Here is a 57527-nt window from a genome sequence, read left to right as displayed (position 1 = left end):
CGGCAGGCTGATAGTCGGCACCCCCTCAGGAACGCCAGGCGCCATCGCCGGCCAGTCATCGAGTTTACCGATCAACGCCAATCGCGCCTGCGAGTGGGTCAGCACATGGGCGACGGACTCAGCGGTGAGGTTGGGATAAAGCGGCACCGACACATGCCCGGCCATCCAGATCGCCAGGTCGGCGATGATCCAGTGGGCGCAATTTTTTGAAATCAGCGCAATGTGCGAGCCCTGGGGCAACTCCCGCGCGCGCAGCCAGTGCGCGGCGCAACGAGCCTGGTGGCCGACCTCGCCCCAGGTGAGGGCCTGCACCTCACCGCCGCCGATGGGCTGAACGAGGAAGACTTTGCGCGGGTGCCGCGCTTCACGCTCGAAGAAGACCTGCAACGGCAAACGAAAAGCGACAGGCATGGGACGCGCTCCTTTGTGATCCGAGATACAGCCGACCAAGCACTTGCTTGGTTGACGGTATAGCACAGGTAAAGGAAATGGCTTGTCGCTAACCACGATGCGAAGCGAGCCGCTCTTGATCTGCTCTTGATCTTGATCTCAGGCGCCCTGTCGAACCACGCTGGCCGGAATTCCGGGTCCTTTTCCAAAAGTCAGGGCGGAACTCTAAGTGGCCGTTACCGCAGGAATGGATATGTACTCGGTATAACAGTGTCGCCTGTCAGGTCGTCATCGCAGGCAAGCCAGCTCCCACAGTTGGATCGCGGGGTGTCAGCGAGATAGGCGTCGGCGGCAGGCCGTCGCGGGAGCAAGCGCCCTCGCCACAGCGTCGCACGATGCCTAGGGATTCTTCACACCCACCAGACTCATCAACCCCGCCAACGGAAAATCACCCTCAAGCTCCGCCAGGCTGGCCGTGTACATCGGCTGTGGCTGACGCTGATGCCCATGCTGCAAAAAACTGATCAGGCTGCCCACCAGCGGTTGGTGGCTGACCAACAGCACGTCGTCATCGCTGTCGAGTTTCTCCAGCACTCGCTGAACATCCCCATCGGGCGTCAGCCACGGCACAGTACGGATTTCGGGCTGAAACCCCAGCACATCGCGCACCAGCTGCGCCGTCTGCTGCGCCCGTACATAAGGGCTGGCAATAATGGCGCCCAAGGGCTGGCCAATCAGGTGCGCAGCACTGCGCAAGACTTCGGCACGCCCATGCTCGGTAAGGTTGCGCTCGGCGTCCGTGCGCGCATGCGCTTGGGCCTCACCGTGACGCAGAATCCATACCTTCATAGCTTCGGCTCTTCATCACGCACCGGGTGCGGTGCCGGCGGTACGCTGTGGGCCGCTTCACCTTCGGGCGCACGCGGGGTTGGCCAATCGGCAAACGGCCAGGGCTTTTGTTCGGTGTGAAAGCTGCCAAAGCGGCCGATCTGCGCCAGGAACTGGCTGAGGCTGTCGCCAAAACTCATAAGGCCCAGGTTGGGTGCGCCGTAAATCAGCCGGTAAATCAATTGGACCACCACCAGCGCGCCGAGCAGGAATTGCGCCACCTGCCATACCAGCGCAAACACCAGCATCCACAGGATGCGCAAGACAATCGACTCGTAAGGAGGGGCAGCTTTGGGATCGTTCATGACGCGTTCCTCAGTTGAAACCACTGGTGGAAATAAAGTCGACATCGGTCTTGGGCTCGGCCCGCATCAGCAACTCGATGACCTGGTTCAAGGTGCGCCCTTCGAACAGGATCGCGTGCAGCCCGGCGACCAGCGGCATATATACGCCCACTTCCTGGGCCTTGGCCTTCAAGACCTTGAGGGTGTTGACCCCTTCGGCCACTTCGCCCAGACGGGTCACCGCCTCGTCCAGGCTCAGCCCTTGGCCCAAGGCAAACCCGACCTGATAGTTGCGGCTTTTAGGCGATGAGCAGGTGACGATCAAGTCACCCACGCCCGCCAGGCCGAGGAAGGTCATGGGGTTGGCCCCCTGGTTCACCGCAAAACGCGTCATTTCGGCCAGAGCCCGGGTGATCAGCATGCTCTTGGTGTTTTCGCCCATGCCCAGGGCCACGGCCATGCCGGCAATGATCGCGTAGACGTTTTTCAACGCCCCGCCCAATTCGACGCCGAAGCGATCGCCGCTGGCGTAGACCCGGAAGGTACGGCCATGCAGCACCGCCTGGACGCGCTCGCACAAGGCTTCGTCTTCACTGGCGACCACGGTGGCGGTCAATGCGTGCTCGGCAACTTCCCGCGCCAGGTTCGGCCCGGACAGCACGCCAATGCGCGCCTGAGGGGCGATTTCGGTGAGGATTTCACTCATCAACTTGAAGGTGTGGGCCTCGATGCCCTTGGTCAGGCTGACCAGCAGTTTGCCGGCCAGGCGTTCGGCGTGGGGCGCCAATACCGAGCGCAAGGCGCTGGAAGGCAGCGCGACGAAGCACAGGTCGCAGGCCGTGAGGGTTTCCAGCAGGTCGGTCACCGGCTCGACGGCAGGATGAATCTTGATACCTTTAAGGTAACGGGGGTTTTCGCGATGCACGCGAATGGCTTCGGCCTGCTCGGGGTCGCGCATCCACTGGCGCACCGCGTGGCCGTTCTCGGCCAGCAGGTTAGCCACGGCGGTACCAAAACTTCCGCCTCCCAGGACCGCAATAGGGCGCTGTTCAGTCATATGCAATCCGTTAATCCATACCAGTGGCGATGGCGGCATTATACGGGGCGCCCGGCTTGCGGCCAGCCCCCGTATCAATTCGCGGGGTTGTCGGAAAATGCCATGGAGGTGCGAAGTAATTGCAAGTCCTACGACTGGCAAATAGCCGCGCCTCGGTTAACATGGGCGGCTATCCGCAATTAACAAGGCCGTGCCGTGTATCTAGGCCCCCCTCCTCGCTCATCACTGTTATTGATGCTGGCGTGCGCTACCTGCGCGCAAGCCGACGATCTATTCCTCGACAGCCAGCCGCTGCCGCAGGTCTTGACCGCCACGCGCCTCAAGCAATCGGCCGCCGCCGTGCCCGGCAGCATGACGGTGATCGACAGTGAGCTGATCAAGGCCAGCGGCGCCCGGGACATTTCGGAACTGCTGCGGCTGGTCCCGGGGATGATGGTCGGCTACACCAGCGGTAACCAGGCCTCAGTGAATTACCACGGCACCAGCGCCAGCGATGCACGGCGCATGCAGGTGCTGATCGATGGGCGCTCGGTCTACCGCGCCGGCCTGGCCACGGTGGATTGGAGCGATATCCCGGTGGCCATGGGGGATATCGAGCGCATCGAGGTGTTTCGCGGCCCCAACACGGTCAGCTACGGTGCCAATGCGCTGATGGCGGTGGTGAATATTCTCACCCGCTCGCCGGCCAACAGCCACGGCTCGCGGGTAAAGGTCATCCGTGGCGAGCGTGGCATCAATGACTTCTATGCCAGCCAGGGTGTGGGCTGGGAGACCGGCGATTTGCGCTTGTCCCTGTCCGGGCAACAGGACGATGGTTTTGACAGCGACGCGGCCGGCGCCGACCGCCGTGACGGGCGTCGTCTCAACCGTTTCAGCCTGGCGGTGAGCCAGACCTTGAACGCGCAACAAAGCCTCGACTGGCAACTGAACGTCAAGGAAGGCACCAACCAACGCCCATACACCTACACCCCAGTGTTTGCCGGGATTACCGAAGGCGGCAGCAATTCCGACGTCACCGCCAAAGACTACGCGGGCTCCCTGCGCTGGAACTTTGACTTCAACCCCGATCACAGCCTGTATATCCAGGGCTCGGCACAGCAATGGGACCGCAAGCAAATCTGGAAAGCCTGTGACGCCAAGGTCTCGTTCAGCCCTGAATTGACCCAGCTATGGCAGCTCAACCCCAACTATGCCGAATTGCTGGCGCGGCACATGGACACTTACAGCCAAGGCTCCGCCCCACCAGGTAACGCCGCCGAACAGGCCTTGGCCAACCAGGTGCTGGACCAGTGGCGCAACGGCGCCAACCAGAGCGTATGCGGCGATATCGACCAGAGCACCCGTGAAAGCCGCTACGACCTGGAGATCCAGGACACGCTCAGCCTCTCCGACAGCCTGCGCCTGGTCAGCGGCGTGAATTACCGCTACGACCGCGCCGATTCCGAGACCTACTTCAATGGCACCCTGGACGACACCACCTGGCGCCTGTTCGGGCACTTGGAATGGCGCGCCAGCGAGCACTGGCTGCTACAAGGTGGCGCCATGTACGAAGACACCCACCTGAGCGGCAACTCGCTGACCCCACGTGTGGCGGTCAATTACCTGATCAACCCCCGCCACGGCTTGCGCGCGGTTTACTCCGAGGCGATCCGCTCGCCGGACATGTTCGAGAACAACGTCAACTGGAGCTACCGTGTCACCAATCTCAGCTCCCCGACCTACGGGCAAAACGCCGGGCAATATTTTGTCGTGACGCGCGGCCCCGGCAACCTCGACAAAGAGTTGATGCGCTCACGCGAGCTGGGCTACAACGGCTTCTTTGCCGAGCTGGGGCTGAATGTCGACGTGAAGCTGTTCTATGACGAAATCACCGACATGATCAGCTCGCCGCTGCGCAACAACCAGTACATCGCCAGTAACGCCAACAGCTCGCGCTTCACCGGTGCCGAGTCACAGTTCGACTGGCGTGTGAGTAACGCCGACCGCCTGCGCCTGACCTATGCTTATGTAGACGCCACCTCCAGCAACCCGCGGGACAAGGCGCAAACCGCGCGTAACAGCGGCTCGGCCGGTTGGCTGCGTGAATGGGGCCAGGGGTGGTCCAGCGCCTTGTTCTACTATGGCGACGACGCACTCAACCAATATCGCTTCCAGCGGGTCGACCTGCGGGTGGCCAAACGCATCGCCGTAGGCAAAACCAATGTGGAGCTGGCGGGCATGTTGCAACAACGCCTGGACAACCAGCCCACCACCTGGGCGGACAACAACTACGACCATCGCCACGTTCTCTACTTCAGCGCCGAGCTGGACTTCTGACATGGCCGATCAGTCACGGATGACACGCTTCCTGCTTTCACGATTGTGGCGTCGCGGCCTGCTGCTGGCGTGCCTGCTGCTGGCAGCGCCGGCCTGGAGTGCCAGCATCCTGCTCACGGCCGCCGAGGACGGTGCCGGTGTGCGCGCCTTTACCCAGGCCCTTGCCCAACAGCGCCCCAACGACCAGGTCAGCTTTACCCCCCTCAACGAGTTGCCGGCGCCCAGGGACTTGCCTGCCAGCACCCGTTTGATCCTCCTCGACCTGCCCGGCCTCGACTGGCGCCTGCAGGATGCCCAGGGGCCGCCCACTCTGGTGCTGCGCATCAGCCGCCTCCAGGCCCGGCAACGCCTGGGCAGCACGCACCCGGCGAAAATCAGCCTGCTCTGGAGCGACCCGCCGCTGGAGCGTCAGTTGCGCCTGATCGCCCATATCCTGCCCCAGGCCCAGCGCGTTGGCGTGCTTTACGATGCCGGCAGTGAGTTCCTGCTGCGCGAACTGATGCAGGCCGCCAAGCCCATCGGCCTGCAAATCGTGCCCCAGCTCTGGGACAACACCAGTGACAGCCGCCCGCTGCAAAACCTGTTCAAGAACAGCGACGTGTTACTGGGCCTGGACGACCCGAACCTGTACAACCCCAAGACTGTAAAAAACCTGTTGCTGAGCAGTTACGCCCAACAACTGCCGTTGGTGGGGCCCAATGCCGGGTTTGTGCGGGCCGGCAGCCTGGCCAGCACCTACAGCGATCAGGCCGACTGGCTCGCCGTGCTGGGCCACCTGCTGGACCAGCCGCCGGCCAATTGGCCGCACACGCTCTACCCGCAACACTTCAAAGTCGTAGGCAACCCGCAAGTGGCGCGCTCACTGGGCATCGAACAGGTCGATGAAGTCGCCGTTGCCGCCCGCTTGGCCGAAGGAGAACAACGCCCATGACCTTGCGTCGTCGTTGGGATATCAACACCCGCACCCAGCTCATTACCCTGGGCCCTGCGCTGCTGTTGACCCTGCTGCTCATCACCTTCTTCACCTTCGTGCGCATCCAGGATTTGCGCCAGGAACTGGACCACACCGGTCAATTGATCGCCAACCAGCTGGCGCCCGCCACTGAGTACGGCGTGATTTCCGGCAACAATGACGTGCTTGAATCCCTGCTGCGTGCAACCCTGGCCACGCCCCATGTACGCTTCCTTGAGATCCAGGACAGCGCCGAGAACATCCTGGTGTACGTGGAGCAGCCGTCCGAGCGACATGATCGCTCGCTGTCAGTGAAAGTGTTCCAGGCACCGATCCGCCTGCAACACATCCAGCTCAACAATGACTTTTTCCAGGACAACCTCAACGAACCCAAGGCCCCCCGCGCGGACTACCTGGGGCGGGTGATCGTGGGCATGTCCAATGATGCGTTCAGCCAGCGCCAGCAGGAGATCCTGTTCAAGGCCGGGATCCTGGCGTTGTTCGCCCTGCTGTTTACCTTCCTGCTGGCGCGGCGCTTGTCGGCGAGCCTGTCAAAGCCGATCAGCGCCATGGGGCATGCGGTCAAGGCCATCCAGCAAGGCGATTACAAGACGCCACTGCCCATCGTCGATGACTCGGAACTGGGCGACCTCTCGCGGCATATCAACAACCTGGCCGAGGGCCTTCACCAGGCCAGTCGCGAACAGCAACAAGCCATGGCCCAGTTGATCCAGACCCGTGAAGAAGCCGAACGGGCGAACAATGCCAAGTCGGATTTCCTGGCGATGATGAGCCATGAACTGCGCACGCCCATGAATGGCGTGCTGGGCATGCTGCAACTGCTGGAAACCACCGAGATGACCGAGGAGCAGACCGAGTATGCGGCGCTGGCTTCGGAGTCTACCGAGCACTTGCTCAAGGTGATCAATGACATCCTCGACTTCTCACGCATTGAACGCGCCGCACTGGAACTGGAACATATTCCGTTCAACCTCGCCGACCTTATCAACAGCTGCGCCCAGGCGTTCCAGCACAGTGCCCAGCAGCGCGGGCTGAGCCTGGAGTTGCCCATCCCCATGGGCCTGGAAGCCCTGCGGGTGCGCGGCGACCCGACACGGATCCGCCAGATCCTGGTGAACCTGATCGGCAACGCACTGAAATTTACCGAACGAGGCAGCGTGACCGTCGAGCCCCACTGGCAAACCCTGGACCATGAGTTGGTGTGGTTCACCTGCACCGTGCGCGACAGCGGCATTGGCATTTCCGCTGAACGCCTGGAATTGATGTTCGATGCATTCCAGCAAGCCGACAGTTCGATTTCCAGGCGTTACGGTGGAACAGGCCTGGGCCTGCCGATTGCGCGCACCCTGGCCGAGCGCATGGGAGGTACCTTGCGCGCCCAGAGCGAAGAGGATCGAGGCTCGGTGTTCACCCTAGAAATTCCGCTGGCCATCGACCAGCAGCATGTGCCGGTGGCCGCTCCTGACGCACTCGGCAAAGCCAGCGCCGGCGACGGGCGCCACGTGCTGCTGGTGGAAGACAACCCGGTCAACCGCACCGTGGTCGAAGCGATGCTGCGCAGCCTGGGCTATGAAGTCAGCCTGGCCACGGACGGCGCCGAGGCGATCCGCAGCGCCGAGAGCCTGATTTTCACCGCCATCCTGATGGATTGCCGCCTGCCCTTGATCGATGGCTACGAAGCCACGCGGCAGATTCGCCAACTGCCCGGCTGCGCCGATCTACCGATCATCGCCCTGACGGCCAACGCCTTGCAGGGCGACCGCGAAGCCTGCCTGGCAGCCGGAATGAACGATTACCTGGCCAAGCCGTTCAAACGCACGGATTTGCAGCAAATCCTACAGCGCTGGGTACAGTAGCGCCGCGCCATCAGCCAACTGCGACTGGCGTGAAAGACGAAAGTGCGGCAGTCTTAGGCACCCGAACGGGCCGATAAACAGGCCCGGTTTAAAATTTCAGTGAACAAGTGTACATTCAGTGCCTTGCCGCTGTGACTTTCACTACAACGCAATAGTCTATGTGTAGGCTGCCGCTATGAGGCATGAACGCTTCATTCGGTTCGGGAAGATTTGCCCTACCCTGCCGCATGGGATTATTGAGGAGCTCGCATGACCAAACAAAACGCCTTTACTCGGGAAGACCTGCTGCGCTGCAGTCGCGGTGAGCTGTTCGGCCCAGGTAACGCGCAACTGCCCGCCCCGAACATGCTGATGGTGGATCGCATCACCCATATCAGCGAAGAGGGTGGCAAGTACGGCAAAGGTGAATTGGTCGCCGAGCTGGATATCACCCCTGACCTGTGGTTCTTCGCGTGCCACTTCGAAGGCGACCCTGTGATGCCAGGCTGCCTGGGCCTTGATGCCATGTGGCAGCTGGTCGGTTTCTACCTGGGCTGGCAAGGCCTGCCGGGCCGCGGTCGCGCCCTGGGTTCGGGCGAAGTGAAGTTCTTTGGCCAGGTACTGCCGAGCGCCAAGAAAGTCACCTACAACATTCAAATCAAGCGCGTCCTCAAGGGCAAGCTGAACCTGGCCATCGCCGACGGTTCGGTGACTGTCGACGGTCGCGAGATCTATACTGCCGAAGGCCTTCGGGTCGGCGTATTCACTTCCACTGACAACTTTTAAGGGTTATCCGCATGCGCCGCGTCGTTATCACTGGTCTGGGCATCGTTTCTTGCCTGGGCAATGACAAAGAGACCGTCACCGCTAACCTGCGTGCAAGTCGCCCTGGCATCCGCTTCAACCCGGAATATGCCGAAATGGGTCTGCGTAGCCAGGTTTCCGGCTCCATTGACCTGCCCCTCGAAGAACTGATCGATCGCAAGATCTATCGCTTCGTCGGCCACGCTGCCGCCTACGCCTACCTGGCCATGAAAGACGCGATCGCGGACTCCGGCTTGAGCGAAGACCAGGTTTCGAACGTACGCACCGGCCTGATCGCCGGCTCCGGCGGCGCATCGACCCTCAACCAGATGGAAGCGCTGGACATCCTGCGCGAAAAAGGCGTGAAGCGCGTCGGCCCGTACCGTGTCACGCGGACCATGGGCAGCACCGTTTCCGCCTGCCTGGCCACGCCCTTCCAGATCAAGGGCGTGAACTACTCGATCTCCTCCGCGTGCGCCACCAGCGCCCACTGCATCGGGACTGCCGTTGAGCAGATCCAACTGGGCAAGCAGGACATCGTATTCGCCGGCGGCGGTGAAGAAGAGCATTGGAGCCAGTCGTTCCTGTTCGACGCCATGGGTGCATTGTCCACCCAGTACAACGAAACCCCAGAAAAAGCTTCCCGCGCTTACGACGCCAAGCGTGACGGTTTCGTCATCGCCGGCGGTGGCGGCATGGTGGTGGTCGAGGAGCTGGAACACGCCCTGGCCCGTGGCGCCAAGATCTACGCGGAAATCGTTGGCTACGGCGCGACGTCCGACGGCTACGACATGGTTGCGCCAAGCGGTGAAGGCGCCATCCGCTGCATGCAGATGGCAATGTCCACCGTCGACACCCCAATCGACTACCTCAACACCCACGGCACCTCGACCCCGGTCGGCGATGCCAAGGAAATGGAAGGCGTGCGTGCGGTATTCGGCGACAAGGCTCCGAAGATCAGCTCCACCAAGAGCCTGTCGGGTCACTCCCTGGGCGCCGCTGGCGTTCACGAAGCGATCTACTGCCTGCTGATGATGGAAGGCAACTTCATGGCCGGCTCGGCCAACATCGACGAAATTGATCCGGTTGTGGCCGATATGCCGATCCTGACCAAGACCGTTGAAAACGCCAAGATCGACACCGTGATGAGCAACAGCTTTGGCTTCGGTGGCACCAATGCCACCCTGGTACTGAAGCGCTGGCAGGGCAAGTAAGCCCCGCAGGTTGATCACATGAAAAAGCCCCGACTGGTTCGGGGCTTTTTTTGTGCTTTGATTTGAAACCGCGTCGCCTTCATCGCAGGCAAGCCAGCTCCCACCTTTGAATTGTGAATACAGTCAAATGTGGGAGCTGGCTTGCCTGCGAATGGGCCAACCCGGTTCCCCGCCCTACACCGAAAACCGCGCCACCATCGAATTCAGATCCACCGCCAACCGCGACAACTCCTGGCTCGCTGCGCTGGTCTGATTAGCGCCGGTAGAGGTCTGATGTGCCAGGTCGCGGATATTCATCAGGTTACGATCCACCTCCCGCGCCACCGCCGCCTGCTCCTCCGAGGCACTGGCAATCACCAGGTTGCGTTCGTTGATCAAGGTGAATGCCGAGGCAATCTCTTCCAGGGCCATGCCCGCCGATTTGGCGATGTCCAACGTGGACCGCGCCCGCGTGTTGCTCTGTTGCATCGAACTGACGGCCAGGTCAGTGCCCTGCTGAATGCCGCTGATCATCTGTTCGATTTCCTGGGTCGACTGTTGCGTGCGATGGGCCAAGGCCCGCACCTCATCGGCCACCACCGCAAACCCGCGCCCGGCATCTCCCGCTCGCGCCGCTTCAATCGCCGCGTTCAGCGCCAGCAAGTTGGTTTGTTCGGCAATCGAGCGAATCACATCCAGCACTGTGCTGATGCCATAGACCTTTTGCGCCAGCGCTTCGACCTGGGTCACATTGGCGGTCACATCGGTCGCGAGGGCTTCAATCGACACCACCGTCTGCTGCACCTGTTCACGCCCTTGCTGGGCAATGCGGTCGGATTCGCGAGACGCCTGGGAAGTGGCCACGGCATTGCTCGCCACCTCCTCCACCGCCACCGTCATCTGATTGACCGCCGTGGCCGCCTGTTCGATTTCCTGGTTCTGCTGGTGCAAACCGCGGGTCGCATCCTCGGTAACGCAACTGAGTTCTTCGGAAGCCGACGCCAATTGGTTCGATGACTCTGATATGCGCCGGATAGTGTCGCGCAAGCTCTCCTGCATACTTTTGAGCGCCTGCTGCAAGCGCGCCGGCTCGTCGCTGCCACTGAGCCTGATCTCGCCCGTCAAGTCGCCACTGGCAACGCCTTGGGCTACTTTCAACGACTGCGCCAGTGGTAGCACGATGCTACGCGTCAGCCACACGGCCAGGCCGATCGTGATCAACGCCGTGACGCCAATCATGCCCATCACCCAGACCCGCGATTGGCTGAACACGTGCTGTGCCAGCCGGGCGGCCTCGTTGGCGCTGGACTTGTTCAGATTGACCAGCTCACGCAGGGTGACGGCCATTTGGTCGGCCATCTGATTCATTTCGCCATTGACCACCGCAATGGCCTCCTCCAGCCGATTGGCCTTGGATAGGCCCACCACCTGCTCCTGGCGTTGCAGGTACTGCTGCTCCTCGACCTTGAAGCGATCAAACAGCACGCGCTCTTCAGGCAAGACGATCAACGCCTCGTACACGCCTTCCGCGTGGTGCAAACCGGTTTTGATCTCGGCGATTTTCTGCTCGTTCTGCGCCACCGCCTGGGGGTCGCGGTTGACCAGCAAGCGCAACGTCAGCGCCCGAATACGCAACACATCCTGGTTCATCTCCCCTACCGCCATCACGCTGGGCAGCCAGTTGGTCTCCACCTGGTCCGACTGCTGGCGCATGTTGGCCATCTGCAACAGGGCAAAGCCGCCCAAGACGAACACCATCAACGCCAGCACACCAAAGCCCAGGCCGGCGCGAGGGGCGATATTCAAACTGCGGATATTCATGCCAGGGTTCCTTCCAAAAGTACTGCATCCACCTGCAGCGGGTCTCTTGGACGTTATCGGCACCTCAGGTCATTGGCATAAGACCAAAACGCGATATCAACGCGCGTCGCCATCGCGAGGCGGCTTGGGCAGGATGGCCAGGAAATTGTCGCGCGCGACCTTGTGGGCAACGTCTTCGGGCAACGCATCGAGGAAAGGATCGAAACGGCGCATCTCTTTGCCCAACTTATTGAAGCGCCCCACCACGTCGGAGCCGAGCATGAAACGATCCGGGAAGCGCTCCACCAGCTTTACCCACTCAGGCCGAGGTTTACCCGCCTCATCCAGCAGATACGGCGTGAGCATGCTCCAGGACAAGTCGATATACAGGTTGGGGTACGCCTCAAGCAGACGATTCAAGGTGGGCAGCAAAAAATCCATTTGCACCTGATGACGGTGGATTTCCTTGCTGGTACCGGCATGGGCCCAGATAAAACGCGTGTGCGGGTGGTTGCGTAACGGCTGCTCGACTTCCGCCAGGTACAGCGGGTTGCGCTCACGCTTGGAGGTGATGTTGGAGTGCAGCATCACCGGCAGGTCGTTTTCGGCCGCCAGGTGGTAGATGCGCGTCATGGCTTCGTTATTGGCACGCGGCGTGTCGCCGGAGGTCAGGGCGGTAAGGTCATCATGACGGGTGAACACTTCCCCAATGCCCTGCCACAGCCCTGGGTTGAGGTCGAGCATGCGCTGGATATGGGCCGCAGAGTTCTTGTCGTTGGGATTGAAACCGGCCAGGAACGGATGAAAGTGCTGGCGTTGCTCGGGGGTAAGTTTATTGACCGCCGCCGCGACGATCACATCCGTGGCGCTGTACCAATAGGCATCGGCGTCGTCACCGGCGTAGTAGCGCGGGCGCTTGGGTTCGTCTTCGTGCCATTTCTTGGCCACGGGGATCCCGGAAATCATGACGTGCTCTACGCGGTTGTCCGCCATGGCCTTGAGCAGCTTGTCCATGCCGGCGGTTTCCTGAAAAAAATCCACGTAATGCAGGTGCGCGTCGCTGTAGGCATAGTCACGGGCCTGCGCGGCAAGGCTGCTGGCGGCGAGCAACAAGGCAAGACTCAGGCGGGCTCCAGACACGGTAAAACCTCAATAAGGGTTGATACGGGTAGACCTTGCGCCAACCTTCAGGGTTCAGCACGGAAAAAACCGGAACACTGGAGTGCCAGCATGCTCTATAACTGCATGACCTTCATCCTGCCCCTTACGAGGTTTGCCATGCCTGTTACCGTTAATACGCTGAACGCTGAAAACTTCCGTCACAGCGTGAATATCAATAATCACGAGCTGTTTACCGACCTGCCCAAGAGCCTGGGCGGTGACGATTCGGCCCCCTCCCCCCACGATTATTTCGATGCTGCGCTGGCGTCGTGCAAAGCCTTGACCGTAAGGCTCTACGCGCAGAAAAAAGATATCCCGCTGACCGGCGTGACCGTGGAGGTCACCCATGACAGCACCGAGGAGCAGAAGGGTAAATACAAGCTCAACGTCAAGCTGACCCTCAAGGGCGTACTCACCGATGCCCAGCGCAATGAACTGCACCGCGTCGCCGATAAGTGCCCGGTACACAAGCTGATGACCACTGCCGAAGTCACCATCGAAACGAAACTGTCGGAAGGCGCCTTCAGCCAATAGCCCCAACTTCCCATCGAGCGGGTTATGCTTGGTTGCATCCAACCCGCTCAGACTGGGATGCCCATGACCACCCTCACCGTGATCCGCCCTCGCCCCGAAGATGTAGAAGGCCAGCCCATCCTGCGCCCCCTGCCCTCGCGTGAATGCCGCAGCGTCGGGCCCTTTGTGTTTTTCGACCATATGCTGGCGACCCGCTACGCGCCGGGTACCGGCATGAATATCCGCCAGCATCCGCACATCGGCCTGTCCACCCTCACCTACCTGTTTGAAGGCGCCTTGCAGCATAAGGACAGCCTCGGCTCGGACCAGGTGGTGCAAGCCGGCGATGTCAGCTGGATGACCGCCGGCAGTGCGATTGCCCACGTCGAGCGCACACCGGAAGCGGTCAAGGCCAGGGGTTTCAGCCTGCATGGCCTGCAGGTATGGCTGGCCTCGCCCAAGGACCACGAGACCGGGCCGGGACACTACAGCCATCACCCAGCGGCGAGCTTGCCGAAAAGCGATAACCTCGGCGTGCAGGTGCGTTTGATCGCCGGTGATGGTTTTTGCCTCAGGTCACCGGTGCCGGTACTGTCGCCGACGCTGTATGCCGAGGTACAGATGCAAACCGCCACCACCCTGTTGATTCCTGATGAACATGAGGAACGTGCGGTGTATGTGCTGGAGGGTGAGGTGCAGTTGGACGGTGAAGCCCTGGAGGTCAACAGCTTGGTGGTATTGCCGACTGGGCAGGAGATGACCCTGTATGCCGAGAGTGATTGCCACCTGATGGTATTTGGCGGGGCGCCGCTGGATGGGCCACGGCGGATCAACTGGAATTTTGTGGCGAGTGATCCGGCGGTGATCGAGCAGGCGAGACAGCGTTGGGCGGCCGGGGATTGGCCCACCGTGCCGGGGGAGTCAGAAAGAATCGAGTTGCCTGTGAAATAGCTATCGCAGGCAAGCCAGCTCCCACATTTGATGGGTATACACATTTTAGAATGTAGGAGCTGGCTTGCCTGCGATGGCGTCCGATCAGGCGCTGAGAAATCAGCCCTTGAACACTTCATCCAACAAGTTATGCATCGACTGGAAAGCCCGCGCAGCGGTCTTGGCGTCGTACATCATCTTGCCTGGCACATTGGCATGGGGGTCGGTGAACGAATGCACCGCACCGCCGTAGCTCAGCAACTGCCAATCCACACCCGCCGCGTTCATTTCATCTTCGAACGCCGGCAGTTGCTCTTTGGGCACCAACGGGTCCGAGGCGCCATGCAGCACCAGCACTGACCCCTTGATGTTCTTCGCATCCGCCGGGTTCGGTGTATCCAGGGTGCCATGGAACGACACGGCAGCCTTCAGCGGCGCGCCGGTACGGGCCAGCTCCAGGGAGCAGCAACCGCCAAAGCAGAAGCCGAAGGTGGCCAGTTTCGAGGTGTCCACTGCTGCCTCAGTCTGGCCTTGCAGTTGCTCTAACGCTGCTTGCATGCGCTTGTTCAGCAACGGGCGATCATTCTTCAACGGCATCATCGCCGCGCCCGCTTCATCGCCATTTGAAGGACGTACGTTTTGCCCGTAGAGGTCGGCAATCAACACCACGTAGCCTTTGCCGGCAACGGCCTTGGCGATCTCTTCGGCCCCCGCACTCACGCCCATCCAGTTCGGCGCCATCAGCAAGCCCGGAAGCGGGCCTTTGTGGCTGGCATCGAACGCCAGACGGCTTTCATAAGACTGGCCATCAATCTGATAGACCACGGAACGTACAGTGACTTGGCTCATCATTTTCCCCAATTCAGATGGATTGACGATGCTCCCTGTAGGAGCGAGCTTGCTCGCGAAGAACGTCAACGATAACGCGCAAATGCTGAATGAACGCGGTGATCTCACGTTTTTCGCGAGCAAGCTCGCTCCTACAGTAGAGCCAGAACGAAAAAACCCGCCGAAGCGGGTTTTTCTACAACGGTGTTAAACCGACAATTCAACCAACAGCTTGTTCAGTCGGCGCACATACGCGGCCGGGTCCTTCAAGCTGTCGCCGGCTGCCAGGGCGGCCTGGTCGAAGAGGATGTGCGACAGGTCACCAAACCGCTCTTCGCTCTGCTCGCCATCGAGTTTCTCGATCAGCGGGTGAGACGGGTTGAATTCGAAGATCGGCTTGGAATCCGGCACTTTCTGGCCGCTGGCTTCCAGGATCTGGCGCATCTGCATGCCCAGGTCCTGCTCGCCGATGGCCAGGATCGCAGGAGAGTCGGTCAGGCGGTGGGAAACCCGCACTTCACTCACCGCTTCGCCCAGGGAAGCCTTGATGCGCTCAACCAGGCCCTCTTTAGACTTGGCGACTTCTTCGGCTTCTTTCTTCTCTTCTTCGGAGTCCAGGTTACCCAGGTCTAGGTCACCACGGGCCACGTCGACGAAGGTTTTGCCGTCGAACTCGGTGAGGTAGCTCATCAGCCACTCATCGATACGGTCGGTCAGCAGCAGCACTTCGATGCCTTTCTTGCGGAACACTTCCAGGTGCGGGCTGTTCTTGACCTGAGCGTAGGTTTCGCCGGTCAGGTAGTAGATCTTGTCCTGACCTTCCTTGGCACGTGCCAGGTAATCAGCCAGGGACACAACCTGCTCGCCATCTTCGCCTTGAGTCGAGGCAAAACGCAGCAAACCGGCAATCTTTTCCTTGTTGGCAAAATCTTCTGCCGGGCCTTCTTTCATGACCTGGCCGAAGTTTTTCCAGAAGCTCTTGTATTGCTCAGGCTCGTTCTTCGCCAGCTTTTCCAGCATGTCGAGCACGCGCTTGGTCAGCGCCGACTTCATGGAGTCGATAATCGGGTCTTTCTGCAGTATTTCCCGCGACACGTTCAGCGACAGGTCGTTGGAGTCGACCACACCTTTGATAAAGCGCAGGTACAGCGGCAGGAAGGATTCCGCCTGGTCCATCACGAACACGCGCTGTACGTAGAGCTTCAGGCCTTTTGGCGCTTCACGCTGGTACAGGTCGAACGGAGCACGGGCCGGGACGTAGAGCAGCGAGCTGTATTCGAGCTTGCCTTCAACCTTGTTGTGGCTCCAGCTCAGCGGGTTCTCGTAATCGTGCCCGATGTGCTTGTAGAACTCCTGGTATTCCTCGTCCTTGATCTCGGTACGCGGACGGGTCCACAGGGCGCTGGCGCGGTTGACGGTTTCCCACTCCGCCGCCGGGGCTTCTTCGCCTTCGGCAACGGTCTGTTCCTTGGGCAACTCGATCGGCAACGCGATGTGGTCGGAGTACTTCTTGATGATGTTGCGCAGGCGCCAGCCATCGGCGAATTCGTCTTCACCGGCTTTCAGGTGCAGCACGATGCGCGTGCCGCGGTCAGCCTTGTCGATCGTGGCGATTTCGAATTCGCCTTCGCCCTTGGAGGCCCAGTGCACGCCTTCGCTGGCGTCGAGGCCGGCGCGGCGGCTGAAGACTTCAACCTTGTCGGCGACGATGAAGGCCGAATAGAAGCCCACGCCGAATTGGCCGATCAGGTGAGAGTCTTTTTTCTGGTCGCCCGACAGGTTCTTCATGAAATCTGCAGTGCCGGATTTGGCGATGGTCCCCAGGTGGGTGATCGCATCGTCACGGCTCATGCCGATACCGTTGTCTTCGAGGGTGACGGTTTTGGCGTCTTTGTCGTAGCTCACACGGATCTTCAGTTCCGCGCCGCCTTCCAGCAACTCAGGCTTGGACAGGGCTTCGAAACGTAATTTGTCGACAGCGTCAGAGGCGTTCGAGATCAATTCGCGAAGGAAAATTTCCTTGTTGGAATACAGCGAATGGATCATGAGGTGCAGCAGTTGCTTCACCTCGGTCTGGAAGCCCAGGGTTTCCTTTTGAGTTTCCACACTCATGGTCATCAAACTCCAATTGGATGGCAGTGGCCGCGCCCGAAAGGGTTGGCGGCGGGTTGTCATCAAAGTTGGGGGCTCAGGCCAGGATTTCAAGGGCGGGCCAATTCCTCAATCTTGAAATGTGCCCGGGCGGTGGCAATCGGTTCGGCCGCAGTGCTCTGCCAGGCGGTAATCGCAACGTTGGCCACGCGCCGGCCCTGGCGCCATACCTGGCACTTGGCATAGGTGTCACGAAACTGGCCGGCGCGCAGGTAATCCAGGGAGAAGTCGATGATTTTCGGCAGGCCCGGAGCGCCCGTAAACACCATCAGATGCAGGGCGGCTGCCAACTCCATGAAGCCGGCGATCACCCCGCCATGCAACGCTGGCAATATGGGGTTACCAATATTGTCCTTGTTGGCCGGCAGGCGAAACAGCAACTCATCCCCCAGACGGGTGCATTCGATGCCGATCAGCCTGGCATAGGGCACCAACTCGAGCAGCGCGTCATAGTTGCCACGATCGTGGGCTTGCTCCAGACGGGTCTTGAACCGATGCGTCATGCCTGCTCTCCCTTGATGACCGTGCCCAAGCCTTGGGTGCCTTTGAGGCGCTTGCCCATGCGCATGAACGTGCCCACCACATGGGCAATAGGTTGTTGCGGGTCATCCTGATAGGCGACGCCACGGGTGAAGATCACATCGGTGGTCACCCGGTAGCATTGCGCGAAGCCATACACCGGCTTATGGGGTTCGGCGGGATGCATGTAGTCGATGCGCAGGTCCAGGGTGGGGCACACTTCGAACTCGGGCAGTACGCACAAGGTCGCCATGCCACAGGCGGTGTCCATCAACGAGGTGAGCGCGCCGCCATGGATCACCCCGCTCAGGGGGTCACCGACGATATGCGGCCCATACGGCAGTACGAGGGTCATGCCCTCCTCGCTGGCTTGATGAACACTCACCCCCAGCACCTGGCAATGGCGCAGGGCCGAAACAAAGCGCGTGGCACGCTCTAACAACGGGTTTTCGGTCATTGTTTTTAGACTCTTATTAGTGTGAATTCGGCGGATGGGAATGGCTGGGTAAAGTTCCTGTACGAAACATGCTATATATCTGTGGGACATAAGGAACTAATGCTGGCCCCTTGGGTTCGAAAGGCCAGTAGATATCTTCAATAAGGAGAAACACCCCATGCGTAAGACATTAGCTATTTCCATGATGCTGGCCGCTGCTCTCGGTCTGGCTGCCTGCGACAAGAAATCCGAAGACAAAGCCCAAGACGCTGCTGCACATTCTGAGCAAGCTCAGCAAGATATGGCTAAAGCACAGGATAAAGTGAACGACGCTGCGAAAGAAAACGCCGAAGCTGCCAAAGCTCAAGCCGAATCGAACGAAGCTGCTGCAAAAGAAGCTGCACCTGCCGCACCAGCAGAACCTGCCAAGCAGTAATCGCTGGGTTTAAAGCTGTATTGCAGCAAAAAGAAAGCCCGCTGACTAAGCGGGCTTTTCTTTGTCTGCGATTTACTGCCAGCGCTACGATGCACCCTCTTTTGCAGCCTCGACTGCTGGCATATCGGTCGGGGTATACACCATCACCTGCAATACATCGGAATGGAACTCGCGGCGGTACAGCACCAGCACCACCCCGCTACTCATCAACATGAACAACCAGGGGCTGACAAACCAGGCCAGCATGGTCATGCCGAAGTAATAGGCGCGCAGGCCAAAGTTGAACTGGTTGGCCGCCATCGAAATCACTCGCGCCGCCCGCAAAGCAAACGCCTTGCGCTCCTGCTCCGACACGTGCCGTTCACCGATCATAGGCGCCGAGCCCACCAGTACCGCCGCGAAGTTGTACTGGCGCATGCACCAGCTGAAGGTAAAAAAGGCGTAGACGAACACCAATGCCAGGCACAGCAATTTGATCTCCGACATACCCTGGGATGCCTGCTGCACCATGGGAATGTCCGCCAGCAATGACACTGCGCGCTCCGAAGCCCCCAGCACCGTGAGAATACCGGCGAGGATGATCAAAGTGCTGGAGGCGAAGAAGGAGGCATTGCGCTCCAGGTTACCGATCACACTGGCGTCGGCGATACGGTTGTCGCGCAGCAGCATGCGGCGCATCCAGTCTTCACGGTACAGGTGCAACACGCTGGCCAGGCACGCCGTGTCCCGGGCTTTCCACGTTGCGTAACGGGTGTAGCCGCCCCAGCAGATGACAAACCAGAGCGCGGCAAGCAGGTGGATCCAATTGGCTTCAACGAACGACATGCGGGTCCTTGTACACAGGATGATAGGGCCGACACGGTCCAAATGTGGGAGCTGGCTTGCCTGCGATAGCGTCTTTGCAGTCACCACCGCGCGCAACCGATGTGCCGCCATCGCAGGCAAGCCAGCTCCCACACCGACCAGTGTTTTCAACTTGAGATTTTTGACGCCATCCCCAAAAAAAAGACACTGCCATCGACTCAAAAAAAATGCCCCGTATCGTTTGATACGGGGCATTTCAGCACAGCACGAACCGCGTGTTACGCGATAGCTTCGCTGCGCTTGCCCAGCATACGGTCAATCACCACGGCCACGACCAGCGTCATCACCGACGGCACCAGCCACGCCAAGCCTTGTTCGCTCAACGGCAGGTTTACCAGTTGCGTAGGCATCCAACCCGCCAGGCCCGCGCCCTTGAGTGCGTCGATGCAGCCAAAGATGAACGACACCAGCATCACCGGGCCGACAATACGGCCCTGTTCCTGCCAGAACCCTTTGCAGAAGCTCAGGGCCACCAACACGATGCACGGAGGGTAGATCGCGGTCAGCACCGGGATCGAGAAGGCGATCAGTTTAGTCAGGCCCAGGTTGGACACAAACAGCGAGAACAGCGCCAGGATCACCACCAGGGTCTTGTAGGACAGCGGCAGGATCTTGCTGAAGTACTCGGCGCAGGCACAGGTCAGGCCTACGGCAGTCACCAGGCACGCCAGGGAGATCAGCACGGCGAGGAAGCCACTGCCCAGGGAGCCAAACGTGTATTGCACGTAGGCGTGCAGCACCGCCGCGCCATTGCTGGCACCCGCGGCCACGGCATGGCTGCCCGAACCCAGGCGGAACAGGCTGACGTACACCAGCGCCAGGCCCACACCGGCAATCAGCCCCGCAATGATCGCGTAGCGGGTGATCAGCTTGGGCGACTCGACGCCACGGGAGCGGATCGCGTTGACGATCACAATGCCGAACACCAGCGCGCCCAGGGTATCCATGGTCAGGTAACCATTGATAAAGCCTTGGGAGAATGGCGCGGCAACGTATTCCGGCGTGGCAACCCCTACCTCACCCGCAGGCAAGGCAAACGCAGCGATGCCGAGAATGGCCAGGGCGATGATTTTCAGCGGCGCCAGGAAACGGCCCACGGTGTCCAGCAATCGACCTGGGTACAGGGAGACAAAGAACACCACCAAGAAATACACCGAACTGTAGAGGAACAGCGCCAACGGGCTTTCACCGGTCAAGGGCGCCAAGCCCACTTCAAACGACACGGTTGCGGTGCGCGGGGTCGCAAACAGCGGGCCCACGGCCAGGTAGGCCGCTGCCGCCAGCAGGCCACCGGCGATCTTGCCAATCGGGCTGCTCAGCGCATCCATGCCACCACCGACCTTGGCCAGGGCGATCACGGTGACCACCGGCAGACCGACTGCGGTGATCAGAAAGCCCAGCGCCGCCATCCACACATGCGGCCCGGACTGCAAACCAACGATAGGCGGGAAGATGATGTTGCCGGCGCCCACGAACAGGGCAAAGGTCATAAAGCCCAGCGCCAGGATATCCTGGCTTTTCAACACTTTCATTTGAGGAAATACCACACTACTGAATCGGAATTTAGAGAGGGCTTCCCTATGGATGAGGGAAATGCTGCCGGCCCTTGTGGGGACCGACCGGTCTAGCGCGCAGCTTCCTTTTGGGACGCGGACGCATAAAGAGGCGGCTAGAGTACAGAATTAGCCTGACAAACGCACTGTTGCGGGGCGGACTGTCCGATAAGCGACATTTCAATGTCGCGTTTTCATACTTAATTGGGCAATACACAACCCTGTGGGAGCTGGCTTGCCTGCGATAGCATCGACTCGGTTTGGCTGATGCACCGAGGTGTCTGCATCGCAGGCAAGCCAGCTCCCACATTGAACCGAGTACATCCCCAAATCTGCGTATACCCAGAATGCACAAAGGCCACCCGAAGGTGGCCTTTGTGGGGTGAAGCGTCAGCTAAGCGCGAGGCTTACTTGACAGCCCAACCAGTCAGCTCAGCCAGGGCCTTGCCGATGTCTGCCAGCGAACGCACGGTTTTAACGCCTGCGTCTTGCAGTGCAGCGAATTTCTCGTCTGCAGTGCCTTTGCCGCCAGAGATGATTGCGCCAGCATGGCCCATGCGCTTGCCCGCAGGGGCAGTCACACCAGCGATGTAGGAAACAACCGGCTTGGTCACGTGGGCCTTGATGTAGGCAGCCGCTTCTTCTTCAGCCGAACCGCCGATCTCACCGATCATTACGATCGCTTCGGTCTTCGGGTCTTCCTGGAACAGCTTCAGGATGTCGATGAAGTTGGAGCCTGGGATCGGGTCACCGCCGATGCCGACGCAAGTCGACTGACCGAAACCGGCGTCAGTGGTCTGCTTCACAGCTTCGTAGGTCAGGGTGCCGGAACGGGAAACGATACCGACTTTACCTGGCAAGTGAATGTGACCTGGCATGATGCCGATCTTGCATTCGCCTGGAGTGATCACGCCTGGGCAGTTAGGGCCGATCAGGACTACGCCCAGCTCGTCGCACTTAACTTTAGCGTCCAGCATGTCCAGGGTAGGAATGCCTTCGGTGATGCAGACGATCAGCTTGATGCCGCCGAATGCCGCTTCCAGGATCGAGTCCTTGCAGAAAGGAGCTGGAACGTAGATCACGCTGGCGGTGGCGCCAGTGGCTTCTACGGCTTCTTTCACGGTGTTGAACACGGGCAGGCCCAGGTGCTCGGTGCCGCCTTTGCCAGGAGTTACGCCGCCAACCATCTGGGTGCCGTACTCGATGGCTTGCTGGGTGTGGAAACTACCTTGCGAACCGGTAATACCCTGGCAGATAACTTTGGTGTCTTTATTGATCAGGACGCTCATTACTTGCCCTCCGCAGCTTTGACAACTTGTTGAGCAGCGTCGGTCAGGCTGGTAGCCGCGATGATGTTCAAACCGCTTTCTGCCAGTACTTTAGCGCCCAGTTCAGCGTTGTTACCTTCGAGGCGAACAACAACCGGGATTTTAACGCCGACTTCTTTCACTGCACCGATGATGCCTTCGGCAATCATGTCGCAACGAACGATGCCGCCGAAGATGTTGACCAGTACTGCAGCGACGTTGGAGTCGGACAGGATGATCTTGAACGCTTCGGTAACGCGTTCCTTGGTAGCGCCACCACCTACGTCGAGGAAGTTGGCTGGCTTGCCGCCATGCAGGTTGACGATGTCCATGGTACCCATGGCCAGGCCAGCACCGTTGACCATGCAGCCGATGTTACCTTCCAGGGCTACATAGTTCAGTTCGAACTTGGCAGCGTGCGCTTCGCGCGGATCGTCTTGCGACGGATCGTGGAAAGTCTTCAGCTTAGGCTGACGGTACATGGCGTTGGCGTCGATGTTGATCTTGGCGTCGAGGCAGTGCAGATCGCCGTCAGCCTTGATCACCAGCGGGTTCACTTCCAGCAGGGCCAGATCGTGATCCTGGAACAGTTTGGCCAGACCAACGAAGATTTTGGCGAACTGGGCAACTTGCTTGCCTTCCAGGCCCAGCTGGAAAGCCAGCTCGCGACCCTGGAATGGCTGTGCGCCAACCAGTGGATCGATAGTGGCCTTCAGAATTTTTTCTGGGGTTTCGTGAGCGATTTTCTCGATGTCCACGCCACCTTCGGTGGAAGCCATGAACACGATGCGACGGCTCGAACGGTCAACGACAGCGCCCAGGTACAGCTCTTTAGCGATATCAGTGCACGATTCAACCAGGATCTTGGTGACTGGTTGGCCATTGGCATCAGTCTGGTAAGTCACCAGACGCTTGCCCAGCCACTGCTGTGCGAAGGCCTTGGCGTCTTCTTTGCTGCGAACCAGCTTAACGCCGCCCGCTTTACCGCGACCACCGGCGTGGACCTGGGCTTTGACAACCCACTCGCTGCCGCCGATTTTGTCGCAAGCTTCTGCTGCTGCTTCCGGGGTGTCTACTGCGTAGCCCTTGGAAACTGGCAGGCCGTATTCAGCGAACAGCTGCTTACCCTGATACTCGTGAAGATTCATGCTTTTTACCGTCTTCGTTAGGTACTGCGCATTCGGCGCTGCGCTCATTATGAGTGCCGCGCCACCTGTGACTGCTGCTTGCGCAACTTGCGGGGCTTATGGCCCGTAAAGCTGCACAAGGCTGCGTCCAGCGGATATTCCGCGGTGAGTCTTGCGCGCAAGGCTCACGACGGGCAACTCCGCCGTGGTTTCTTATTATCTCGCTTAGCGCTTCTTGCGGTTGGCGATGTGGATGGCGCCGCCATTCACTGCCAACGCGGCTTCGTGCAACGCTTCGGACAGGGTCGGATGGGAGAAGACCATCATGCCCAGGTCCTCGGCACTGGTGCCGAATTCCATGCCGATTGCGCCTTGCTGAACCAGTTCTGCAGCGCTTGGGCCAATCACGTGGACGCCCAATACGCGGTCAGTCTTGGCATCAGCGATGACTTTGACAAAACCACCGGTGTCGTTAGCTGCCATGGCACGGCCAGAAGCGGCAAACGGGAAGGTGCCGACGTTAACTTCAACGCCTTCAGCTTTCAACTGCTGTTCGTTCTTGCCGACCCATGCAATTTCCGGGTGGGTGTAGATAACCGATGGGATCAGGTCGTAGTTCATCTGGGTCTTGTGACCCTTGATGCGCTCAACGACCATGATGCCCTCTTCGGAAGCCTTGTGGGCCAGCATCATGCCACGAACCACGTCGCCAATGGCATAGACGCCAGGCACGGTGGTAGCGCAATGATCGTCAACGTGGATGAAACCACGTTCGTCGATGTTCACGCCGCTGTCGGAAGCCAGCAGGTCGTTGGTCACTGGGCGGCGGCCCACGGCAACGATCAGCTTGTCGAAAGTGATGGTCTGCTCGCCGTCTTTATCGGTGTAGGTCACTACGACTTCTTCGCCGTTGACCTTCGAACCGGTCACACGGGCGCCGAGCTTGATGTCCAGACCTTGTTTGGTCAGGGTTTTCAGCGCTTCCTTGGACACCGCGGTGTCGGCAGCCAGCAGGAACGTGTCCAGGGCTTCCAGCACGGTGACTTCAGCGCCCAGGCGGGACCATACCGAACCCAGCTCCAGGCCGATCACGCCGGCGCCGATCACGCCCAGGCGCTTAGGCACAGCCTGGAATTCCAGGGCGCCGGTCGAATCAACGATCACGTTGTTATCAACAGGTGCAGGTGGAATGTCGATTGGACGCGAACCTGGGGCCAGGATCACGTTTTCGGCTTCGATGACTTCAACCGAACCGTCTGGCTTGGTGACTTCAACTTTCTTGCCGGCCAGCAGCTTGCCGTGGCCTTGAATGGAAGTCACGCCGTTGGCCTTGAACAAGGTGGCAACGCCGGAAGTCAGGCCTTTGACGATGTTGGCTTTACGGCCGACCATGGCTGGCACGTCCATGGTCACGCCAGCATGGTTGATGCCGTGGATCGCGAAGCCGTCTTGGGCTTCGTGGAATTTCCAGGAGCTGTCCAGCAGCGCCTTGGATGGAATGCAACCTACGTTCAGGCAAGTACCGCCCAACGCCAGTTTGCCTTCCTTGTCGGTGTATTTTTCGATGCAAGCAGTGGAAAGGCCCAGTTGCGCGGCCTTGATGGCGGCAACATAGCCGCCAGGGCCTGCACCAATCACTACAACGTCAAATTTCTGTGTCATGAAAATAGATCCTCTATTTGCGACAAGCTTCTAGTCACACGTTGCAAGCCAAGCTGCTTTTTCCTACAGCTTGCAGCTCGCAACGTGCAACTGCTTCTATCAGATGTCCAGGAGCAGGCGAGCCGGGTCTTCCAGCAGGTTCTTGATGGTCACCAGGAACGTCACGGCTTCTTTACCGTCGATCAGGCGGTGATCGTAAGACAGTGCCAGGTACATCATTGGGCGGATCACGACTTGGCCGTTGATGGCCATCGGACGCTGGATGATGTTGTGCATGCCCAGGATCGCGGCTTGCGGTGGGTTGACGATCGGCGTCGACATCATCGAACCGAAGGTACCACCGTTGGTGATGGTGAAGGTACCGCCGGTCATCTCGTCGATGGTCAGCTTGCCGTCACGGGCTTTCTTGCCGAAGCCAGCGATGCCGCCTTCGATTTCGGCCAGGCTCATCAGCTCGGCGTTACGCAGGACTGGAACCACCAGGCCGCGGTCGCTGGAGACGGCAACGCCGATATCCGAGTAGCCGTGGTAAACGATGTCGCCGCCGTCGATGGAAGCGTTGACTGCCGGGAAGCGCTTCAGCGCTTCGGTGGCCGCTTTCACGAAGAACGACATGAAGCCCAGGCGCACGCCGTTGTGGGACTTCTCGAACAGGTCCTTGTACTTCGAACGCAGGGCCATGACTTCGGTCATGTCGACTTCGTTGAAGGTGGTCAGCATCGCCATGTTCGACTGAGCTTCAACCAGGCGCTTGGCCACGGTGGCACGTACACGAGTCATCGGTACGCGCTTCTCGGTGCGGTCGCCAGCGGCAAACACAGGCGCAGCGGCAGCAGGCGCTGCAGCCTTGGCAGGTGCGGCAGCCGGAGCGTTCTTCTTGGCTTCAACGGCGGCAACCACGTCTTCCTTGGTCACACGGCCATCTTTGCCGGTGCCCTTGATGGAAGCCAGGTTGATGCCGTTTTCTTCAGCCAGTTGACGCGCAGCCGGTGCAGCGATTGGGTCTTCGCCACCCGCAGCCGGTGCAGCAGGGGCAGAAGCAGCCGGTGCAGCGGCGGCAGGAGCAGGAGCGGCAGCAGCGCTGCCCTCTTCGATCGAACCCAGTACCTGGTTCGACAGAACGGTAGCGCCCTCTTCAGCAACGATCGCGCCCAGCACGCCGTCAGCTTCGGCCAACACTTCCAGTACGACTTTGTCGGTCTCGATGTCGACGATCAGGTCGTCACGCTTGACGGCCTCGCCTGGTTTCTTGTGCCAGGTGGCAACGGTGCCATCGGCAACCGATTCCGGGAATGACGGGGCTTTGATTTCGATAGCCATTATCTGTAGGTCCTTAAAATTCGGTTTCAGTCAGCGCGAAGGCGTTAAACAGTGAAAGCATCTTGCAGCAGTTTTTCCTGCTGCTCGGCGTGCATCGACGCATAACCACAGGCAGGTGCAGCAGAAGCATCACGACCGGCGTACTCAAGGACCAGGGCCTTGTTGTGGTTGCCGATGCTGCGACGCAGATGATGCTGGCTGCTGTACCAGGCGCCCTGGTTCATCGGTTCTTCCTGACACCACACCACGTTCGTGAGGTTGGTGTAAGGCGCGATGATCTCCATGAGGTCATCTTCCGGGAACGGATAAAGCTGCTCGATACGCACGATGGCGATGTCTTCGCGGCCTTCGGCACGGCGTTTTTCCAGCAGATCGTAGTAGACCTTGCCGCTGCACAGGATCAGGCGAGTGACCTTGGCGGCGTCCAGCGTGTCGATCTCTGGAATCACGGTCTGGAACGAACCTTGGGCCAGATCTTCCAGGGTCGAAACGGCCAGTTTGTGGCGCAACAGCGACTTCGGCGTGAGCACCACCAGCGGCTTGCGCAGCGGACGGATCACCTGGCGGCGCAGCAAGTGGTAGATCTGGGCCGGGGTCGTCGGCACGCACACCTGAATGTTGTGCTCGGCGCACAGTTGCAGGTAACGCTCCAGACGGGCCGAGGAGTGCTCCGGGCCCTGACCTTCATAACCGTGTGGCAGCAGCATGGTCAGACCGCACAGACGGCCCCACTTGTGCTCGCCGCTGGTGATGAACTGGTCGATCACCACTTGGGCACCGTTGGCGAAGTCGCCGAACTGGGCTTCCCAGATCACCAGCGCATTCGGCGTGGTGGTCGAGTAACCGTATTCGAACGCCAGTACGGCTTCTTCGGACAGGAACGAATCGTACAAATCGAAACGCGGCTGGCCTTCGTACAGGTTCTGCAACGGGATGTAGGTGCCCGCGTCTTTCTGGTTGTGCAATACAGCATGACGGTGCGAGAACGTACCGCGGCCGATGTCCTGGCCGGTCATGCGGATCGGGTGACCTTCGAACGCCAGGGTCGCGTACGCCATGGTTTCGGCGTAACCCCAGTTGATCGGCAGGCCGCCGGCTTGCATCTTCTGACGGTCTTCGTAGATCTTTGCAACCTGGCGCTGTACGACGAAGCCTTCGGGAATTTCCAGCAGCTTGGCGGACAGTTCCTGCAACGTCTTCAAATCGAACGAGGTATCGTGACGTGCAGTCCAGGTGTGACCCAGGTAGGGGCGCCAGTCAACGAACAGCTCTTTGTTCGGTTCCTTGACCAGGCTTTTCACTACATGCAGGCCGTTGTCCAGCGCGTTGCGGTATTCGTCGACTTTCGCCTGAACACGCGCTTCGTCAACCACGCCGGCCTTGGTCAGGCTTTCGGCGTACAGCTCACGGGTGGTGCGCTGCTTGGTGATCTGCTGGTACATCAACGGCTGGGTGCCGCTTGGCTCGTCCGCTTCGTTGTGACCGCGACGGCGGTAGCAAACCAGGTCGATGACCACGTCGCGCTTGAACTGCATGCGGTAGTCGACAGCCAGTTGGGTCACGAACAGCACGGCTTCCGGATCATCGCCATTCACATGGAGGATCGGCGCCTGGATCATCTTGGCAACGTCGGTGGCGTACTCGGTGGAGCGCGCATCCAACGGGTTGCTGATGGTGAAACCCACCTGGTTGTTGATGACGATGTGAACGGTACCGCCGGTCTTGAAGCCGCGGGTCTGCGACATCTGGAACGTTTCCAGGACCACGCCTTGACCGGCGAATGCCGCGTCACCGTGGATGGAAATCGGCAGCACTTTCTCACCGGTGGCGTCGTTACGACGATCCTGGCGAGCACGTACCGAACCCTCGACCACTGGCGAAACGATTTCCAGGTGGGAGGGGTTGAAGGCCATGGCCAGGTGAACTTCACCGCCGGTGGTCATCACGTTGGACGAGAAGCCCTGGTGGTATTTAACGTCACCGGAACCCAGCTCGACCTTCTTCTTGCCTTCGAACTCGTCGAACAGCTCACGCGGGTTCTTGCCGAAGGTGTTGACCAACACGTTCAGGCGACCACGGTGAGCCATGCCGATCACGATTTCCTTGGTGCCATAGGAACCGGAACGCTGGATCAGCTCGTCGAGCATCGGAATCAGGCTTTCGCCGCCTTCCAGGCCGAAACGCTTGGTGCCTGGGTATTTGGTGCCCAGGTATTTCTCGAGGCCTTCGGCCGCGGTCACGCGCTCCAGCAGGTGGCCGCGCACATCGGCGGACAATACCGGACGGCCACGCACGCCTTCCAGGCGGTGCTGGAACCAGTGGCGCTGCTCGGAATCGGTGATGTGCGTGAATTCAGCGCCGATGGTGCGGCAATATGTCTGCTGCAACGCTTCGTGAATTTCGCGTAGGCTCGCTTCCTCTTTGCCGATGAACAGGTCGCCGGCACGGAAGGTCGTATCAAGATCGGCATTGGTCAAGCCGTAATGATTGATCGACAGGTCTGCAGGTGCAGGACGCTGCCACAGCCCCAGCGGGTCAAGCTGGGCTGCCTGGTGGCCACGCATACGGTAGGCCTGGATCAGTCGCAGTACTTCAACTTGCTTCTTCTCATGCTCACTGCTCACGCTGCCGGCGGAAACCGGTTGGGCGCGGCGCTGGTTCTTTGCCAGCAGCACGAACTGATCGCGAATTGTTGCGTGCGATACATCGGTGGCAGCGTTGCCGTCTGAAGACAACGTCTGAAATTTGGTGCGCCATTCTTCTGGCACAGCGTTAGGGTCGTGCAGGTAGAGCTCATAAAGCTCTTCCACATAGGCAGCGTTACCACCTGAAAGATAGCCGCTGTTCCACATGCGCTGCATCACGCTTTCTTGCATGCTTGGTCACCCTCGATTTGGGGACACCACCGGCGAAAACACCGAGTTTGCTTGCAAAAGGCCAAGTGCAGCGACCAAAACAAGCCACTTAGGATCACGCTGATAGTTCGGGTACCAACCCGAATGCCCCTGCTTGTCTCATTTCTTCAAAATAAGAGCCGCGGCTTTGTAAGTCGCTGCTCAAGTTAAAACTACGGCGCCGGTTGAAGCCTGCGCCGCAGCATTTACGGGCACAACGGTCCTGCTTTACTACAACGTCAGTTACACGCCGCTTTGCAGCAGCATGTTACGGATGTGACCAATGGCCTTAGTCGGGTTCAGGCCTTTAGGACATACGTTGACGCAGTTCATGATCCCGCGGCAGCGGAATACGCTGAACGGGTCATCCAGCGAAGCCAGACGCTCGGACGTCTTGGTATCACGGCTGTCTGCCAGGAAGCGGTAGGCTTGCAGCAGGGCAGCTGGACCCAGGAACTTGTCCGGGTTCCACCAGAAGGACGGGCAGGATGTCGAGCAGCAAGCGCACAGGATGCACTCGTACAGGCCATCGAGCTTTTCACGTTCTTCCGGGGACTGCAGACGCTCGATGGCCGGAGCCGGCGTGTCGTTCTGCAGGAACGGCTTAACTTTCTCGTATTGCTTGTAGAAGATGCTCATATCGACGACCAGGTCACGGATAACCGGCAAACCTGGCAGTGGACGAACGATCAGCTTGTTGCCTTTGACCACGGCGGACAGCGGCGTGATGCACGCCAGGCCGTTTTTGCCGTTGATGTTCATGCCGTCGGAACCGCACACACCTTCACGGCAAGAGCGACGATAGGAGAAACCCTCGTCCTGCTCTTTGATCAGTGCCAGTACATCCAGCACCATCAGGTCTTTACCACCGGTATCGACCTGGAACTCCTGCATGAACGGCGCAGCGTCCTGATCAGGGTTGTAGCGATAAACACTGACTTTCAACATGGCAGCCACCCTTAGTAAGTCCGAATCTTCGGTTCAAACGTCGGCACCGTCTTCGGCGAGAAGTTCACGGCACGCTTGGTTACGCGCTTGTCACCCGGGAAGTACAGGGTGTGGCACAACCAGTTTTCGTCGTCGCGATCTTCAAAGTCTTCACGAGCGTGAGCACCACGGGACTCTTTACGAACCTCGGCGGCGATCGCCGTCGCTTCAGCCACTTCCAGCAGGTTTTGCAGCTCAAGGGCTTCGATACGAGCGGTGTTGAACGCCTGGCTCTTATCGTTGATCTTGACGTTGGCGATGCGCTTGCGCAGGTCAGCCAGTTGGGCAATACCCTTCTGCATGTATTCGCCGGTACGGAACACACCGAAGTAGTTCTGCATGCAGTTTTGCAGCTCGCGACGCAGGGTCGCTACGTCTTCGCCATCTGTGCGCTCGTTCAGAGCGTTCAGGCGCGCCAGGGCGGCTTCAATGTTGGCGTCGGTGGCGTCATCGTATTCGATGCCGTCGGTCAGCGCCTTCTCCAGGTGCAGGCCGGCCGCGCGACCGAATACCACCAGGTCAAGCAGCGAGTTACCGCCCAGGCGGTTGGCACCGTGAACCGATACGCAAGCCACTTCACCTACTGCGAACAGACCATGGATGATCTCGTCCTGGCCGTCGGCGTTCTGGGTGATTGCCTGGCCATGAATGTTGGTCGGCACGCCGCCCATCATATAGTGGCAAGTTGGAACCACCGGAACCGGAGCAACTACCGGGTCAACGTGGGCGAAGGTCTTGGACAGCTCGCAGATACCAGGCAGGCGGCTGTGCAGCACTTCTTCACCCAGGTGATCGAGCTTGAGCAGTACGTGGTCGCCATTCGGGCCACAGCCGTTACCGGCGATGATCTCTTTAACCATCGAACGAGCCACAACGTCACGGCCAGCCAAGTCTTTGGCGTTCGGAGCATAACGCTCCATGAAACGCTCGCCGTGCTTATTGATCAGGTAACCACCTTCACCACGGCAACCTTCGGTCACCAGTACACCGGCGCCGGCGATGCCGGTCGGGTGGAACTGCCACATTTCGATGTCTTGTACCGGTACGCCAGCACGCAGGGCCATGCCGACGCCGTCACCGGTGTTGATCAGGGCGTTGGTGGTAGAAGCGTAGATACGACCTGCACCACCGGTCGCCAGCACAGTAGCCTTGGCGCGGATGTAAGTGGTTTCACCGGTTTCGATGCAGATGGCGATCACGCCGACGAACTCGCCCTTGCCGTTCTTCACCAGGTCAACCGCGTAGTACTCGTTCAGGAACGTGGTACCGGCTTTCAGGTTGCCTTGGTAAAGGGTATGCAGCAGCGCATGACCAGTACGGTCGGACGCAGCGCAAGTACGGGCAGCCTGCCCGCCTTTACCGTAATCCTTGGACTGGCCACCGAATGGGCGCTGGTAGATACGGCCTTGCTCGGTACGGGAGAACGGCAGACCCATGTGGTCCAGCTCGAACACCGCGGCCGGGCCTTCCTGACACATGTATTCGATAGCGTCCTGGTCACCGATATAGTCGGAACCCTTGACGGTATCGTACATGTGCCAGCGCCAGTCATCGTTCGGGTCGGCGGAGGCGATGGCGCAGGTGATGCCACCCTGGGCCGATACGGTGTGGGAGCGCGTCGGGAACACTTTGGTGATCACGGCAGTCTTGTGACCGCCCTGGGCCAGCTGCAGCGCAGCGCGCATGCCAGCACCGCCGCCACCAATAATGATGGCGTCGAATGAAATAGTTGGAATGTTAGCCATGAATCAGATACCCCAAAGAATCTGCACACCCCAGACGAAGTAAGCGAACATCGCGACGCCGCATACTGCCTGGAAGAGGAAACGTACTGCAGTCGCGGACTTGCCCAGCGCCATCGGCGTCAGGTAGTCAGTCGCGATGGTCCACATGCCAACCCAGGCGTGAGCGCCCAGGGCTACAAGGGCCAGCAGACTGAAGATTCGCATCGCATTGTGGGAAAACAGGCCGTGCCATTGCTCATAGCCGATGCCCGGGTTTGCGACGAGGTATCCGATCAGGAAAATGAAATAAGCCGCGAGAACGACCGCAGACACACGCTGTGCCATCCAGTCATAGAGGCCCGAACGCGACAGATTCGTTACGCTGGTTACCATATCCAAACTCCTGCCAGAACGATCAGCACCACGGAAATGGCGATGATGATTTTCGAGCCCAGGCGGCCGCCTTCCAGCGTCTCACCGATGCCCATGTCCATGATCAAGTGGCGCACACCGGCTACCAGGTGATACAGAAGAGAGGACAGGAGGCCCCATGCTACGAACTTGGCCAGCGGGCTGGTCAAGCATGCCTTCACCTCGGCGTATCCTTCCTCGGAACCCAGGGATTTGCTCAATGCATAAAGCATGATGCCCAAGCCCAGGAACAGGATGATGCCGGAAACACGGTGCAGGAACGACGTAACGCCGGTGATGGGGAGTTTGATGGTCCTTAGGTCTAGGTTTACAGGTCGTTGGCTATTCACGGCTTTTTTTCACACTGAAGAGCCCCTAACAATCAGGGCAAAGTTGTTGGGGAGTGCGACTGGTCAGGTAAGCACCACCCAGGGAGTGCGACCCCCAATGAAAGCAAGCCCAAAAGCCCTTGGCGGTCGGTGGCCGAGTATAGACAGTTAGGTTACTAATGACAACGCGCACACCTCACCCTAATAGCTGATTGCGCTGGCGGGATAAAAGGCGTAAATGGCAGGCAATTTCGACGAAAAAGTACGGTTAAAGCCTTCTGGCGCAAGACTTTAGGCAAATTGACATCTGGATTTATATCAATATAGTGGTGCGGGCCCTGCGTGGGGGGTCTGTCTGATGATTTGAAGCATAAATAGGAGGCCACATGGCTGACAAAAAAGCGCAGTTGATCATCGAGGGCGCAGCCCCCGTCGAGCTGCCCATTTTAACCGGCACCGTTGGTCCCGATGTTATCGACGTACGGGGCCTGACGGCCACGGGCCGTTTTACTTTCGACCCAGGCTTCATGTCGACCGCTTCCTGCGAGTCGAAGATCACCTATATCGATGGTGATAATGGCATTCTGCTTCATCGCGGCTACCCGATCGAGCAACTGGCTGAAAAGTCGGACTACCTGGAAACCTGCTACCTGCTGCTAAATGGCGAATTGCCAACAGCCGAGCAGAAAGCCCAGTTCGTCAGCACCGTGAAGAACCACACCATGGTTCACGAGCAGTTGAAGACCTTCTTCAACGGCTTCCGTCGCGACGCCCACCCGATGGCCGTCATGTGCGGTGTAGTAGGCGCCCTGTCGGCCTTCTATCACGACTCCCTGGACATCAATAACCCGCAGCATCGCGAAATTTCCGCGATCCGCCTGGTTGCCAAGATGCCGACCCTGGCCGCAATGGTTTACAAGTACTCCATGGGCCAACCCATGATGTACCCGCGCAACGACCTGACGTACGCGGAAAACTTCCTGCACATGATGTTCAACACCCCGTGCGAGATCAAACCGATCAGCCCGGTGCTCGCCAAGGCCATGGACCGGATCTTCATCCTCCACGCCGACCACGAGCAGAACGCTTCCACCTCTACCGTGCGCCTGGCGGGCTCTTCGGGTGCCAACCCGTTCGCCTGTATTGCCGCCGGCATCGCCGCACTGTGGGGCCCTGCCCACGGCGGTGCGAACGAAGCCGTATTGACCATGCTCGATGAAATCGGCGATGTGTCCAACATCGACAAATTCATCGCCAAGGCCAAGGACAAGAACGACTCGTTCAAGTTGATGGGCTTCGGTCACCGGGTCTACAAGAACCGCGACCCGCGCGCCACCGTCATGAAGCAGACCTGCGACGAAGTGTTGAAGGAACTGGGCATCAAGAACGATCCGCAACTCGAACTGGCCATGCGCCTGGAAGAGATCGCCCTGACCGACCCGTACTTCATCGAACGCTCGCTGTACCCGAACGTCGACTTCTACTCGGGGATCATCCTCAAGGCGATCGGCATTCCAACCAGCATGTTCACCGTGATCTTCGCCCTGGCGCGGACCGTGGGCTGGATCTCCCACTGGAAAGAAATGCTCTCCAGCCCGTACAAGATTGGTCGCCCGCGCCAGCTGTACACCGGCTACGAGTCGCGTGACATCACCAAGCTGGAAGATCGCAAGTAAGCACTTGATTGTATGTTTGTAATGAGAACGGCCTCCCTTAGTGGAGGCCGTTTTTGTTTGTGTGGCCTGATCTAACGCCATCGCAGGCAAGCCAGCTCCCACAGTCGATCGGGTTCACACAGTCAACCTGTGGGAGCCGGGCTTGCCCGCGATGAGGCCAGCCCAGGCAACACAAAAGACCCAGGCAAAAAAATACCCCAGCCTTACGACCGGGGCATCTCTTATACAGCTGACAACTCAGTGATTAACCGCCCCACTCGCCCCCAGGCCAGTCTGCGAACGCACAAACTGTGGGAAGTACAGCGCGCGCTCTTTCTCTGCCGCCGCCGACTTGTCGGTGATGGAGAAGAACCAGATGCCGACGAACGCAATGATCATCGAGAACAGCGCCGGGTACTCGTACGGGAAGATCGCCTTTTCATGGTGCAGGATCGAGACCCAGATGGTCGGGCCGAGGATCATCAGGCCCACGGCGCTGATCAAGCCCAGCCAGCCGCCAATCATGGCGCCACGGGTGGTGAGGTTTTTCCAGTACATGGAAAGCAGCAGCACCGGGAAGTTACAGCTGGCGGCGATGGAGAACGCCAGGCCGACCATGAACGCAATGTTCTGGCTTTCGAACAGGATACCCAGGCCGATGGCCAATACACCCAAGGCTACGGTGGTGATCTTCGACACGCGAATCTCGTCCTTCTCGTTGGCCTTGCCTTTCTTGATCACGCTGGCATACAGGTCATGGGACACCGCCGAAGCACCCGCCAGGGTCAAGCCGGCAACCACCGCCAGGATGGTGGCAAACGCCACAGCCGAGATGAAGCCCAGGAAGATACTGCCGCCCACCGCGTTGGCCAGGTGCACCGCCGCCATGTTGTTGCCACCGAGCAAGGCGCCCGCTGCGTCCTTGAACGCCGGGTTGGTGCTGACCAGCAGGATCGCGCCGAAGCCGATGATGAAGGTCAGGATATAGAAGTAGCCGATGAAGCCGGTTGCGTACAGCACGCTCTTACGCGCTTCCTTGGCGTCGCTCACCGTGAAGAAGCGCATCAGGATGTGCGGCAGGCCAGCGGTACCGAACATCAGTGCCAGCCCCAGGGAGAATGCCGAGATCGGGTCTTTCACCAGGCCGCCGGGGCTCATGATCGCCTCACCTTTGGGGTGAACCTTGATCGCCTCGGAGAACAGCATGTTGAAGTCGAAGTTGACGTGCTTCATCACCATCAGCGCCATGAACGAGGCACCGGACAGCAACAGTACCGCCTTGATGATCTGCACCCAGGTGGTCGCCAACATACCGCCGAACAGCACGTACATGCACATCAGGATACCCACCAGGATCACCGCCACATGGTAATCAAGGCCAAACAGCAGTTGGATCAGCTTGCCCGCGCCGACCATCTGCGCGATCAGGTAGAACGCCACCACCACCAGCGAGCCACAGGCCGACAGGCTGCGGATCTGGGTTTGCCCCAGGCGATAGGACGCCACGTCGGCAAAGGTGTATTTGCCCAGGTTACGCAAGCGCTCGGCGATCAGGAACAGAATGATCGGCCAGCCCACCAGGAAGCCGATCGAGTAGATCAAGCCGTCGTAGCCGGAGGTGAACACCAGCGCGGAAATCCCCAGGAAGGACGCCGCCGACATGTAGTCACCGGCAATCGCCAGACCGTTCTGGAAACCGGTGATCTTGCCGCCCGCCGCATAGTAGTCCGCCGCCGATTTGTTGCGCTTGGACGCCCAGTAAGTGATGCACAGGGTGGCGCCGACAAACGCGACGAACATCACAATGGCCGAGATGTTCAGCGGTTGCTTGTGCACTTCACCGGTCAATGCGTCCGCCGCCCAAACGGCCGGAGCCAACAGCGAAGCACCGAATAGAGCCAATAGACGCCGGATCATTGCGCAGCCTCCTTGAGAATCGCATTGTTCAGGTCGTCAAATTCGCCGTTGGCCCGACGCACGTAGATGCCGGTGAGAATGAAGGCCGACACAATCAGCCCGACGCCCAGGGGAATGCCCCAGGTAATCGAGGAACCGGGGCTGATCTTGGCCCCCAGTACTTGTGGCCCGTAGGCAATCAACAGGATGAAAGCGGAGTAAAGCCCTAGCATGATCGCCGAGAGAATCCAGGCGAACCTTTCCCTTTTCCTGACCAGCTCCTTGAAACGCGGGCTGTTTTGAATCGAGAGGTAAATGCTGTCGTTCATTGTTTTTATCCTCGCAGCACAGCTTTTTATTATTTTGGAACGTATCCACTGTATGCGGCTGCGCAATGGGTTCCAGACGACCTTAGTAGTAGATCGAGCTTAGCGAGGATTTGTAAAAAATGTAGGAGCGAGCTTGCTCGCGAAAAACGTCAACGATAACGCATTCATTCTGGATGATCGCGGTGCCTATGCGTTCTTCGCGAGCAAGCTCGCTCCTACAATTGGGGCGGGGTTATTTAGCGGTCCATTCGGCGACGCGCTCGGGGTGCTTGGCTACCCAGTCCTTGGCCGCGGCGTCCGGCTTGGCGCCTTCTTGAATCGCCAGCATGACTTCACCGATTTCATCCTTGGAGGCCCACTGGAATTTCTTCAAGAAGGCCGCGACTTCCGGCGCTTTCTTCTCCAGGCCCTTGCTGCCGATGCTGTTGACCGTTTCAGCAGCACCATAAATCCCTTTTGGGTCGTCCAGGAAACGCAGTTTCCACTTGGCGAACATCCAGTGCGGCACCCAACCGGTGACCGCAATCGACTCCTGCTTGTCTTCGGCACGGGTCAGTTCGGCAATCATCGCCGCACCCGAGCTGGCTTGCAGTTTGTAGTCCAGGCCATATTGCTTGATGGCTTCGTCGGTCTTGAGCATTACGCCTGAACCGGCGTCGATGCCGACGATCTTGTTCTTGAAGGTGGTATCGGTCTTGAGGTCTTCGATGGACTTGGCCTTGACGTACTCCGGCACGATCAAGCCGATCTTGGCGTCCTTGAAGTTGGGGCCGTAGTCGACCACCTTGTCCTTGTTCTTGGTCCAGTATTCACCGTGGGTTACAGGTAGCCAGGCGGAGAGCATGGCATCGAGTTTTCCGGTGGCGACGCCCTGCCACATGATCCCGGTGGCAACCGCTTGCAGTTTTACGTCGTAGCCGAGCTTTTGCTTGATCACCTCTGCCGCCACATGAGTGGTGGCCACGCTGTCGGACCAGCCGTCCACGTAGCCGATGCTCAGGGTCTTGCTGTCGGCACTGGCCAGTGAGGAGCCCATCGCAACTACCAGAGTGGCAGCTGCGCCCAAGAGTCGTCGCATCTTCATAGTACTTCCCCGAAAGTGCTGCGCCCGACGGATGCCGAGCGACGTCAAACTGTTGTTATAGGGTGCACCGCGCCCCCTTCACGCGCATCGATCCGGTTGCTGAGGCATCAGTGGAGTACTGACAGTTTTATCTTCAACCTGCGTAGGCATTTGCCCTGCTCTGTCAGCGACCTTGGTTGAGCAAGAAACGACATCACATCGCCAGTAGGACGCTTTGTAGGCGTTATCGCCAGAATCCCGCCCGAAGTTTGCATGTCAAAATTATGCAGCCGCACTGGGCTGCGGCAAATCCGGGTAAGATGCGCGCCTTTGCTCCCCCAGATAAGCCGACCATGCCCGCGACTGCCCGCTTCCCTGCCCTGCCCTATTTCTTTGCCTTGATCCTCGGCGTGCTTGCCCTTGCCGGCTACTGGTACGGCCTCGGCCGGCCCGTGGTATTGCCGGACGTCGCCAGCGCCAGCCATAAGCTGCAATGTGCGTCCTACACACCGTTCGACAAGGACCAATCCCCGTTCGATCAGCCGTTCAGGTTGCGCCCCGAGCGCATGGACGCCGACCTGGCGCTGCTCGCCACGCGTTTTGAATGCATTCGCACCTATTCCATGACCGGCCTGGAAGCCCTGCCGGACATGGCGCGCAAGCATGGGTTGAAGGTGATGGCCGGGGCCTGGGTCAGCAGTGACCCCGTGGCGACTCAAAAAGAGATCAACGAGTTGATCGCGGCGGCCAACGCCAGCCCGGACGTGGTGACCTCGGTGATCGTCGGCAACGAAGCCCTGCTGCGCAAGGAAGTCACTGCCAAGCAACTGGTGGCGCTGATCCATCAGGTTAAAAGCCAGATCAAGCAGCCCGTCACCTATGCCGATGTCTGGGAATTTTGGTTGCAACACCCGGAAATCGAGCCGGCGGTGGACTTCCTGACCATTCACCTGCTGCCGTATTGGGAAGATGAGCCATCCGGCATCGACCAGGCGCTCAAGCACGTGGGCGATGTGCGCCAGACCTTCGGCCATAAATTCGCGCCCAAGGACATCGTGATCGGCGAAACCGGCTGGCCCAGCGAAGGTCGCCAGCGCGAAACCGCCGTGCCCAGCCGGGTCAATGAAGCCAGGTTCATGCGTGGCTTCGTGGCCATGGCCGAAGCCAATGGCTGGCGCTACAACCTGATCGAAGCCTTTGACCAGCCATGGAAGCGCGCCAGTGAAGGGGCTGTGGGCGGTTACTGGGGGCTGTTCGATGCAGACCGTCAGGACAAAGGCGTTCTCGCAGGCCCTGTGACCAATGTGCCGTACTGGCCGCTGTGGCTGGGCGTCGGCGGGCTCATCCTGCTTGGCACCCTGGTGCTCGGCGGCCGCGTTCGCAGCCCGCGCTCTGCGTTAATACTGCCATTGCTCGGTGCCGTGGCGGCATGTTCCATCGGCAGTTGGGCCGAACTGACCCGCGTTACCGCGCGCTTCAACGATGAATGGGTATGGGCAGGCTTGCTGGTGGTGTTGAACCTGCTGGTGCTGGCGCACGCCGCCCTGGCCCTCAGCGCCCGGGAAGGCTGGCGTGAGCGCGGGTTCCACTGGCTGGAGCAGCGCGCCGGCTGGCTGGTGGCAATCGCCGGGTTTGCCGGTGCGGTGATGATGCTGGCGCTGGTGTTTGACCCGCGCTATCGCAGCTTCCCAAGCGCAGCGCTGGTGCTGCCGGCCCTGGTGTACCTGGTACGCCCGGTAACCGGGCCGCGTCGGGAGATTGCATTGCTGGCCTTTATCATCGGTGCCGGCATTGCGCCGCAGTTGTACCGTGAAGGGCTGTTGAACCAGCAGGCCTGGGGTTGGGCAGTGGTCAGCGTGCTGATGGTTGCGGCTTTGTGGCGTTGCTTGCGAGTGCGCAAGGCTTGACACCGCTATCGCAGGCAAGCCAGCTCCCACCGTTGATTGGGTTCACACATTTCTATCTGTGAGCACGGTCAACTGTGGGAGCTGGCTTGCCTGCGATGAGGCCACATCAGGCCCCGCGCGGCTTCCTGACCAACCGCAACCCCGCAATCACCACTGCAAACACCGCAAACGTCGTGTTGTACAACGCCAGCGCCGGCAACCCGAACACCAACCCCACCACCGCCAACGCCCACCCCGCACGCCCCGGTACAAAAAAGCCCAGCACCGAGGTGATCAACGCCGCCCACCCCAACAGCTTGAAATGAATCATCAAACCCAAATTCGAACGCACCTGGCACTCCCAGCGGCTGGCCTCATCCGCACAGATGCCAACCCATTGCCCATCCTCCATGAAGCCATAGCGTGCGGCATAACTGGCGGCCAGCCATAACGGCAGGGCAATAAGCAGCAGGATCAACGGCAAACGACGGGACATGGGGCACTCCGATAGGCAAAAACGGCGCCCAGCTTAATCCCACGGCGGCCGTTAGCAAGGTGTTCGCACAGATATCTGTTCAACAAAGCATGGCAAAGTGTATCGTCTCGCTACTATTACCCCGATTCCGACGTTTTTTTCCGACTTTTCGTGCCGAGTGCTGGCACTTCGGTGACAAGGCGGTGGTCATAGCCTGCGAACTTCATTCAGCCCGTTCCTCTTAGGGATTAAGTCATGCTCCGTTCCTTGCGCTGTGCTGCCTTGCTGGGCAGCCTATTTTTGAGTGCGTCAGCACTGGCCGTCGATATCGACCAAGCCAGCTATGGCTACCCTTTGACCAACCCGTTCGAAGCGACCATCGCCACCACACCTCCCGATCTGCGGCCAACCCTGCCGACCGATGACGAGATCAACCAGTCCGACTACACCCTGACGATGCGCCCCGAGCGCGAGTTCAGCCTGCCGGACAATTTCTGGGCGGTGAAGAAACTCACCTACCGCATTGCCAAGCAGGACCGCGCCGCGCCTTTGATCTTCCTCATCGCCGGCACCGGTGCACGCTTTGACAGCAGCATCAACGAATACCTGAAAAAACTGTATTACCAGGCCGGCTACCATGTGGTGCAGCTGTCCTCGCCGACCAGCTTCGACTTCATCAGCGCCGCTTCGCGCTTCGCCACCCCGGGCATCACCCAGGAAGACGCCGAAGACATGTACCGCGTGATGCAGGCCGTGCGCGCACAGAACGCCTCGTTGCCCGTGACCGATTTCTACCTCACCGGCTACAGCCTGGGCGCCCTGGATGCGGCGTTTGTCAGCAAGCTGGACGAGACCCGCCGCAGCTTCAACTTCAAGAAAGTGCTGCTGCTCAACCCGCCGGTCAACCTCTACACCTCGATCACCAACCTCGACAAGCTGGTACAGACCGAGGTCAAGGGCATCAACAACAGCACCACTTTCTATGAGTTGGTGCTGAGCAAACTGACACGTTACTTCCAGCAAAAAGGCTACATCGACCTTAACGATGCCCTGCTTTATGACTTCCAGCAGTCCAAGCAGCACCTGACCAATGAACAGATGGCCATGCTGATCGGCACCTCGTTCCGCTTCTCGGCCGCCGACATTGCCTTCACTTCGGACTTGATCAACCGACGTGGCCTGATTATTCCGCCCAAGTACCCGATTACCGAAGGCACCAGCCTCACGCCGTTCCTCAAGCGTGCCCTGCAGTGCGACTTCGACTGCTACCTCACCGAACAAGTGATCCCAATGTGGCGCGCGCGTTCCGATGGCGGCAGCCTGCTGCAACTGATCGACCAGGTCAGCCTCTACGCCCTCAAGGACTACCTGCGCGACAGCCCGAAAATCGCCGTGATGCATAACGCCGACGACGTGATCCTCGGCCCTGGCGACCTGGGCTTCCTGCGTAAAACTTTCGGCGATCGCTTGACCGTCTACCCGCTGGGCGGCCACTGCGGCAACCTTAATTACCGCGTCAACGCCGACGCCATGCTGGAGTTCTTCCGTGGCTAAATATCTTCTGCTGCTCGCCGCACTGATGTGCGCAGGCGGGGCCAATGCCGACAACAGCAAGGCCCAAGAACCCGTCAAGGTCGATGCCGACGGCTTCAAGGAGCCGCTGACCAAGCTCAAGTTCAACCCAGGCTTGGACCAGCGCGAATTCGAGCGTTCCACGCTCACCGCGCTCAACGTCTACGACCCACTGGAGTCGTGGAACCGCCGCGTGTACCACTTCAACTATCGCTTCGACCAGTGGGTGTTCCTGCCGGTGGTGAACGGTTACCGCTATGTCACGCCGAGCTTTCTGCGCACCGGCGTGAGCAACTTCTTCAACAACCTGGGCGATGTGCCTAACCTGATGAACAGCTTGTTGCAGCTCAAGGGCCACCGCTCCCTGGAAACCACCGGGCGCCTGCTGGTCAACACCACCATTGGCATCGCGGGCCTGTGGGACCCGGCCACCGCCATGGGCCTGCCGCGCCAGAGCGAAGACTTCGGCCAGACCCTGGGCTTCTACGGTGTACCGGGGGGTGCTTACCTGATGCTGCCGATCTTCGGCCCGTCGAACCTGCGTGACACCGGCGGCCTGCTGGTGGACTACAGCGCCGAATCGCAGATCAACTTCCTCAACGTGTCTGAAGTCAGCTCCAACCACCCGGAAGTCTGGGCCCTGCGCGCCGTGGACAAGCGCTACCAGACCAGCTTCCGCTACGGCCAGATGAACTCGCCATTCGAGTATGAGAAGGTGCGGTATATCTACACCGAATCGCGCAAGTTGCAGATCGCCGAGTAAACAGCAGCGATAAAAAAAGGCCATTCGATTGAATGGCCTTTTTTATGCCTGCGGTTTCACCCTCGCAGTGCTTTCCAACCTTTACCTGCCACGCTGACCACTGCAAGGACGACAGCGCCGGCAATGATCCCCGCTACCGCATTAAGCAGCGTCGGCATCAGCCACGCGAACGCGCCGGTGCTCTGGCTCACGGTTTCGATCCAATGATGCACCACAGGCACGCCATGGGTGAGGATGCCGCCACCGACCATGAACATCGCCGCGGTGCCGATCACTGACAGGCTCTTCATCATGTAGGGGGCCGCGCTCAGGATCGCGCCGCCAATACTTCGCGCCACCTGACCCGGCTTCTGCGTCAACCACAGCCCCAGGTCGTCGAGCTTGACGATACCGGCCACCAATCCATATACGCCGATGGTCATGACAATGGCGATACCCGACAGCACGATCACCTGCTGCGTGAGCTGCGCGTCGGCGACGATGCCGAGGGTGATGGCAATGATTTCGGCCGACAGAATAAAGTCGGTACGGATCGCGCCCTTGATCTTGTCTTTCTCGAACGCCACCAGATCGGTTGCCGGGTCGGCTACCGCCTCAGTCAATTGTGCGTGTTCGGCCTGGTCTTCTGCCTTGCTGTGCAAGAATTTGTGGGCGAGTTTTTCGAAGCCCTCGAAACACAGATAGGCGCCGCCGAGCATCAACAGCGGTATCACCGCCCAGGGTGCAAAGGCGCTGATCAACAGGGCCATCGGCACCAGGATCAATTTGTTGATAAACGAGCCCTTGGCCACCGCCCACACCACGGGGATTTCCCGCTCGGCGCGCACGCCGGAGACCTGCTGGGCATTCAGCGCAAGGTCATCGCCGAGCACGCCCGATGTCTTCTTGGCGGCCATTTTTGTCATCAGCGCGACGTCATCGAGTACCGCGGCGATATCGTCGATCAACACCAACAAGCTGCTTCCTGCCATGAACCGGACTTCCATTAGAGAGAGATGGCGCGAGCATAACGCGGCGCAAGGCCTTGTGGGCAGATTGTTGAGGCCTGCGGATGGCCGGTGCTACCATGCGCAACCGCCTGTCATGGCAAGGAAACGTCTGGTTTATGAGCAGCATTCGCGAGCGCAACAAAGAAAAAATCCTGCGGGCGGCGAGCGAGGAGTTTGCCGACAAGGGCTTCGCCGCGACCAAAACCAGCGACATCGCCGCCAAGGCCGGGCTGCCCAAGCCCAACGTCTATTACTACTTCAAGTCCAAGGACAACCTCTACCGCGAGGTGCTCGAAAGCATTATCGAGCCGATCCTGGCCGCCTCTACGCCGTTCAATCCCGACGGCGAGCCCAAGGAGGTGTTGAGCAACTACATCCGCTCCAAAATCCGCATCTCCCGCGACCTGCCGTTCGCCTCCAAGGTGTTCGCCAGCGAAATCATGCACGGCGCCCCACACCTGAGCGCCGACCAGGTTGAACAGCTCAATGCCCAGGCCAAGCACAATATCGACTGCATCCAGAGCTGGGTTGACCGTGGCCTGATCGCAGCGATAGACCCCAACCACCTGATGTTCAGCATCTGGGCAGCCACCCAGACCTATGCCGATTTCGACTGGCAGATCTCGGCAGTGACCGGCAAGGCCAAGCTGGATGAAGCCGATTATGAGGCGGCGGCGCAGACGATTATTCGGTTGGTGCTCAAGGGGTGTGAGCCGGATTGATAGACCGCGCAGAGGCTATCGCAGGCAAGCCAGCTCCCACATCGTCCAGCGTCGTACACACTATGTATGAACACCGCAAACCCCCTGTGGGAGCGGGCTGCCCGCGATAGCGCCCTCCCAGAAACATCCTGCCAAAAGCTCACAGAACAGCCTCAGCCACCGAGATCTAGCCTCTCAGAACCCCATCTGAAGAGAGGCCAAGGAATGCCTGATCTACCTGCTTCAAAACGCCTGCGCATCGGCCGCTATAACGAATCCAACCGCATTTACCTGCTCACCACAAACACCCTTGAACGTGAGCCCATCTTCACCGACTTCAGACCCGGCCGTCTGGTCGTACACCAATTCAGGATCGCTCAATGTAAAGGGCTCGCAACCTCATTGGCCTGGGTAGTGATGCCTGATCATTTCCATTGGCTTGTTTCTCTGGAGAAAGGTTCGCTTGCCGACTTGATGCGACAAGTGAAGTCCAAGAGCCCCCGAATTGTGAATGCGGTGGCTGGCCGCCAAGGTCGCCTCTGGCAACCGGGTTTTCATGATCATGCCGTGCGTCGCGAGGAAAGCCTTGAGGGGATTGCACGCTACATCGTAGCCAATCCACTCAGGGCCGGGCTGGTAAAGAAGTTTGGCGACTATCCGCTGTGGGATGCTATTTGGGTTTGACTGTAGACCGAGTCGACTGCATCGCAGGCAAGCCAGCTCCCACACTGATTGGATTCACACAGTTGGATTTGTGAACACCGCCAATGTGGGAGCTGGCTTGCCTGCGATAGCTTACTCACAGTCAGAACGATTCAAGCCGACACCCCCGCATCCGCCATCAACCCCACTCCCTCTATCGCCGTGATCGCACACTGCTCGTCAATATCGGACGTGTCCCCGCTGATTCCGATTGCGCCCAGCACCATGCCGCTCTGATCCCGAATCAACACCCCACCCGGCGCCGGCACGACGCTGCCCTGCCCCAGGCTGTTCAACGCCGCGATAAACGCCGGGCGCTGTTGGGCGTCCAGCGCCAGCAAACGTGAACCCTTGCCCAGGGCGATGGCGCCCCAGGCCTTGCCGATGGCGATTTGCGGGCGTAGCAGGCTGGCGCCGTCTTCGCGCTGCAGGGCGACCAGGTGGCCGCCGCTGTCGAGCACGGCGATGGTCAGTGGCGCAGCCGAAATGGTGCGGCCTGCGGTGAGGGCCTGGGTGGCCAGTTGGGTGGCGAGTTTCAAGGTTAAAGCGCTCATAGGTGCCGTCCTTATCTTGTTATGGGTAACGCGGTGAGGTCTGTTTGATCAGATGCTCGATCACACAAATAGAACACAATGATATTTGTTTTTGTATACAATATTTTCCAACAAAGGCTCCATACGTCGAAAAAAGCGCTTCCGACGAACGCAAAGGTCAGTTTACGAAAGGCATTGACCAACGCCGCTCGCCGTGAATACACTTTGGACAGACACCACTTGTATACAATTACAAAACGCAAGAGGCACCAAAACCATGAGCAAAATGAGAGCAATCGAAGCCGCCGTCCTGGTGATGCGCCGTGAAGGTGTGGATACCGCCTTCGGCATCCCAGGCGCCGCGATCAACCCGCTGTATTCGGCCTTGCAGAAGGTGGGTGGCATCGATCACGTCCTTGCTCGCCACGTTGAAGGCGCCTCGCACATGGCCGAGGGCTACACCCGCACCAAGGCCGGCAATATCGGCGTGTGCATCGGCACATCCGGCCCGGCAGGTACCGACATGGTCACCGGCCTGTACAGCGCCTCGGCCGACTCGATCCCGATCCTGTGCATCACCGGCCAAGCCCCTCGCGCCCGGATGCACAAGGAAGACTTCCAGGCCGTGGACATCACCAGCATCGTCAAACCGGTGACCAAGTGGGCAACCACGGTGCTGGAACCCGGCCAAGTGCCTTACGCGTTCCAGAAAGCCTTCTATGAAATGCGCTCCGGCCGCCCGGGCCCGGTGCTGATCGACCTGCCGTTCGACGTACAGATGGCCGAGATCGAATTCGACATCGACGCCTACCAGCCGCTGCCTCTGGCCAAGCCGCTGGCGACCCGTGTGCAGGTGGAAAAAGCCCTGGCCCTGCTCGATGCAGCCGAACGCCCACTGCTGGTGAGCGGTGGCGGCGTGATCAACGCCGACGCCAGCGAGTTGCTGGTGGAGTTCGCTGAGTTGACCGGCATCCCGGTGATCCCGACCCTGATGGGTTGGGGCACGATCCCGGACGACCACCCGCTGATGGTGGGCATGGTCGGCCTGCAAACCTCGCACCGCTACGGCAACGCCACGATGCTCAAGTCGGACGTGGTGCTGGGCATCGGCAACCGCTGGGCCAACCGTCACACCGGTTCGGTCGAGGTGTACACCGAGGGCCGTAAATTCATTCACGTCGACATCGAGCCGACCCAGATTGGCCGCGTGTTCACGCCGGACCTGGGCATCGTTTCCGACGCCGGCTCCGCGCTGACAATGTTCATCGAAGTGGCCCGCGAGTGGAAAGCCGCCGGCAAGCTCAAGGACCGCAGTGCCTGGTTGCATGACTGCCAACAGCGCAAGGCCACCCTGCACCGCAAGACTCACTTCGACAACGTGCCGGTCAAGCCGCAGCGCGTGTACGAAGAGATGAACCAGGTGTTCGGCAAAGACACCTGCTACGTCAGCACCATCGGCCTGTCGCAGATTGCCGGCGCGCAATTTCTGCATGTGTACAAGCCACGTCACTGGATCAACTGCGGCCAAGCCGGCCCATTGGGCTGGACCATTCCGGCAGCGCTGGGCGTGGTCAAGGCCGACCCGAGCCGCAAAGTGGTGGCCTTGTCGGGCGACTATGACTTCCAGTTCATGATCGAAGAACTGGCGGTGGGCGCGCAGTTCAAGCTGCCGTACATCCACGTGGTGGTGAACAACTCTTACCTGGGCCTGATCCGCCAAGCCCAGCGTGGGTTCGAGATGGACTACTGCGTGCAGCTGTCCTTCGACAACCTCAACGCCCCGGAACTCAACGGCTATGGCGTCGACCATGTGGCGGTTGCCGAGGGCCTGGGCTGCAAGGCGCTGCGTGTGTTCGAGCCAGGCCAGATCCAACCGGCCTTGCGCCGCGCCCAAGAGATGATCGAAGAATTCAAGGTGCCGGTGATCGTTGAGATTATTCTGGAACGGGTGACCAATATTTCCATGGGCACCGAGATCAACGCCGTCAATGAATTCGAAGATCTGGCCCTGGTCGGCAACGATGCGCCGACTGCCATTTCCCTGCTCGATTAAGGAGAACCCTATGCCGCGCTTTGCTGCCAACCTGTCCATGCTGTTTACCGAACAGGATTTCCTTGCTCGCTTCAAAGCGGCTGCCGATGCCGGTTTCCAAGGCGTGGAGTACCTGTTCCCGTATGAGTTCAGCTCTGCCGACATCAAGGCGCAGCTGGACGCCAACGGCTTGACCCAGGTGCTGTTCAACCTGCCAGCCGGTGACTGGGCCAAGGGCGAACGCGGCCTGGCTTGCCACCCGGACCGGGTCGAGGAGTTCCGTGCCGGGGTCAAGCTGGCTATCGCCTATGCCCAGGTATTGGGCAACACCCAGGTCAACTGCCTGGCGGGTATCCGGCCACAAGGCGTTGATGACGAGACCGTAGAAAAGACCTTCGTCGCCAACCTCAAGTACGCCGCCGAAAAGCTGCAGGCAGCGGGTATCAAGCTGGTGATGGAGATGATCAACACCCGCGACATTCCGGGCTTCTACCTCAACAACACGGCGCAGGCCCTGTCGATTCGCGAGCAAGTGGGCAGCGCCAACCTGTTCCTGCAATACGACATCTACCACATGCAAATCATGGAAGGCGACCTGGCGCGGACCATGGCGACGCACCTGGGCGAGATCAACCACATCCAACTGGCGGACAACCCAGGGCGCAACGAGCCAGGGACCGGTGAGATCAACTACCGCTTCCTGTTCGAGCATCTGGACCGCATTGGTTACGCGGGTTGGGTCGGCTGTGAGTACAAGCCGTTGACCACCACCGAGGCGGGTTTGGGTTGGCTCAAGACCCATAACGCCATCTGACAACAGACACGACACCAAACAATGTGGCAGCTGGCAAGCCAGCTCCCACATTAAAAGAGGATTTTGATCATGGCTAAAATCGGATTTATCGGCACCGGCATCATGGGCCAACCCATGGCCGCCAACCTGCAGAAAGCAGGCCATCAACTGTTTCTCTCCGAACATCACGGCAAGGCACCGGCTGAACTGATCAGCGCCGGCGCCGTGGCCCTGGCCAACCCGCAACAAGTGGCCCAGGAAGCCGAGTTCATCATCGTCATGGTGCCCGACACCCCACAAGTCGATGACGTGCTGTTTCGCGCCGACGGCGTGGCTGCGGGCCTGTCACCGAACAAGGTGGTGATCGACATGAGCTCGATCTCCCCGACCGCCACCAAAGCGTTCGCCGCCAAGGTCAACCAGGCCGGCGCGCAGTACCTGGACGCCCCGGTGTCCGGTGGTGAAGTCGGCGCCAAGGCCGGCACCTTGAGCATCATGGTCGGCGGCGAGCCGCAGACTTTTGAACGCGCACTGCCGCTGTTCCAGAGCATGGGCAAGAACATCACCCTGGTGGGCGGCAATGGCGATGGCCAGACCGCCAAGGTGGCCAACCAGATCATCGTTGCCCTGAACATCCAGGCGGTGGCCGAAGCGTTGTTGTTCGCCTCCAAAAACGGCGCCGACCCAGCCAAGGTGCGTGAAGCGCTGATGGGTGGCTTTGCATCGTCCAAGATCCTGGAAGTGCACGGCGAGCGCATGATCAAGGGCACCTTCGACCCGGGTTTCCGCATCAACCTGCACCAGAAGGACCTGAACCTGGCATTGGCCGGCGCCAAGGAACTGGGGATCAACCTGCCGAACACCGCCGGCACCCAGCAAGTGTTCAGCACCTGCACCGCAATTGGCGGCGGCAACTGGGACCACTCGGCACTGATCAAGGGCCTGGAGCATATGGCGAACTTCTCGATTCGCGATAAATAACCCACACCGCTGATCGTTCCCACGTTCCGCGTGGGAATGCCTCTTGTGACGCTTCGCGTCACGCTTTGGGCGCAGAGCGTCCCGGACTGCATCGCAGAGCGTGGGAACGATCGCTGCACCTCTAATAACAAGAATCCCCCGGGAGCCCGCTTATGTCGGTCGATCCGCAACACCTGCTTCGCGAGCTGTTTGCCACAGCCATCGACGCCGCCCACCCCCGGCAAGTCCTCGAACCCTACCTGCCTGCCGACCGCAGTGGCCGTGTGATCGTGATCGGCGCCGGCAAAGCCGCGGCCGCCATGGCGCTGGTTGTCGAAGACTGTTGGCAGGGCGAAGTCTCGGGCCTGGTGGTCACCCGCTATGGCCACGGCGCGCCATGCAAAAAAATCGAAGTAGTCGAAGCCGCCCACCCGGTTCCGGATGCAGCCGGCCTTGCCGTGGCCCAGCGCGTGCTGGAACTGATCAGCCATCTGGGCGAAAACGACCGCGTGATCTTCCTGCTCTCCGGCGGTGGCTCGGCACTACTCGCCCTGCCCGCCGAGGGCATCACCCTGGCGGACAAGCAAGCCATCAACAAAGCCCTGCTTAAATCCGGCGCCACCATTGGCGAGATGAATTGCGTGCGCAAGCACCTCTCGGCGATCAAGGGCGGGCGCTTGGCCAAGGCCGCGTGGCCGGCCACGGTGTACACCTACGCGATCTCCGACGTGCCGGGTGACCAGGCCACGGTGATTGCCTCGGGCCCGACGGTCGGCGACCCGAGCACCTCGCAACAGGCCCTGGCGATCCTCAAGCGCTACCACATCGACGCCCCCGCTTCGGTGCGCAGTTGGCTTAACAACCCCGCCTCGGAAACCGTCAAGCCCGGCGACCCGGTGCTTGCCCGCAGCCACTTCCAATTGATCGCCCGCCCGCAGCAATCGCTTGAAGCGGTGGCGGTCAAAGTACGCCAGTCCGGTTTCAGCCCGCTGATCCTCGGTGACCTTGAAGGCGAAGCCCGCGATGTGGCCAAGGTACACGCCGGCATCGCCCGGCAGATCGTGCAGCACGGCCAGCCATTGGCGGCGCCGTGCGTGATTCTTTCGGGGGGCGAAACCACCGTCACCGTACGCGGCGACGGCCGTGGCGGGCGCAATGCGGAATTCCTCTTGAGCCTCACCGACAGCCTCAAGGGCCTGCCCGGCGTGTACGCCCTGGCCGGCGATACCGATGGCATCGACGGTTCAGAAGACAACGCCGGCGCGATCATGACCCCCTGCAGCTACCGCCGTGCCGAAGCCCTGGGCTTGTCGGCCAGTGATGAGCTGGACAACAACAACGGCTACGGCTATTTCGCCGCCCTGGGCGACTTGATCGTCACCGAGCCGACGCGCACCAACGTCAACGACTTGCGCGCCATCCTGATCCTTGAGACTGCCAACCATGACGCCTGACAAGAAGGTCAAAATCCTCGCCACCCTGGGCCCGGCCACCGACGGTATCGACGACATCCTTGAGCTGGTGGAGGCCGGGGTGAATATCTTCCGCCTCAACTTCAGCCACGGCGACCACGCCGACCATGCCCAGCGCTACCAGTGGATTCGCCAGGTCGAGCGCCAGCTCAACTACCCGCTCGGTATCCTCATGGACCTGCAAGGGCCGAAGCTGCGGGTGGGACGCTTTGCCGAGGGCAAGGTGCAACTGGTGCGCGGCCAGGCCCTGCGCCTGGACCTGGATGAAACCCTGGGCGACCAACGCCGGGTCAACCTGCCCCACCCGGAAATCATCGCGGCCCTGGAGCCGGGCATGGACCTGCTGCTCGACGACGGCAAGCTGCGCCTGCGCGTGATCACCAAGCATGCCGACGCCATCGACACCACCGTGCTCAATGGCGGCGAACTGTCTGACCGCAAAGGTGTGAACGTCCCACAAGCGCTGTTGGAACTGAGCCCACTCACCGCCAAAGACCGTCGCGACCTGAGCTTCGGCCTGGAGCTGGGTGTGGATTGGGTGGCGCTGTCGTTTGTGCAGCGCCCGGAAGACATTCGCGAAGCCCGCGAACTGATCGGCGATAAAGCGTTTCTGATGGCCAAGATCGAGAAACCTTCGGCGGTGCAGCGGCTGCAAGAAATCGCCGAACTGAGCGACGCGATCATGGTGGCCCGGGGTGATTTGGGTGTGGAAGTGCCGGCCGAGAGCGTGCCGCAGATCCAGAAAGACATCATCAGCACCTGCCGCCAACTGGGTAAGCCGGTGGTGGTGGCCACGCAGATGCTCGAATCCATGCGCTTCTCGCCGGCACCCACCCGCGCCGAAGTCACCGATGTCGCCAACGCGGTGGCCGAAGGTGCAGATGCGGTGATGCTGTCAGCGGAAACCGCCTCGGGCGAGTACCCGCTGGAAGCGGTGCAGATGATGAGCAAGATCATCCGCCAAGTGGAAAACGGCCCGGACTACCAGGCGCAGCTGGATGTCAGCCGGCCCAAGGCGGATGCCACGGTGTCGGACGCCATCAGCTGTGCGATCCGCCGCATCAGCAGCATCCTGCCGGTGGCGGTGCTGGTGAACTACAGCGAGTCCGGCAGTTCCAGCTTACGCGCGGCGCGGGAACGGCCGGTTGCGCCGATCCTCAACCTCACGCCCAACTTGTCCACGGCGCGACGCCTGAGCGTGGCGTGGGGCGTGCACTCGGTGGTCAATGATCGGCTGCGCCAGGTGGATGAGGTGTGTTCCACCGCGCTGGAAATTGCCCAGGCCCAGGGCATGGCGCAGCGTGGCGATACCTTGGTGATTACCGCGGGGGTGCCGTTCGGGCAGCCGGGGTCCACCAATTCGCTGCGTATAGAGACGCTGATTTAGCGCCTGTCAGGGCCTCATCGCGGGCAAGCCCGGCTCCCACATTTGATCGAGTTTGCATGTCGAACATCAATCAAATGTGGGAGCTGGCTTGCCTGCGATGAGGGCAACTCGGTCTTATTGACTCAACCCAAATGCACAACCCAACCTGCCCCGACTGGGCCGAAGCCCTGCTCAACGGCTTCAGCCAAATCTTCCTGCAGCGCCATCCGCTGTGCGGACTGCTGTGTCTGCTGGCGATTCTGATCGGCGCCCCGGCCTTGCTTGGCGGGGCCTTGCTGGGGGGAGTCGCAGGGTTGCTCACGGCCCAGCGCCGGGGGTATCCCAAGGCCGAGCGCCAGGCCGGGCTGTATAGTTACAACGGCGTACTGCTGGGCCTGTTGATCAGCCAGCACTTTGCCTGGTCGGCGCTGGTGCCGCCGCTGATCCTGGCGTGCGGCGGCTTGAGTGCCATCCTCACCCGGCACTGGTTGAAACACGCGACCCAGCCCCAGGATTTACCGGCCTATACCGCGCCCTTTGTGGGTCTGGGTTGGTTGCTGCTCGGCCAGAGTCCTGAAAACACCCTTGCACTGATCGAGCCCGACACTGTCGCTGTAGTGGCCGCGCCCTTCGCCGGCCTTGGGCAAATCATGCTGCTGGACCAGCCCCTGGCGGGTGTACTGATCGCCCTGGGCTTGCTGCTGGCCGACCGCCGCGCCGCCGCGTGGGCCTTGGGCGGCGCCACTCTCGGCATGCTGGCCGGCTGGTGGCTGAATGACCCCACTGGCGCCCTGCTCGGCCTGCACAGTTATAACCCCGCGCTGGCCGCCCTGGCCCTGTGCTCGTCACGTCGCCAGCCCTGGTTGCCACTGCTGGGCATTGGCCTGGCCATCCTGCTCACCCCGGGCTTTGCCGGCCTACACCTGCCCGCGCTGACCGCGCCGTTTATCCTCGCGTGCTGGCTGGTGCGCGCCGGTCAGCGAATGCTGCACAAGCCTCACATGGACAGCCCGTTCGAATCGCCCTAGGCTTGCTCGATATTCGTTTCAGGCAGGGTTTATGGACAGCAACAACGACTGGCGCCAGCGCCTCTACATCATGGTGTTCCAAAGCGACACCGTCGCCGGGCGGCGCTTTGACGGCATCCTGCTGCTGATCATCCTCGCCAGCCTGGTGATCGTGATGCTCGACAGCATCGACACAATCCATCAGAACTACGCCGACGTGCTGGCCTATATCGAGTGGGGCTTCACGCTGATCTTCGCCATCGAGTACGGCCTGCGCCTGTATTGCTCGCCCAAGCCGCTGCGCTATGCCTTCAGTTTTTATGGCTTGGTGGACCTGCTCGCCATCGTCCCCGGCATCCTCGCGCTGTACTACAGCGACGCCCAGTATCTGCTGATCATCCGCATCATCCGCATGCTGCGTATCTTCCGCGTGCTCAAGCTCAGCCCGTACCTCAAGCAGGCCAACTACCTGATGGCCGCGCTGCGCGGCAGCAAGCAGAAGATCGTGGTGTTCCTGGTCAGCGTGTGCACCCTGGTGACGGTGTTCGGCACCTTGATGTACGTGATCGAAGGCCCGGAACATGGCTTCACCAGTATTCCCAAGGGCATCTACTGGGCCATCGTCACCCTGACTACCGTGGGCTTCGGCGATATCGTGCCCAAGACGCCCTTGGGCCAGGTGATTTCGTCGCTGGTGATGATCACCGGTTACTCGATCATCGCAGTGCCAACAGGTATTTTTACCGCCGAGCTGGCCAGTGCCATGCGCGGCGAACAGCTGCACACTGAATGCCCAGCGTGCAAGAAGGACAGCCATGAACCCAACGCCGCATTTTGCGCGCGCTGTGGCAGCAATCTGTTTCGCAAACTGGAATAAGCAAAGTTCTTTTTAATCTTTAAAGCTCTATGCGGGCCCGGCTATAGTCGCTGGCAAATTGCCTCCCCTCTTCTCGAACAACAAGGAATGAGCAGTGAAAAAAATCCTCAGCGCCTCCCTACTGGCCGCCGGCCTGGCCCTGGCGGGCTCCGCCCAGGCAGCGACCACCCTGCTCAACGTCTCCTACGACGTGATGCGCGATTTCTACAAGGACTACAACGCCGCCTTCCAGAAGCACTGGGCAGCCGAGCACCCAGACGACAAGCTGACATTGCAGATGTCCTTCGGCGGCTCCAGCAAACAAGCGCGCTCGGTGATCGACGGCCTGCCCGCCGACGTGATCACCATGAACATGGCCACCGACATCAATGCCTTGGTCGACAACGGCAAACTGGTGCCGGACAACTGGGTAACGCGCTTGCCGAACAACAGTGCGCCGTTCACCTCCGCCACGGTGTTTATCGTGCGCAAAGGCAACCCCAAGGCGTTGAAAGACTGGCCCGACCTGCTCAAGGACGGCGTGCAGGTAATCGTCCCCAACCCGAAAACCTCGGGTAACGGCCGCTACACATACCTCTCGGCCTGGGGCTACGTGTTGAAGAACGGTGGCGATGAAGAAAAGGCCAAGACCTTCGTTGGCAAGTTGTTCAAGCAAGCGCCAGTACTGGACACCGGTGGCCGCGCCGCCACCACCACCTTCATGACCAACCAGATTGGCGACGTGCTGGTGACCTTTGAAAACGAAGCCGAAATGATCGCCCGTGAATTTGGCCGTGATCAGTTCGAAGTGGTCTACCCAAGCGTCTCCGCCGAAGCCGAACCGCCGGTGTCAGTGGTGGATAAAGTGGTCGAGAAAAAAGGCACCCGTGCTGCGGCCGAGGACTACCTCAAGTATCTGTGGTCGCCCGAAGGCCAGGAAATTGCGGCCAACAATTACCTGCGCCCACGGGACCCGAAGGTACTGGCCAAGTACACCGACCGGTTCCCGAAGGTGGACTTCCTGTCGGTGGAGAAGACCTTCGGCGACTGGCGCACGGTGCAAAAGACCCACTTCAATGATGGCGGCGTGTTCGACCAGATCTACTCTGGCCAATAACCCATCTGACTGAATCAACTCGGTCAAACCTGTGGGAGCTGGCTTGCCTGCGATGACGGCGAGTCAGCTTGCACATGAGCGGCTGATCCCCCGCCATCGCAGCATAGGTATCTACACAACTTTGTAGGTTGCAGCAGCCAACGCTAACCACGATGCGAAGCGAGCCGCTCTTGATCCTGATCTGGCTTTTGATCTTAGGCGCCCCGTTAAACCACACTGGCCGAACGCAGGCTTGAATTCGTGGGTAACCCGGCAGGACGCCGGGTGAGCCGCCGTCAGGGCGGAACCCTAAGTGGCCGTTACCTAAATAACGGATATGTACCCGGTCCAACTGTGTCGCCTGCCAGACCACCTTCGCGAGCAAGCCCGCTCCCACAGTTGGATCGTGGGGTGTCAGGTAGATAGGGGGCGGCTGCCAGGCTGTCATCGCAGGCAAGCCAGCTCCCACTTTTTTTGCGCGAAGCAGATGTGTCTGAATGTATCATCAGCCGACATAAGTGATATCACCACAAGCAACCTACTCACTTGCAGGCCTTGTCTTTACTCTCCCCACCTCATCGTCCTTCGCCTTTATGAGTACACCATGAACGCAACCTCTCCCGCTGCTGGCACCATGACCCGGGGCATGGTCATGCTGTTCGCGTTTTGCTGCGGCGCCATCGTCGCCAACATCTACTACGCGCAACCGATCATCGAGTTGATTGCCCCAGACATTGGCCTGACGCCGGCAATGGCCAGCCTGATCGTGTCCCTCACGCAAATCGGCTATGCCCTGGGCCTGTTCTTTCTGGTGCCCCTGGGCGACCTGCTGGAAAACCGTAAGCTGATGATTGCCACCACCGTCGTGGCGATCGCCAGCCTGTTGGGTGCGGCGTTTATCGAACAGCCGAACCTTTTCCTGCTGGTGTCGTTACTGATCGGTTTCAGTTCCGTCTCGGTGCAGATCCTGATTCCGCTGGCCGCACACCTGGCGCCGGCCGAGTCTCGTGGCCGGGTGGTCGGCAGTATCATGGGCGGCCTGCTGCTGGGCATCCTGCTGGCACGGCCGGTGTCGAGCGTGGTGGCCGACCACTTCGGCTGGCGGGCGATGTTCATGGCGGCCGCGGCGCTGATGGCGTTTATCAGCGTGGTGCTGATGCTGACCATCCCCAAGCGCCAACCCGATCACAGTGCCAGCTACGGCCAGTTGCTGCGCTCCCTGGGCACTCTGCTGCGTGAGCAACCACTGTTGCGCCAGCGGGCGTTCTACCAGGGTTGCATGTTCGCCGCCTTCAGCCTGTTCTGGACCGCCGTGCCATTGGAACTGGCACGTAACCACGGCCTGAGCCAAAGCGAAATCGCACTGTTTGCCCTGGTCGGTGCCCTCGGTGCCATCGCTGCACCCATGGCCGGTCGCCTGGCCGATGCCGGCCATACCCACCGCGCCTCGCTGCTGGCGATGCTGTTTGGTGCGCTGAGCTTCCTGCCGGCGTTGGTGCACCCGCTCTACAGCGTGATCGGCCTGGCAATCACCGGGGTGGTCCTGGATTTCTGCGTGCAGATGAACATGGTCCTCGGCCAACGCGCCATCTACGCCCTCGACGCCCACAGCCGCAGCCGTCTGAACGCGCTGTACATGACCAGCATCTTCATTGGCGGAGCATTCGGTTCGGCGATTGCCAGCAGCGTGTATGAACACGGCGGCTGGTTGGGTGTAATGCTGGTGGGCAGTGCGTTTGCACTGGTCGCTCTGTTGCGCTTTTGGACTGTGTCACGTAAAGCCTCGTCGGCCGCCCTCCACGCGCCCTGACAGGCCCTTGAGCCGCACATCACGGGGTTTCACAACGCAAAAAGGGGCGGGACTTAATCAACCGTTGAATAAGTCCCGCCCAGCCTTACTTAGTACAGTGGATCAAACCCTCAAAGATAACCGCCATCTTTAATGTTGAGCCCTATGACATCTTCCGGACTGATCATTCGGGTACTCTTGATCAGGAAGTCGGTCTTGCCATCTCCGTCCAAGTCTATCGCCAGCAAATAACGGCCAGACAGCGGGTTAAACTTGATGATGGTGTCGCCCGCCTTCCCCGTGTAGTTATCGACGAAGTTCAACGATACCTTGCCGTCGAGCGCCATCTGCGAGAGGTCGATCTTGTCTTGCCCTGTGTTGAAGTCCAACAGCAAGTCGGCATTGGCGCGGGTTGAATCACTAAAGGCATTGAACTTGAAGGTATTCCAGCCGCCGCCGCCCACCAACGTATCGGCTCCCGCGCCACCGGTAAGCACGTTATCGGCACTGTTACCTATGATGCGGTCGTTACCGTGGCCACCCACGGCATTTTCGATCACCGTCTTCTCACCGATGCGAACGTTTTCCCTCATCCCGCCTACACTGGAAAACGCACCGCCACGCAAGTTGATGATTTGATCCTGCTTGAAGCCAGAGAAATCAAACGTATCGTTCCCACGCTCATCCCAGATGTTGAACTCTGGCTTATCGGACGCGGACGTCAGGGTGGTTTCCCGCTTGCCAGTATTTGAATTGAATCCGTAGGTGGTGTCATCGGTCCGGGGGTCGCCGCCTGGCCTGGGCCGGTCAACGACTGGCTGCTTGGTGCCTTCTGGCTTGGGCTGATCTACCACTGGCTGCTTGGTGCCTTCTGGCTTGGGCTGATCTACCACTGGCTGC

51 protein-coding genes (1 of these 51 running past the window's edge) are annotated in these 57527 nt (G+C 60.0%); 23 read left to right on the top strand and 28 right to left on the bottom strand.

Annotation, left to right across the window (positions count from 1 at the left end):
- From E1K68_RS09665 to E1K68_RS09650, 4 genes are all read right to left on the bottom strand, one after another.
- Positions 1-411, bottom strand: the 5' end (the start) of a protein-coding gene (locus E1K68_RS09665) for an AMP-binding protein (RefSeq protein WP_212614007.1). The gene continues 1239 nt to the left of window position 1, outside the view; only the first 411 of its 1650 coding nucleotides appear in the window; the start codon lies at positions 409-411; its stop codon lies off the left edge, out of view.
- 378 nt (positions 412-789) lie between these two features.
- Positions 790-1239, bottom strand: coding sequence for a phosphohistidine phosphatase SixA (gene sixA, locus E1K68_RS09660; protein WP_034135189.1), 450 nt, complete (start codon positions 1237-1239; stop codon positions 790-792).
- Positions 1236-1583: a DUF4389 domain-containing protein gene (locus E1K68_RS09655; RefSeq protein WP_057711584.1), complete on the bottom strand. Its 348-nt coding sequence runs from the start codon at positions 1581-1583 to the stop codon at positions 1236-1238. Before E1K68_RS09655 ends, sixA begins: the two co-directional genes overlap by 4 nt.
- A gap of 10 nt (positions 1584-1593) precedes the next feature.
- The gene (locus E1K68_RS09650; RefSeq protein ID WP_003190045.1) at positions 1594-2619 is read right to left on the bottom strand and encodes an NAD(P)H-dependent glycerol-3-phosphate dehydrogenase; all 1026 of its coding nucleotides are present in this window, start codon (positions 2617-2619) and stop codon (positions 1594-1596) included.
- Between the two features lie 195 nt (positions 2620-2814).
- Here E1K68_RS09650 and E1K68_RS09645 point away from each other — a divergent pair, with 195 nt between their 5' ends.
- The 5 genes from E1K68_RS09645 (at position 2815) to fabB (ending at position 9761) form a co-directional block, all read left to right on the top strand.
- A complete protein-coding gene (locus E1K68_RS09645; protein WP_346344327.1) occupies positions 2815-4935 on the top strand; it encodes a TonB-dependent receptor in 2121 nt (706 codons plus the stop codon).
- 1 nt (position 4936) lies between these two features.
- Positions 4937-5866: an ABC transporter substrate binding protein gene (locus E1K68_RS09640; RefSeq protein WP_212614005.1), complete on the top strand. Its 930-nt coding sequence runs from the start codon at positions 4937-4939 to the stop codon at positions 5864-5866.
- The gene (locus E1K68_RS09635) at positions 5863-7764 is read left to right on the top strand and encodes an ATP-binding protein (protein ID WP_094775003.1); all 1902 of its coding nucleotides are present in this window, start codon (positions 5863-5865) and stop codon (positions 7762-7764) included. Before E1K68_RS09640 ends, E1K68_RS09635 begins: the two co-directional genes overlap by 4 nt.
- Before the next feature lie 249 nt (positions 7765-8013).
- On the top strand, positions 8014-8529 hold the full coding sequence (fabA, locus tag E1K68_RS09630) for a 3-hydroxyacyl-[acyl-carrier-protein] dehydratase FabA (RefSeq protein ID WP_003190035.1): 516 nt from the start codon (positions 8014-8016) through the stop codon (positions 8527-8529).
- Positions 8530-8540: 11 nt separating this feature from the next.
- The gene (gene fabB / locus E1K68_RS09625) at positions 8541-9761 is read left to right on the top strand and encodes a beta-ketoacyl-ACP synthase I (RefSeq protein WP_003190033.1); all 1221 of its coding nucleotides are present in this window, start codon (positions 8541-8543) and stop codon (positions 9759-9761) included.
- A gap of 174 nt (positions 9762-9935) precedes the next feature.
- Here the strand turns inward: fabB and E1K68_RS09620 are convergent, their stop codons facing one another.
- The gene (locus tag E1K68_RS09620) at positions 9936-11561 is read right to left on the bottom strand and encodes a methyl-accepting chemotaxis protein (protein WP_212614004.1); all 1626 of its coding nucleotides are present in this window, start codon (positions 11559-11561) and stop codon (positions 9936-9938) included.
- Positions 11562-11657: 96 nt separating this feature from the next.
- Positions 11658-12680 (bottom strand): amidohydrolase family protein, encoded by a 1023-nt coding sequence (locus E1K68_RS09615; RefSeq protein ID WP_169912228.1) that lies wholly within the window; start codon positions 12678-12680, stop codon positions 11658-11660.
- A 138-nt stretch (positions 12681-12818) separates the two neighbouring features.
- Here E1K68_RS09615 and E1K68_RS09610 point away from each other — a divergent pair, with 138 nt between their 5' ends.
- Positions 12819-13235 (top strand): OsmC family protein, encoded by a 417-nt coding sequence (locus E1K68_RS09610; protein ID WP_212614003.1) that lies wholly within the window; start codon positions 12819-12821, stop codon positions 13233-13235.
- A 63-nt stretch (positions 13236-13298) separates the two neighbouring features.
- Complete coding sequence (locus E1K68_RS09605; RefSeq protein ID WP_057711595.1) at positions 13299-14165, top strand: pirin family protein; 867 nt, start codon at positions 13299-13301, stop codon at positions 14163-14165.
- Positions 14166-14264: 99 nt separating this feature from the next.
- On the opposite strand, the gene E1K68_RS09600 is transcribed toward E1K68_RS09605, so the two are convergent.
- The 4 genes from E1K68_RS09600 to E1K68_RS09585 all read right to left on the bottom strand — a co-directional run bounded on the left by E1K68_RS09600 (position 14265) and on the right by E1K68_RS09585 (position 18099).
- Positions 14265-14993 (bottom strand): dienelactone hydrolase family protein, encoded by a 729-nt coding sequence (locus E1K68_RS09600; protein ID WP_169855555.1) that lies wholly within the window; start codon positions 14991-14993, stop codon positions 14265-14267.
- A 186-nt stretch (positions 14994-15179) separates the two neighbouring features.
- Positions 15180-17084, bottom strand: a complete 1905-nt coding sequence (gene htpG / locus E1K68_RS09595; protein ID WP_003190023.1) for a molecular chaperone HtpG — start codon at positions 17082-17084, stop codon at positions 15180-15182.
- Between the two features lie 89 nt (positions 17085-17173).
- The gene (locus E1K68_RS09590) at positions 17174-17626 is read right to left on the bottom strand and encodes a PaaI family thioesterase (protein WP_003190021.1); all 453 of its coding nucleotides are present in this window, start codon (positions 17624-17626) and stop codon (positions 17174-17176) included.
- Positions 17623-18099: a PaaI family thioesterase gene (locus E1K68_RS09585; RefSeq protein ID WP_003190020.1), complete on the bottom strand. Its 477-nt coding sequence runs from the start codon at positions 18097-18099 to the stop codon at positions 17623-17625. Before E1K68_RS09585 ends, E1K68_RS09590 begins: the two co-directional genes overlap by 4 nt.
- A 157-nt stretch (positions 18100-18256) precedes the next feature.
- Between E1K68_RS09585 and E1K68_RS09580 the strand changes: the two genes are divergently transcribed.
- Entirely contained in the window at positions 18257-18514 is a 258-nt protein-coding gene (locus tag E1K68_RS09580) for a hypothetical protein (protein ID WP_003190018.1), read from the top strand.
- 84 nt (positions 18515-18598) lie between these two features.
- Here E1K68_RS09580 and E1K68_RS09575 read toward each other — a convergent pair whose 3' ends face one another.
- The 11 genes from E1K68_RS09575 to sdhC form a co-directional block, all read right to left on the bottom strand.
- Entirely contained in the window at positions 18599-19339 is a 741-nt protein-coding gene (locus E1K68_RS09575) for a DUF599 family protein (protein WP_034135182.1), read from the bottom strand.
- Between the two features lie 257 nt (positions 19340-19596).
- On the bottom strand, positions 19597-20910 hold the full coding sequence (brnQ, locus tag E1K68_RS09570; protein WP_003190014.1) for a branched-chain amino acid transport system II carrier protein: 1314 nt from the start codon (positions 20908-20910) through the stop codon (positions 19597-19599).
- A 428-nt stretch (positions 20911-21338) separates the two neighbouring features.
- Positions 21339-22220: a succinate--CoA ligase subunit alpha gene (gene sucD, locus E1K68_RS09565; RefSeq protein ID WP_003190013.1), complete on the bottom strand. Its 882-nt coding sequence runs from the start codon at positions 22218-22220 to the stop codon at positions 21339-21341.
- On the bottom strand, positions 22220-23386 hold the full coding sequence (gene sucC, locus E1K68_RS09560) for an ADP-forming succinate--CoA ligase subunit beta (RefSeq protein ID WP_003190011.1): 1167 nt from the start codon (positions 23384-23386) through the stop codon (positions 22220-22222). Before sucC ends, sucD begins: the two co-directional genes overlap by 1 nt.
- Before the next feature lie 204 nt (positions 23387-23590).
- Positions 23591-25027 (bottom strand): dihydrolipoyl dehydrogenase, encoded by a 1437-nt coding sequence (lpdA, locus tag E1K68_RS09555; RefSeq protein ID WP_003190010.1) that lies wholly within the window; start codon positions 25025-25027, stop codon positions 23591-23593.
- A 99-nt stretch (positions 25028-25126) separates the two neighbouring features.
- Positions 25127-26347: a 2-oxoglutarate dehydrogenase complex dihydrolipoyllysine-residue succinyltransferase gene (gene odhB / locus E1K68_RS09550; protein WP_003190009.1), complete on the bottom strand. Its 1221-nt coding sequence runs from the start codon at positions 26345-26347 to the stop codon at positions 25127-25129.
- A 44-nt stretch (positions 26348-26391) separates the two neighbouring features.
- Positions 26392-29223, bottom strand: a complete 2832-nt coding sequence (locus E1K68_RS09545; RefSeq protein ID WP_003190008.1) for a 2-oxoglutarate dehydrogenase E1 component — start codon at positions 29221-29223, stop codon at positions 26392-26394.
- A 261-nt stretch (positions 29224-29484) separates the two neighbouring features.
- Positions 29485-30189: a succinate dehydrogenase iron-sulfur subunit gene (locus E1K68_RS09540; protein WP_003172807.1), complete on the bottom strand. Its 705-nt coding sequence runs from the start codon at positions 30187-30189 to the stop codon at positions 29485-29487.
- A gap of 11 nt (positions 30190-30200) precedes the next feature.
- Entirely contained in the window at positions 30201-31973 is a 1773-nt protein-coding gene (sdhA, locus tag E1K68_RS09535; protein WP_034135179.1) for a succinate dehydrogenase flavoprotein subunit, read from the bottom strand.
- A 3-nt stretch (positions 31974-31976) separates the two neighbouring features.
- Positions 31977-32345 (bottom strand): succinate dehydrogenase, hydrophobic membrane anchor protein, encoded by a 369-nt coding sequence (gene sdhD / locus E1K68_RS09530; protein ID WP_003172805.1) that lies wholly within the window; start codon positions 32343-32345, stop codon positions 31977-31979.
- Positions 32339-32713 carry a succinate dehydrogenase, cytochrome b556 subunit gene (gene sdhC, locus E1K68_RS09525; RefSeq protein ID WP_003190005.1) on the bottom strand — a complete coding sequence of 125 codons (375 nt, stop codon included), beginning with the start codon at positions 32711-32713 and terminating at the stop codon, positions 32339-32341. The genes sdhD and sdhC overlap by 7 nt, the downstream gene beginning before the upstream one ends.
- Positions 32714-33078: 365 nt before the next feature.
- On the opposite strand from sdhC, the gene gltA reads away from it, so the two are divergent.
- A complete protein-coding gene (gltA, locus tag E1K68_RS09520) occupies positions 33079-34368 on the top strand; it encodes a citrate synthase (protein WP_003190003.1) in 1290 nt (429 codons plus the stop codon).
- 237 nt (positions 34369-34605) lie between these two features.
- Here the strand turns inward: gltA and E1K68_RS09515 are convergent, their stop codons facing one another.
- From E1K68_RS09515 to E1K68_RS09505, 3 genes are all read right to left on the bottom strand, one after another.
- Entirely contained in the window at positions 34606-36264 is a 1659-nt protein-coding gene (locus E1K68_RS09515; protein WP_003190002.1) for a cation acetate symporter, read from the bottom strand.
- A complete protein-coding gene (locus E1K68_RS09510; RefSeq protein ID WP_003190001.1) occupies positions 36261-36572 on the bottom strand; it encodes a DUF485 domain-containing protein in 312 nt (103 codons plus the stop codon). The genes E1K68_RS09515 and E1K68_RS09510 overlap by 4 nt, the downstream gene beginning before the upstream one ends.
- Positions 36573-36804: 232 nt before the next feature.
- Positions 36805-37656, bottom strand: coding sequence for a glycine betaine ABC transporter substrate-binding protein (locus E1K68_RS09505; RefSeq protein WP_003189999.1), 852 nt, complete (start codon positions 37654-37656; stop codon positions 36805-36807).
- A gap of 332 nt (positions 37657-37988) precedes the next feature.
- Here E1K68_RS09505 and E1K68_RS09500 point away from each other — a divergent pair, with 332 nt between their 5' ends.
- Entirely contained in the window at positions 37989-39542 is a 1554-nt protein-coding gene (locus E1K68_RS09500) for a glycosyl hydrolase family 17 protein (protein WP_034135178.1), read from the top strand.
- A gap of 106 nt (positions 39543-39648) precedes the next feature.
- On the opposite strand, the gene E1K68_RS09495 is transcribed toward E1K68_RS09500, so the two are convergent.
- A complete protein-coding gene (locus tag E1K68_RS09495) occupies positions 39649-40017 on the bottom strand; it encodes a hypothetical protein (protein WP_014717724.1) in 369 nt (122 codons plus the stop codon).
- 234 nt (positions 40018-40251) lie between these two features.
- Between E1K68_RS09495 and E1K68_RS09490 the strand changes: the two genes are divergently transcribed.
- Positions 40252-41550 (top strand): serine/threonine protein kinase, encoded by a 1299-nt coding sequence (locus E1K68_RS09490; protein ID WP_034135177.1) that lies wholly within the window; start codon positions 40252-40254, stop codon positions 41548-41550.
- Entirely contained in the window at positions 41543-42331 is a 789-nt protein-coding gene (locus tag E1K68_RS09485) for a VacJ family lipoprotein (protein WP_212614002.1), read from the top strand. The genes E1K68_RS09490 and E1K68_RS09485 overlap by 8 nt, the downstream gene beginning before the upstream one ends.
- Before the next feature lie 56 nt (positions 42332-42387).
- On the opposite strand, the gene E1K68_RS09480 is transcribed toward E1K68_RS09485, so the two are convergent.
- The gene (locus tag E1K68_RS09480; protein WP_003189992.1) at positions 42388-43302 is read right to left on the bottom strand and encodes a DUF808 domain-containing protein; all 915 of its coding nucleotides are present in this window, start codon (positions 43300-43302) and stop codon (positions 42388-42390) included.
- A 134-nt stretch (positions 43303-43436) separates the two neighbouring features.
- Between E1K68_RS09480 and E1K68_RS09475 the strand changes: the two genes are divergently transcribed.
- Both E1K68_RS09475 and E1K68_RS09470 read left to right on the top strand, forming a co-directional pair.
- Positions 43437-44042 (top strand): TetR/AcrR family transcriptional regulator, encoded by a 606-nt coding sequence (locus E1K68_RS09475; protein ID WP_003189991.1) that lies wholly within the window; start codon positions 43437-43439, stop codon positions 44040-44042.
- A 204-nt stretch (positions 44043-44246) separates the two neighbouring features.
- Complete coding sequence (locus E1K68_RS09470; RefSeq protein ID WP_212614001.1) at positions 44247-44705, top strand: transposase; 459 nt, start codon at positions 44247-44249, stop codon at positions 44703-44705.
- Positions 44706-44836: 131 nt separating this feature from the next.
- On the opposite strand, the gene E1K68_RS09465 is transcribed toward E1K68_RS09470, so the two are convergent.
- The gene (locus tag E1K68_RS09465) at positions 44837-45277 is read right to left on the bottom strand and encodes a heme-binding protein (RefSeq protein ID WP_003189988.1); all 441 of its coding nucleotides are present in this window, start codon (positions 45275-45277) and stop codon (positions 44837-44839) included.
- A gap of 256 nt (positions 45278-45533) precedes the next feature.
- Between E1K68_RS09465 and gcl the strand changes: the two genes are divergently transcribed.
- The 9 genes from gcl to E1K68_RS09420 all read left to right on the top strand — a co-directional run bounded on the left by gcl (position 45534) and on the right by E1K68_RS09420 (position 56648).
- A complete protein-coding gene (gene gcl, locus E1K68_RS09460; RefSeq protein WP_003189987.1) occupies positions 45534-47309 on the top strand; it encodes a glyoxylate carboligase in 1776 nt (591 codons plus the stop codon).
- Between the two features lie 10 nt (positions 47310-47319).
- Positions 47320-48102: a hydroxypyruvate isomerase gene (hyi, locus tag E1K68_RS09455; protein WP_003189985.1), complete on the top strand. Its 783-nt coding sequence runs from the start codon at positions 47320-47322 to the stop codon at positions 48100-48102.
- A 69-nt stretch (positions 48103-48171) separates the two neighbouring features.
- Entirely contained in the window at positions 48172-49062 is an 891-nt protein-coding gene (locus tag E1K68_RS09450; RefSeq protein ID WP_034135176.1) for a 2-hydroxy-3-oxopropionate reductase, read from the top strand.
- Between the two features lie 152 nt (positions 49063-49214).
- The gene (locus tag E1K68_RS09445; RefSeq protein WP_003189983.1) at positions 49215-50495 is read left to right on the top strand and encodes a glycerate kinase; all 1281 of its coding nucleotides are present in this window, start codon (positions 49215-49217) and stop codon (positions 50493-50495) included.
- A complete protein-coding gene (pyk, locus tag E1K68_RS09440) occupies positions 50485-51900 on the top strand; it encodes a pyruvate kinase (protein WP_057711602.1) in 1416 nt (471 codons plus the stop codon). The genes E1K68_RS09445 and pyk overlap by 11 nt, the downstream gene beginning before the upstream one ends.
- A 131-nt stretch (positions 51901-52031) precedes the next feature.
- Positions 52032-52907, top strand: a complete 876-nt coding sequence (locus tag E1K68_RS09435; protein WP_034135174.1) for an urea transporter — start codon at positions 52032-52034, stop codon at positions 52905-52907.
- A 31-nt stretch (positions 52908-52938) separates the two neighbouring features.
- The gene (locus tag E1K68_RS09430) at positions 52939-53763 is read left to right on the top strand and encodes an ion transporter (RefSeq protein ID WP_003189978.1); all 825 of its coding nucleotides are present in this window, start codon (positions 52939-52941) and stop codon (positions 53761-53763) included.
- 94 nt (positions 53764-53857) lie between these two features.
- Positions 53858-54859 carry a sulfate ABC transporter substrate-binding protein gene (locus tag E1K68_RS09425; RefSeq protein WP_003189977.1) on the top strand — a complete coding sequence of 334 codons (1002 nt, stop codon included), beginning with the start codon at positions 53858-53860 and terminating at the stop codon, positions 54857-54859.
- 583 nt (positions 54860-55442) lie between these two features.
- Positions 55443-56648, top strand: a complete 1206-nt coding sequence (locus E1K68_RS09420) for an MFS transporter (RefSeq protein WP_057711605.1) — start codon at positions 55443-55445, stop codon at positions 56646-56648.
- 110 nt (positions 56649-56758) lie between these two features.
- Here the strand turns inward: E1K68_RS09420 and E1K68_RS09415 are convergent.
- Positions 56759-57527 (bottom strand): M10 family metallopeptidase C-terminal domain-containing protein (locus tag E1K68_RS09415; RefSeq protein WP_212614000.1); only part of this gene is annotated, 769 nt, incomplete at its 5' end.

This window comes from Pseudomonas sp. B2021, assembly GCF_018135665.1.
Classification (GTDB): domain Bacteria; phylum Pseudomonadota; class Gammaproteobacteria; order Pseudomonadales; family Pseudomonadaceae; genus Aquipseudomonas; species Aquipseudomonas lactis.
Note: the sequence above shows the minus strand (reverse complement) of the source record. Positions and strands in the feature narration are given on the sequence as shown.

Excerpts from the sequence above, each read along its gene's own strand:
- sixA (WP_034135189.1), bottom strand. The coding sequence starts at position 1,239 with ATGAAGGTATGGATTCTGCGTCACGGTGAGGCCCAAGCGCATGCGCGC.
- E1K68_RS09655 (WP_057711584.1), bottom strand. The coding sequence starts at position 1,583 with ATGAACGATCCCAAAGCTGCCCCTCCTTACGAGTCGATTGTCTTGCGC.
- E1K68_RS09650 (WP_003190045.1), bottom strand. The coding sequence starts at position 2,619 with ATGACTGAACAGCGCCCTATTGCGGTCCTGGGAGGCGGAAGTTTTGGT.
- E1K68_RS09640 (WP_212614005.1), top strand. The coding sequence starts at position 4,937 with ATGGCCGATCAGTCACGGATGACACGCTTCCTGCTTTCACGATTGTGG.
- E1K68_RS09635 (WP_094775003.1), top strand. The coding sequence starts at position 5,863 with ATGACCTTGCGTCGTCGTTGGGATATCAACACCCGCACCCAGCTCATT.
- fabA (WP_003190035.1), top strand. The coding sequence starts at position 8,014 with ATGACCAAACAAAACGCCTTTACTCGGGAAGACCTGCTGCGCTGCAGT.
- fabB (WP_003190033.1), top strand. The coding sequence starts at position 8,541 with ATGCGCCGCGTCGTTATCACTGGTCTGGGCATCGTTTCTTGCCTGGGC.
- E1K68_RS09620 (WP_212614004.1), bottom strand. The coding sequence starts at position 11,561 with ATGAATATCCGCAGTTTGAATATCGCCCCTCGCGCCGGCCTGGGCTTT.
- E1K68_RS09610 (WP_212614003.1), top strand. The coding sequence starts at position 12,819 with ATGCCTGTTACCGTTAATACGCTGAACGCTGAAAACTTCCGTCACAGC.
- E1K68_RS09605 (WP_057711595.1), top strand. The coding sequence starts at position 13,299 with ATGACCACCCTCACCGTGATCCGCCCTCGCCCCGAAGATGTAGAAGGC.
- E1K68_RS09600 (WP_169855555.1), bottom strand. The coding sequence starts at position 14,993 with ATGAGCCAAGTCACTGTACGTTCCGTGGTCTATCAGATTGATGGCCAG.
- htpG (WP_003190023.1), bottom strand. The coding sequence starts at position 17,084 with ATGAGTGTGGAAACTCAAAAGGAAACCCTGGGCTTCCAGACCGAGGTG.
- E1K68_RS09590 (WP_003190021.1), bottom strand. The coding sequence starts at position 17,626 with ATGACGCATCGGTTCAAGACCCGTCTGGAGCAAGCCCACGATCGTGGC.
- E1K68_RS09585 (WP_003190020.1), bottom strand. The coding sequence starts at position 18,099 with ATGACCGAAAACCCGTTGTTAGAGCGTGCCACGCGCTTTGTTTCGGCC.
- E1K68_RS09580 (WP_003190018.1), top strand. The coding sequence starts at position 18,257 with ATGCGTAAGACATTAGCTATTTCCATGATGCTGGCCGCTGCTCTCGGT.
- E1K68_RS09575 (WP_034135182.1), bottom strand. The coding sequence starts at position 19,339 with ATGTCGTTCGTTGAAGCCAATTGGATCCACCTGCTTGCCGCGCTCTGG.
- brnQ (WP_003190014.1), bottom strand. The coding sequence starts at position 20,910 with ATGAAAGTGTTGAAAAGCCAGGATATCCTGGCGCTGGGCTTTATGACC.
- sucD (WP_003190013.1), bottom strand. The coding sequence starts at position 22,220 with ATGAGCGTCCTGATCAATAAAGACACCAAAGTTATCTGCCAGGGTATT.
- sucC (WP_003190011.1), bottom strand. The coding sequence starts at position 23,386 with ATGAATCTTCACGAGTATCAGGGTAAGCAGCTGTTCGCTGAATACGGC.
- lpdA (WP_003190010.1), bottom strand. The coding sequence starts at position 25,027 with ATGACACAGAAATTTGACGTTGTAGTGATTGGTGCAGGCCCTGGCGGC.
- odhB (WP_003190009.1), bottom strand. The coding sequence starts at position 26,347 with ATGGCTATCGAAATCAAAGCCCCGTCATTCCCGGAATCGGTTGCCGAT.
- E1K68_RS09545 (WP_003190008.1), bottom strand. The coding sequence starts at position 29,223 with ATGCAAGAAAGCGTGATGCAGCGCATGTGGAACAGCGGCTATCTTTCA.
- E1K68_RS09540 (WP_003172807.1), bottom strand. The coding sequence starts at position 30,189 with ATGTTGAAAGTCAGTGTTTATCGCTACAACCCTGATCAGGACGCTGCG.
- sdhA (WP_034135179.1), bottom strand. The coding sequence starts at position 31,973 with ATGGCTAACATTCCAACTATTTCATTCGACGCCATCATTATTGGTGGC.
- sdhD (WP_003172805.1), bottom strand. The coding sequence starts at position 32,345 with ATGGTAACCAGCGTAACGAATCTGTCGCGTTCGGGCCTCTATGACTGG.
- gltA (WP_003190003.1), top strand. The coding sequence starts at position 33,079 with ATGGCTGACAAAAAAGCGCAGTTGATCATCGAGGGCGCAGCCCCCGTC.
- E1K68_RS09515 (WP_003190002.1), bottom strand. The coding sequence starts at position 36,264 with ATGATCCGGCGTCTATTGGCTCTATTCGGTGCTTCGCTGTTGGCTCCG.
- E1K68_RS09510 (WP_003190001.1), bottom strand. The coding sequence starts at position 36,572 with ATGAACGACAGCATTTACCTCTCGATTCAAAACAGCCCGCGTTTCAAG.
- E1K68_RS09505 (WP_003189999.1), bottom strand. The coding sequence starts at position 37,656 with ATGAAGATGCGACGACTCTTGGGCGCAGCTGCCACTCTGGTAGTTGCG.
- E1K68_RS09500 (WP_034135178.1), top strand. The coding sequence starts at position 37,989 with ATGCCCGCGACTGCCCGCTTCCCTGCCCTGCCCTATTTCTTTGCCTTG.
- E1K68_RS09495 (WP_014717724.1), bottom strand. The coding sequence starts at position 40,017 with ATGTCCCGTCGTTTGCCGTTGATCCTGCTGCTTATTGCCCTGCCGTTA.
- E1K68_RS09490 (WP_034135177.1), top strand. The coding sequence starts at position 40,252 with ATGCTCCGTTCCTTGCGCTGTGCTGCCTTGCTGGGCAGCCTATTTTTG.
- E1K68_RS09480 (WP_003189992.1), bottom strand. The coding sequence starts at position 43,302 with ATGGCAGGAAGCAGCTTGTTGGTGTTGATCGACGATATCGCCGCGGTA.
- E1K68_RS09475 (WP_003189991.1), top strand. The coding sequence starts at position 43,437 with ATGAGCAGCATTCGCGAGCGCAACAAAGAAAAAATCCTGCGGGCGGCG.
- E1K68_RS09470 (WP_212614001.1), top strand. The coding sequence starts at position 44,247 with ATGCCTGATCTACCTGCTTCAAAACGCCTGCGCATCGGCCGCTATAAC.
- E1K68_RS09465 (WP_003189988.1), bottom strand. The coding sequence starts at position 45,277 with ATGAGCGCTTTAACCTTGAAACTCGCCACCCAACTGGCCACCCAGGCC.
- gcl (WP_003189987.1), top strand. The coding sequence starts at position 45,534 with ATGAGCAAAATGAGAGCAATCGAAGCCGCCGTCCTGGTGATGCGCCGT.
- hyi (WP_003189985.1), top strand. The coding sequence starts at position 47,320 with ATGCCGCGCTTTGCTGCCAACCTGTCCATGCTGTTTACCGAACAGGAT.
- E1K68_RS09450 (WP_034135176.1), top strand. The coding sequence starts at position 48,172 with ATGGCTAAAATCGGATTTATCGGCACCGGCATCATGGGCCAACCCATG.
- E1K68_RS09445 (WP_003189983.1), top strand. The coding sequence starts at position 49,215 with ATGTCGGTCGATCCGCAACACCTGCTTCGCGAGCTGTTTGCCACAGCC.
- pyk (WP_057711602.1), top strand. The coding sequence starts at position 50,485 with ATGACGCCTGACAAGAAGGTCAAAATCCTCGCCACCCTGGGCCCGGCC.
- E1K68_RS09435 (WP_034135174.1), top strand. The coding sequence starts at position 52,032 with ATGCACAACCCAACCTGCCCCGACTGGGCCGAAGCCCTGCTCAACGGC.
- E1K68_RS09430 (WP_003189978.1), top strand. The coding sequence starts at position 52,939 with ATGGACAGCAACAACGACTGGCGCCAGCGCCTCTACATCATGGTGTTC.
- E1K68_RS09420 (WP_057711605.1), top strand. The coding sequence starts at position 55,443 with ATGAACGCAACCTCTCCCGCTGCTGGCACCATGACCCGGGGCATGGTC.